This is a genomic window from Myxococcus sp. MH1, from assembly GCF_059738865.1.
Genome location: NZ_AP026947.1, coordinates 3,251,238 through 3,308,908 on the forward strand (window position 1 = coordinate 3,251,238; position 57,671 = coordinate 3,308,908).

38 protein-coding genes and 1 riboswitch (2 of these 39 cut by a window edge) are annotated in these 57,671 nt (G+C 70.4%); of the genes, 23 read left to right on the top strand and 15 right to left on the bottom strand.

All coding sequences use genetic code 11. The features are described 5' to 3' along the window. The 11 genes from AC6JA9_RS13230 to AC6JA9_RS13280 all read left to right on the top strand — a co-directional run. On the top strand, window positions 1–83 hold the 3' end of the coding sequence (locus AC6JA9_RS13230; protein ID WP_223748922.1) for a hybrid sensor histidine kinase/response regulator. 1,060 nt of this gene lie to the left of the window's left edge; 83 of the gene's 1,143 nt are visible here — the last part of the coding sequence; the start codon falls outside the window, past its left edge; it ends in the stop codon at window positions 81–83. A gap of 22 nt (window positions 84–105) precedes the next feature. After that, the gene (locus AC6JA9_RS13235; RefSeq protein WP_223748923.1) at window positions 106–1,686 is read left to right on the top strand and encodes a DUF7125 family protein; all 1,581 of its coding nucleotides are present in this window, start codon (window positions 106–108) and stop codon (window positions 1,684–1,686) included. Beyond that, on the top strand, window positions 1,683–2,045 hold the full coding sequence (locus AC6JA9_RS13240) for a response regulator (RefSeq protein WP_141332369.1): 363 nt from the start codon (window positions 1,683–1,685) through the stop codon (window positions 2,043–2,045). The genes AC6JA9_RS13235 and AC6JA9_RS13240 overlap by 4 nt, the downstream gene beginning before the upstream one ends. 462 nt (window positions 2,046–2,507) lie before the next feature. After that, entirely contained in the window at window positions 2,508–3,716 is a 1,209-nt protein-coding gene (locus AC6JA9_RS13245) for a cytochrome P450 (protein WP_497959842.1), read from the top strand. Next, window positions 3,713–4,057: an antibiotic biosynthesis monooxygenase family protein gene (locus AC6JA9_RS13250; protein ID WP_223748925.1), complete on the top strand. Its 345-nt coding sequence runs from the start codon at window positions 3,713–3,715 to the stop codon at window positions 4,055–4,057. Before AC6JA9_RS13245 ends, AC6JA9_RS13250 begins: the two co-directional genes overlap by 4 nt. A 71-nt stretch (window positions 4,058–4,128) precedes the next feature. After that, window positions 4,129–4,605, top strand: a complete 477-nt coding sequence (locus AC6JA9_RS13255; RefSeq protein WP_223785287.1) for an SRPBCC family protein — start codon at window positions 4,129–4,131, stop codon at window positions 4,603–4,605. A 196-nt stretch (window positions 4,606–4,801) separates the two neighbouring features. Beyond that, window positions 4,802–5,269 (top strand): hypothetical protein, encoded by a 468-nt coding sequence (locus AC6JA9_RS13260; RefSeq protein ID WP_223748927.1) that lies wholly within the window; start codon window positions 4,802–4,804, stop codon window positions 5,267–5,269. 81 nt (window positions 5,270–5,350) lie between these two features. Next, on the top strand, window positions 5,351–7,747 hold the full coding sequence (locus AC6JA9_RS13265) for a YfhO family protein (protein ID WP_497959844.1): 2,397 nt from the start codon (window positions 5,351–5,353) through the stop codon (window positions 7,745–7,747). Window positions 7,748–7,993: 246 nt separating this feature from the next. Further along, window positions 7,994–11,581, top strand: a complete 3,588-nt coding sequence (locus AC6JA9_RS13270; RefSeq protein ID WP_497959845.1) for a hypothetical protein — start codon at window positions 7,994–7,996, stop codon at window positions 11,579–11,581. Beyond that, on the top strand, window positions 11,578–12,117 hold the full coding sequence (locus AC6JA9_RS13275) for an aminoglycoside phosphotransferase family protein (RefSeq protein ID WP_223748930.1): 540 nt from the start codon (window positions 11,578–11,580) through the stop codon (window positions 12,115–12,117). Before AC6JA9_RS13270 ends, AC6JA9_RS13275 begins: the two co-directional genes overlap by 4 nt. Beyond that, complete coding sequence (locus tag AC6JA9_RS13280) at window positions 12,111–15,575, top strand: hypothetical protein (protein WP_497959846.1); 3,465 nt, start codon at window positions 12,111–12,113, stop codon at window positions 15,573–15,575. Before AC6JA9_RS13275 ends, AC6JA9_RS13280 begins: the two co-directional genes overlap by 7 nt. A 54-nt stretch (window positions 15,576–15,629) precedes the next feature. Here the strand turns inward: AC6JA9_RS13280 and AC6JA9_RS13285 are convergent, their stop codons facing one another. Then, window positions 15,630–18,458, bottom strand: coding sequence for an FG-GAP-like repeat-containing protein (locus tag AC6JA9_RS13285; protein WP_223748932.1), 2,829 nt, complete (start codon window positions 18,456–18,458; stop codon window positions 15,630–15,632). Between the two features lie 157 nt (window positions 18,459–18,615). Next, the gene (locus tag AC6JA9_RS13290) at window positions 18,616–19,266 is read right to left on the bottom strand and encodes a hypothetical protein (RefSeq protein WP_408891094.1); all 651 of its coding nucleotides are present in this window, start codon (window positions 19,264–19,266) and stop codon (window positions 18,616–18,618) included. Between the two features lie 123 nt (window positions 19,267–19,389). Between AC6JA9_RS13290 and AC6JA9_RS13295 the strand changes: the two genes are divergently transcribed. From AC6JA9_RS13295 to AC6JA9_RS13315, 5 genes are all read left to right on the top strand, one after another. Then, window positions 19,390–20,070: a TetR/AcrR family transcriptional regulator gene (locus AC6JA9_RS13295; protein ID WP_223785293.1), complete on the top strand. Its 681-nt coding sequence runs from the start codon at window positions 19,390–19,392 to the stop codon at window positions 20,068–20,070. A 135-nt stretch (window positions 20,071–20,205) separates the two neighbouring features. Continuing rightward, window positions 20,206–21,246 carry a fatty acid desaturase gene (locus AC6JA9_RS13300; protein WP_223785294.1) on the top strand — a complete coding sequence of 347 codons (1,041 nt, stop codon included), beginning with the start codon at window positions 20,206–20,208 and terminating at the stop codon, window positions 21,244–21,246. Window positions 21,247–21,259: 13 nt separating this feature from the next. Next, on the top strand, window positions 21,260–22,858 hold the full coding sequence (locus tag AC6JA9_RS13305; RefSeq protein WP_497959848.1) for a phytoene desaturase family protein: 1,599 nt from the start codon (window positions 21,260–21,262) through the stop codon (window positions 22,856–22,858). After that, window positions 22,855–30,033: an SDR family NAD(P)-dependent oxidoreductase gene (locus tag AC6JA9_RS13310; protein WP_497959849.1), complete on the top strand. Its 7,179-nt coding sequence runs from the start codon at window positions 22,855–22,857 to the stop codon at window positions 30,031–30,033. Before AC6JA9_RS13305 ends, AC6JA9_RS13310 begins: the two co-directional genes overlap by 4 nt. An 83-nt stretch (window positions 30,034–30,116) precedes the next feature. Then, entirely contained in the window at window positions 30,117–31,547 is a 1,431-nt protein-coding gene (locus AC6JA9_RS13315; RefSeq protein WP_497959851.1) for a hypothetical protein, read from the top strand. Here the strand turns inward: AC6JA9_RS13315 and AC6JA9_RS13320 are convergent. The 4 genes from AC6JA9_RS13320 to AC6JA9_RS13335 form a co-directional block, all read right to left on the bottom strand. Further along, entirely contained in the window at window positions 31,538–32,743 is a 1,206-nt protein-coding gene (locus AC6JA9_RS13320; RefSeq protein WP_497959853.1) for an acetyltransferase domain-containing protein, read from the bottom strand. The two genes, AC6JA9_RS13315 and AC6JA9_RS13320, sit on opposite strands and share 10 nt — an antisense overlap. 294 nt (window positions 32,744–33,037) lie before the next feature. Next, window positions 33,038–33,655, bottom strand: coding sequence for an LURP-one-related family protein (locus AC6JA9_RS13325; protein ID WP_223748940.1), 618 nt, complete (start codon window positions 33,653–33,655; stop codon window positions 33,038–33,040). 125 nt (window positions 33,656–33,780) lie between these two features. Continuing rightward, window positions 33,781–34,551, bottom strand: a complete 771-nt coding sequence (locus AC6JA9_RS13330; RefSeq protein ID WP_223748941.1) for a trypsin-like serine peptidase — start codon at window positions 34,549–34,551, stop codon at window positions 33,781–33,783. Window positions 34,552–34,555: 4 nt separating this feature from the next. After that, window positions 34,556–35,326, bottom strand: coding sequence for a zinc-dependent metalloprotease (locus AC6JA9_RS13335; protein WP_223748942.1), 771 nt, complete (start codon window positions 35,324–35,326; stop codon window positions 34,556–34,558). A 591-nt stretch (window positions 35,327–35,917) separates the two neighbouring features. Between AC6JA9_RS13335 and AC6JA9_RS13340 the strand changes: the two genes are divergently transcribed. Further along, the gene (locus AC6JA9_RS13340) at window positions 35,918–36,628 is read left to right on the top strand and encodes a hypothetical protein (protein ID WP_223785299.1); all 711 of its coding nucleotides are present in this window, start codon (window positions 35,918–35,920) and stop codon (window positions 36,626–36,628) included. Window positions 36,629–36,636: 8 nt separating this feature from the next. On the opposite strand, the gene AC6JA9_RS13345 is transcribed toward AC6JA9_RS13340, so the two are convergent. The 4 genes from AC6JA9_RS13345 to AC6JA9_RS13360 form a co-directional block, all read right to left on the bottom strand. Then, window positions 36,637–37,041, bottom strand: a complete 405-nt coding sequence (locus AC6JA9_RS13345; protein WP_497959856.1) for a hypothetical protein — start codon at window positions 37,039–37,041, stop codon at window positions 36,637–36,639. Between the two features lie 18 nt (window positions 37,042–37,059). Continuing rightward, entirely contained in the window at window positions 37,060–38,436 is a 1,377-nt protein-coding gene (locus tag AC6JA9_RS13350) for an exonuclease/endonuclease/phosphatase family protein (RefSeq protein ID WP_223748945.1), read from the bottom strand. Between the two features lie 345 nt (window positions 38,437–38,781). Further along, window positions 38,782–39,960 carry a hypothetical protein gene (locus tag AC6JA9_RS13355; RefSeq protein WP_267697063.1) on the bottom strand — a complete coding sequence of 393 codons (1,179 nt, stop codon included), beginning with the start codon at window positions 39,958–39,960 and terminating at the stop codon, window positions 38,782–38,784. A 234-nt stretch (window positions 39,961–40,194) separates the two neighbouring features. After that, complete coding sequence (locus AC6JA9_RS13360; RefSeq protein ID WP_223748947.1) at window positions 40,195–41,145, bottom strand: DMT family transporter; 951 nt, start codon at window positions 41,143–41,145, stop codon at window positions 40,195–40,197. Window positions 41,146–41,216: 71 nt separating this feature from the next. Here AC6JA9_RS13360 and AC6JA9_RS13365 point away from each other — a divergent pair, with 71 nt between their 5' ends. Further along, the gene (locus AC6JA9_RS13365; protein WP_223748948.1) at window positions 41,217–42,002 is read left to right on the top strand and encodes an AraC family transcriptional regulator; all 786 of its coding nucleotides are present in this window, start codon (window positions 41,217–41,219) and stop codon (window positions 42,000–42,002) included. A gap of 12 nt (window positions 42,003–42,014) precedes the next feature. Here AC6JA9_RS13365 and AC6JA9_RS13370 read toward each other — a convergent pair whose 3' ends face one another. Then, window positions 42,015–44,360, bottom strand: coding sequence for a patatin-like phospholipase family protein (locus AC6JA9_RS13370; RefSeq protein ID WP_497959858.1), 2,346 nt, complete (start codon window positions 44,358–44,360; stop codon window positions 42,015–42,017). A gap of 481 nt (window positions 44,361–44,841) precedes the next feature. Here AC6JA9_RS13370 and AC6JA9_RS13375 point away from each other — a divergent pair, with 481 nt between their 5' ends. After that, window positions 44,842–45,915: a hypothetical protein gene (locus AC6JA9_RS13375; protein WP_408891082.1), complete on the top strand. Its 1,074-nt coding sequence runs from the start codon at window positions 44,842–44,844 to the stop codon at window positions 45,913–45,915. Window positions 45,916–45,981: 66 nt separating this feature from the next. Here AC6JA9_RS13375 and ahcY read toward each other — a convergent pair whose 3' ends face one another. From ahcY to AC6JA9_RS13390, 3 genes are all read right to left on the bottom strand, one after another. After that, entirely contained in the window at window positions 45,982–47,412 is a 1,431-nt protein-coding gene (ahcY, locus tag AC6JA9_RS13380) for an adenosylhomocysteinase (protein WP_223748951.1), read from the bottom strand. Between the two features lie 90 nt (window positions 47,413–47,502). After that, window positions 47,503–47,570: riboswitch (S-adenosyl-L-homocysteine riboswitch) on the bottom strand. 184 nt (window positions 47,571–47,754) lie between these two features. Then, complete coding sequence (locus AC6JA9_RS13385) at window positions 47,755–48,291, bottom strand: hypothetical protein (RefSeq protein WP_497959860.1); 537 nt, start codon at window positions 48,289–48,291, stop codon at window positions 47,755–47,757. An 80-nt stretch (window positions 48,292–48,371) separates the two neighbouring features. Then, window positions 48,372–50,003 (bottom strand): peptide-N4-asparagine amidase, encoded by a 1,632-nt coding sequence (locus AC6JA9_RS13390; protein ID WP_497959861.1) that lies wholly within the window; start codon window positions 50,001–50,003, stop codon window positions 48,372–48,374. A gap of 264 nt (window positions 50,004–50,267) precedes the next feature. Here AC6JA9_RS13390 and AC6JA9_RS13395 point away from each other — a divergent pair, with 264 nt between their 5' ends. Continuing rightward, the gene (locus AC6JA9_RS13395) at window positions 50,268–51,827 is read left to right on the top strand and encodes a M57 family metalloprotease (RefSeq protein WP_483579403.1); all 1,560 of its coding nucleotides are present in this window, start codon (window positions 50,268–50,270) and stop codon (window positions 51,825–51,827) included. Between the two features lie 39 nt (window positions 51,828–51,866). Here AC6JA9_RS13395 and AC6JA9_RS13400 read toward each other — a convergent pair whose 3' ends face one another. Continuing rightward, entirely contained in the window at window positions 51,867–52,199 is a 333-nt protein-coding gene (locus tag AC6JA9_RS13400) for a MazG nucleotide pyrophosphohydrolase domain-containing protein (RefSeq protein ID WP_046712414.1), read from the bottom strand. Between the two features lie 123 nt (window positions 52,200–52,322). On the opposite strand from AC6JA9_RS13400, the gene AC6JA9_RS13405 reads away from it, so the two are divergent. The 3 genes from AC6JA9_RS13405 to AC6JA9_RS13415 all read left to right on the top strand — a co-directional run. Then, on the top strand, window positions 52,323–54,923 hold the full coding sequence (locus AC6JA9_RS13405) for an exonuclease/endonuclease/phosphatase family protein (protein WP_223785305.1): 2,601 nt from the start codon (window positions 52,323–52,325) through the stop codon (window positions 54,921–54,923). Further along, window positions 54,920–55,753, top strand: coding sequence for a hypothetical protein (locus AC6JA9_RS13410; RefSeq protein WP_223748954.1), 834 nt, complete (start codon window positions 54,920–54,922; stop codon window positions 55,751–55,753). The genes AC6JA9_RS13405 and AC6JA9_RS13410 overlap by 4 nt, the downstream gene beginning before the upstream one ends. 186 nt (window positions 55,754–55,939) lie before the next feature. Then, a protein-coding gene (locus AC6JA9_RS13415; protein ID WP_497959863.1) for an RCC1 domain-containing protein crosses the window boundary here: on the top strand, window positions 55,940–57,671 show its 5' portion. Its footprint extends 1,544 nt past the window's final position; the window shows 1,732 of its 3,276 coding nt (coding positions 1–1,732); it begins with the start codon at window positions 55,940–55,942; its stop codon lies off the right edge, out of view.

Genomic DNA, 57,671 nt, shown 5'->3' on the forward strand with positions numbered 1-57,671 from the left:
GCACGCTCACCGTCGAGAGCGAGCCGGGCCAGGGGGCGACGTTCCATGTGACACTGCCCCGTCATCGGACGGCGGCCTACTGATGGATTGAAAGGAAGGCGTGTCGTGTCCTCTGAAGGTGGTGCCGGCGCGAAGAAGACGCTTCATCCTCGGCTGGAGACGGGGGTGCCCCGGCTCGACTTCATCACCAAGGGTGGGCTCATCAAGGGCGCCTCGTACGCGGTGCTGGGCCCCCCGGGCTCGGGCAAGACGGTGCTGGCGCACCAGATTGCCTTCTGGCACGTCAAGCACGGCGGCAAGGCGCTCTACGTGACGCTGCTCACGGAGTCCCATGCCCGCATGCTCGCGAACCTGGAGGGGATGTCCTTCTTCGACGCGAGCGTCATCCCGGAGAAGCTGCACTACATCAGCGGCTACCGGCAGCTGGAGTCCGAGGGGCTCAAGGGGCTGTTGGAGCTGGTGCGGCGCGCGGCGCGTCAGCACCAGGCGACGCTGCTCATCCTGGACGGCATGGACGTGGCGAAGGACCTGGCGCGCGGCGATTTGACGTACAAGCGCTTCCTGCAGGAGCTGCAGACCTTCATCGGCATCCTGGGCTGCACCACGCTGCTGCTGTCGCCGCATGGCCCCACGGAGCTGCTGCCGGAGACCACGGCGGTGGACGGCATCTTCGCGCTGTCGCTCTGGCTGTCGGGGCCCCGGGCCGTGCGGGAGCTGGTGACGCTGAAGTTCCGGGGCAGCGACTCGCTCCTGGGCAAGCACGAGCTGGAGATCTCCGACCGGGGCGTCATCGTGCACCCGCGCACGGAGGTGCAGTTCGCCGACCCGGTGGAGAAGGTGGAGGAGGAGCGCGTCCGGATGGGCTTCGGCGTGCCGCGGCTGGACGAGTCGCTCCACGGGGGGCTCCTGTCGGGCTCCACCACGTTGCTGTTGGGGGCGCCGGGCACGGGCAAGACGCTGTTGGGGTTGCGCTTCCTGCTGGAGGGCGCGCGCCAGGGGCAGCCCGGGGTGTACTTCGGCTTCTATGAGACGTCCCAGCGGCTCATCGAAAAGGCCGAGGGCGTGGGCATGGGGGACTTGCGCAAGTACGTGGACGCGGGCCTCATCGAAATCCAGTGGCAGCCGCCCCTGGAGCACAACATGGACGCGCTCGCGGAGCGGCTCCTGGAGCGCATCCACGAGCGGAACGTGAAGCGCCTGCGGCTCTTCGTGGACAGCGTCGCGGGCTTCCGCTCGGCGGCCGTCTATCCGGAGCGGATGAGCCGCTTCTTCTCCGCGCTGTCCCACCAACTGCGGATGCTGGACGTCACCACGCTCTACTCGGACGAGACGGCCCTGTTCTCCCCGGGCGTCGAGGCGCCCCAGCCGGACGCCACCGCGTACGTGGAGAACGTCATCCTGCTGCGCTACGTGGAGCTGCGCTCGCAGCTGTACCGGTTGATCTCCATCATGAAGATGCGGGAGAGCCAGTACGACAGCGGCATCCGGGAGTTCTCCATCACGGACAAGGGCATCACCGTGGCGGACACCTTCGAGAGCGCGGAGGCGGTGCTGACGGGGCACGCCATCATGACGGGGGGCGGGCAGGGCGGGCGGCGCAAGGCGCCCATGGGTGAGGAGGCGAAACCGCGCAAGCGGCCCCAGCCGAAGGTCCGGCGCAAGCCCGCGCCTCGGAGGCGCTCATGAAGACGGTGCTGGTCGTCGACGACGAGATGGACATCGCGGACGCGGTGAAGTCCATCCTCGAGGACGAGGGCTACCGCGTGGTGACGTGCGCCAATGGGCGTGAGGCGCTGGACTGTCTGGAGGAGGTGCGGCCGGACCTCATCATCATCGACGTGATGATGCCGGTGATGAACGGGTTCGAGGCGCTGCGGGCCATCCGGCAGCGCGAGGAGTTCGCGGGGCTGCCGGTGCTCATCATGAGCGCCATCGACCCGTCGGTGCGTCCGGCCGAGTACGACTGGGCGGGCTTCCTCAAGAAGCCCTTCTCGCTCAGCCACCTGCTGGAGCAGGTGCACAAGCTGGTGCCGCTGGCGGCGTGAGAGGGACGACGGTGGCGGCCGGCCGATGTGGGGCTGGCGCGCCACCTGCGGGGCGGCCACGCCTTGCTCCATGCCTTCATCGCCCGCCTCGTCTTGCTTTGAATGGGGACCAGCAAGGCCCTCGCGAGCGGGGGCTGTTTTCACCGGATGAGCCAGGACTTCCTGCTCTTGTGCTGGTGTGGGGTGACCGAGGTCACCTCCCCACGGTGGGAGCAACCTCGCGCCGCCGGGCGGATTGCTGGGCAAGCCTGTTCCCCGAGGGCCGTGGGCTTTTGCCCAGCAGAAGGGAAGAGGTCTTCTCATCGGGTGCGGCGCGAGGTCCCCGCGCCGTGACATGGAGGCCCGGTGGGTTCCCTTCCGTGGGGAACCGGACCTCGTTGGAGGGAAGCGAGGGCCTCAGCCCGACGACGTTTCGGTGTGCGTCGAAACATGGCCCCCGCGGCGGCGCGTAGAAGCACGTCCATGACGCCGCTGCATCCTGTCGCCGCCGCCACACACCCCGACCCGTATCCGTTCTATGCCGAGCTCGTCGCGACGCGTCCCCTCTATCGGGACGCGGCCCTCGGACTCTGGGTGGCCTCCAGCGCTCGAAGCGTTCGGGCGGTGCTGACGTCCCCTGCCTGCCTTGTCCGGCCCCGCGCGGAGCCGGTGCCACGGACGTTCGGCGCGCTGGCCTCCGGGGCGCTGTTCGGGCAATGGGCCCGGATGAACGACGGGCCGTTCCACGGGGTGGTGCGCCGGGGGCTCGGGGCGCTCATCGAGCGGTGGAGGGCCGCGCCCGGCGTGGGCGTGCGTGCCAGCGCGCGACGACTGCTGCGCGGGGGCTCGCTCCAGGAGTGGGTGTTCGGGTGGCCGGTCCATTCCGTCGGGGCGCTGTTGGGGCTGGCGCCTGGGACGTTGCCCGGGGTGGCGGAATGGACGGGGGAGCTGGTGAAGGGGCTCGTCCCTGGCGCAGGGGACGCCGTGGTCCTGCGAGGCGGGCTCGCGGCGGAGCAGCTGCGCGCGGAGGTCCGCTCGGCCCTGGAGGCCCAGACGGCGCGAGGGGGCGAAGGAGGGCCGCTGGCGTTCTTGCGGAGGGAGGTCGGCGCTTCGGCGGACGCCGCCGCGAGCGTGGACCCGGAGCGCCTGGTCGACGTGGTGGTCGCCAACGCCATCGGGCTGCTGGTGCAGACCCATGACGCGACGGCCGGCTTGATTGGCAACACCCTGCGAGCCCTGATGCGGGAGCCCTCGCTGCTCGCCGAGGTGGCCGGCCGACCGGCGCTGCTGCCCCAGGTGCTCGATGAGGTGCTGCGATACGACCCGCCGGTGCAGAACACGCGCCGCTACCTCGCGGAGGACACCGTCCTCGAAGGCCACGCGCTCGCGGCGGGGGAGGGTGTCCTGGTCGTGCTCGCCGCCGCGAATCGCGACGCGCGGGTGCACCGCGAGCCCCACCGCTTCGACATCCATCGCGAGCCTTCCGCGCGGCTCTCCTTCGGCTGGGGCGCGCATGTCTGTCCTGGTGAGCGCCTCGCGAAGTCCCTGGCGGCGGGGGCCCTGGAAGTCCTGCTCGCCACGGACCTCGCCCGGCATCGCGACGCCTTCGAGGACGTCCCCTTCCTGCCGCTGCTCAATGCCCGAGTACCCCTGCTGCCCGCGCTCCGGCTCGCGCCCGAGGAGGTTGGATGATCGCCGTCATCTTCGAGGTCCAGCTTCGCGAAGCGGGGAGGCAGACCTACCTGGACCTGGCCGCGGGGCTGCGGCCGCTGCTCTCCCAAATCGATGGCTTCATCTCCATCGAGCGCTTCCAGAGCCTCTCGGATTCCAGTCGCCTGCTGTCGCTCTCGTTCTGGAGGGACGAGGCGGCGGTCGAGGCCTGGCGTCGACTCGAGGCCCATCGCGCGGCTCAGGCGCAGGGGCGCGACGGGGTCTTCCTGGACTATCGGCTGCGGGTCGCCAGCGTCCTGCGCGACTACGGCCTGTCGCGGCGCGAGGAGGCTCCGGGCGACAGTCGGAAGGTGCACGGCTGACGTCGCCTGCCCCGAGCCCGGGCGCGCGCCGGGTTGCCCGGGCCAGGCGAGGGCTCCAAGCTGCGGCACTGATGACGAACACACAGGGAAAGAGGGTCGACTCGGCCTCGAGGGTCATCGCGGCGCCGCCGGCCAGGCTGTATCAAGCGCTGCTGGACCCGGAGGCCGTCACGAAGTGGCTTCCCCCCAAGGGGATGACGGCGCGCCTGCGGGCCTTCGAGCCACGCGCCGGTGGCGCCTATCGACTGACGCTCACGTATGACGAGGCGCATCACTCCGTTCCAGGCAAGAGCTCGGCGCACGAGGACGCCGTCGAGGGGCAGTTCGTGGAGCTCGTCCCGGACCAGCGCGTCGTCCAGCGGTTCGAGTTCGAGTCGGAGGACCCCGCCTTCGCGGGGACGATGACGATGACCTGGACGCTGACGCCCGTCGGCGCCGGCACCGAGGTCTCCATCCGCTGTGTGGACGTGCCCGAGGGCATCCGGCAGGAGGACCACGTCGTCGGGATGTCATCCACGCTCGAGAACCTCGCGACGTTCGTCGAATAATCCAGCCATGCAACACCAGGCGCGCGGTCGTCCCTGACTCAATGGGGCGGCCCGCACCTGAGTGTGGTTGGGATTGAGGCACGCCGCGGATTCGTGACGGTGAGAACTGTCTTCACTTGCGGTGGCGTCTGACATATTTCGCGCGCCGCGCTCCCCCGAGCGCGTCATCCCATCCATCAACCGAGAGAGGCCTCCCATGAAGAGTCTGGCTGGATTCCTTGTCGTCGCCGCGATGCTGCTGACCGGATGTGAGCCCGCGCAGAATGATGCTCAGCTCCACGAGGCCCCCGCGTCGGAGACCGTCGGACAGCAGGAGTCGGCGCTCGGCGCCGGTGACTGTACGGTGAGCCTGCAGTGCGCCAATGGCGTGACGGCCTCGTGCTCCGGAAACAATCGCCAGTGTTGGCTCGACCCGGACGGGCTCGAGCAGGTGTGGTGCAATGGCAGCCCCTATGGCTGTCGCTTCGTGCCGGCGCCGTGCGGCTGCGCGCGGGACAACTGCTGCTCGGAGCTGTGCGCGCTGGACCCGGACTGTGGCACCTGCACGCCGGGCCGCTCCTGCACGTCCAACGCCCAGTGTGGTGGCACGCTGTCCGGACGCTGCAACGCCGTCACCCGCACGTGCACCTGCATCATCGGCGTGGACGCCGAGCGCGAGAACTGAGCGCGAAGGGGTAGCACCGCGTCCGTGAGGCGTTGTCGCCCCTGGACGCGGGCGGGGGGAGGGTGAACAATCCCGCGCTGGATGCCTCCCCCTGCTTCGCCCGAGCCCGCCGCCGGAGTCCGAGTCCCGATTCCGCGCCCGGCGTGGGCCGTCGTCGGCGGTGCCCTGGCCCTCACCTGTCTCTTCTTCTACCGGGCCGTGTTCAGCGCGCAGGTCTTCATCGCGCGGGACATGCTCCTGGTCTACGCGCCCTTGCGGCGCTACTGGGCGCAGCGGGTCCTCGGAGGAGACTTCCCCGGCTGGTATCCCTTCGACGGGCTGGGGCAGTCGTTCGCGGGCATCATGCTGTCCGCGCCCTTCCATCCGTCACAGCTGCTGGGGCTGCTGTTCTCCACCGGCGTGGCGATGAAGCTCACGGTGCTGGCGTGTCCGCCGCTGGCCCTGCTGGGCACCTACGCGCTGCTGCGGCTGTACGACGTGCCACGGGGCGGAGCGTTCTTCGGGGGGCTCGCCTTCGCCTTCAGCGGACACCTGGTGTCGCTCACCAACAACCTGGCGTACCTCCTGGCGGCGGCCTCCCTGCCCGCGGCGCTCTGGGCCGCCGAGCGTTTCCTGCGCGCCGCCACCCCCGCTCGCGCCGCCGTGGCCGCCTTTGGTGTCGCCAGCGTGCTGCTGGCCGGTGACACGTGGAGCTATGCCTTCGCGAACGCCTTCGTGTTGCTGCTCGCGGTGACGGGCCGGGGCGCCTTGCGGACTCGCGTGCTCCGCGCGCTGGGGCTCGTGGCGATGGGCGCGGGGCTGGCCGCGCCGCAGCTGTTCGCGGGCATGGCGGTGTTCGCGCACGGGGCCCCTGGCGCCAGCTCGCTCGAGGACGCACAGCGCTGGTCGCTGGACCCGTGGCGACTGCCGGAGCTCGTCCTGGGGCCCTACCTCGCCAACCCCGCAGTGGAGCGCGCCGTCCCCGAGGAGGTCGTGAAGCCGCTCTTGAGCACGGGTGGCTTCTCCACGCTGTGGACGGACTCGGCGCTCGTCGGGGCGCCGGTGCTGGTGCTCGCGGTGGCGGGGTTGATGTTCATCCCCTGGAGGCGCTGGGCGCCGTTCGCCGCGGTGTGGGGGCTGGTGCTGCTGCTCGCGCTCGGGGCCGCGTTGCCCGTCTATGGGTGGCTGCATGACGTGCTGCCGCTGTGGCGGCCGTTCCGCTATCCGGAGAAGCTCGTCGCGCACCTGACGTTGGGGCTCTCGCTGCTCGCGGGCTTCGGGTGGAAGGCGTTGGTGTCCTCCGAGCCACGGGCGCGCCGCGCGGCCTGGGTGGCGGGTGGCCTGTCCGTGGGGTTGCTCGCCGTGGCCCTCGCCGAGCGCTGGGGCGCGGTGTGGTCTTCCGCTTTCGTCGTCGCCCGTTGGCCCCAGGTGCCCGCGGAGACATTGGAGACGTTGTCGCATGCGTTCAGCGACGCCGGCTTCATCGCGGCGGGCCTCGCGCTGGGTTGCGCGCTCGTGTTGCCCGGGCTCGCGGGCTCGTGGCCTCGGGCCGGGGTGTTGATGGCGCTGCAGCTGGGCGCGGCCTTCACGCTGAACGAGCCGCTCTACATCCTCGGCTCGGAGGAGCTGCTGGACAGTCCCCCCACGCTCGTCGAGGCCGTGCGCGAGCACGCCGCGCGGACGGGAGACTCCGCGCCCCGCGTCTCCTCTCGCCTCCAGCGCTTCCAGTTGCCCCAATTCGAGGGCTTCGAGTTCCAGGACAGCGTGGCGTTGATGTCGCGCGCTTCGTTGATGCCGGACACCCCCGCGCTGTGGAACATCGGCGCGGCGGGGGCGTATCTGCCCGCGGTGAGCGCTCGCGTGAAGGGGCTGCAGCTCGACGCGCCCGCGCGCTTCACCCAGCTGGAGCCGCTCTATGGCGTGCGGTTCAGTGTGTATACGTCCGCGTCCTACGCGGGGCTGGAGCCCAAGCCGGGAAGGGTGTTCGCACGCGACGAGGTGTTCGAGCTGGTCCTCGTCGAGCATTCCGACGCCCTCCCGCGACTCTTCGTCGCGAGGCCTCGATGTGTGTCGGACGAGAAGGCCGCGCTCGGGCTCCTGGGCACGGAGGCCTTCCGTCAAGGTACCTGGGCCGCGGTGGAGTGTGGCGTGGAGCCGCTCCCCGCCTCGAGCGAGGCGCCGCTGACAGGGCGGGTCCTCATCGAGCGCGACACCCCCGAGCACCTCGTGGTGTCGGTCGAGTCATCCGAGGACGCGGTGCTCATCGTCAACGATGCGTTCCAGGCCGGATGGACGGCGAGCGTGGACGGTGTGCCCACTCGGGTGCTCCCCGCGAACGTGGCCGTGCGGGCCGTCGCGGTGCCCTCGGGGCGTCACCAGGTGGTGCTGCGCTATCGGGTCCCTGGAGTCGTGCCGGGGTTGCTGCTGTGGGGCGTGACGCTCGTGGGGCTGGCGCTGGCCGAGGGCTGGCGTCGTCGGCGTTCTCCCGCTTTACGGTGAACGCTGTCCACGGGGTGAAGCCCCCGCGCGAGCGCGTCTGGTGAAGCCCGTTCGCGGCCCTCCCGGCGCCCGCCCGCCTGCCCGCATCCGGTCCTCGACTTCACCCACCCTCCCGACGATGATGGCCGCGCGCGTCAACCGAGCCACATGGAAACCCCAAGAGCTGAACGACCGCGCCGACGGTGGGCTCGACTCCTCGCGGGCGTCCTGCTGAGTCTCGTCGCGCCCGTCGCGCTGGTGCTCATCGTGGCGCTGGTCGTCGTGCACAACCTCGACCGTCCCTGGCTGAAGTCGCACGTCGTCTCGCAGGTGGAGTCGGCCACGGGCATCCAGGTGGACTACCAGACCACCCAGGTGTCGCTGCTGTCGGGCCTGCGGCTGGAGGGCCTGGTGGTGCGCACGCCTGCTGCCTTCCAGCGCGTCGCGCCCGAGCTGCTGCGCGTGGGGACGTTGGAGGCGAAGTGGTCGCCCGGCTCGCTCATGAGCGGCGGCACGCTCATCGAACACGTGGCGGCGCGCGAGGTGACGGTGGCCCTGGTGGCCGACGACGCGGGGCCCACGTCCCTCTCGGAGCTGACGGGACCTCCCGCGCCCGGGCCCGTCCCCGAGGAGCCCTCGCTCGGGCTCTCCCAACAACTCGCCTCGCTGCTCGCGTCCGCGCCCCCCGTCGCGCGCGTGGACGTGTCGGGCGTGTCGCTGGCCTGGCTCCGCGTCCAGGATGGCGTGGTGGTCGACCGTTGGTCCGTGCGCGGGCTCGGACTGGGCGCCCAGGTGAAAGAGCAGGACGGCGCCTGGAAGCTCTTCGCGAACCTGGGCCAGACGGGCGCCCCGTTGCCGCTGGAGCTGAGTCGCGAAGGCACCCTGGCTCCTCCGGCGCGCGCGGAGCTGGCGCTGGCGCTCGCGGTGGAGGCGGGGGCCACGGCCGCTCGTGCGCGGGTGGACCTGGACGTCGCGCGACAGACCTTCGACCCTCGGTTCTCGGTGCGCTCGTTGCTGCATGGCGCGGTGTCCGCGCGGTTCGACGTGGGGGCGCGCCGCACGCTCCTGGAGCTGGAGCGCACGGGACTGACGGACAGCGCCGAGCTCCAGGCCGAGCTGGTGTTGCCGGATGACTCGAGCGTGGCGCCTGTCGTGACGCGCGCCCTGGCGGACGTGGACCTCGCGAAGCTGCTGCGGGTGCTGCCGGGGGACTGGCGCCCGTTCACGCTCGAGCGCGGCGAGGTGCGCCTCGACGCGCGAGCCGTCACCCTGGGCGCGATTCCGCTGCTGGGGGCCGAGGGCAAGCTCGGGCTGGACGTCGAGCTCGCGTCGCTGCGGCTGGCCCAGGACGGGCTCACGGTGGCGCTCGGTGATGGACGTGTGTCGCTGGCGGCCACGCCGGATGCGCGGCAGGGGGTGTCCGCGCTGCTGACGTTCGCGCTCCAGAAGCTGGAGGTCGACGGGCCCGCCACGGTGCGCGTGCCGAAGGCGCAGGGGGAGCTGAAGGGACAGCAGTTGCGGCCCGAGCCGTCCTCGCCGCTCCAGGTGGCCGGGGACGTGGCGCTGTCCGGTCTGGTGGCGGCCGTGGACGTGAACGTCCCGGGCTTGCGCGCGAAGGCCCAGCGGTTGGGCTTCCAGCTCCAGGCGCCGCTCGCGGGCAGGCCGCCCTTCTCGCTGCGCGCGGACCTCCCCGTGGGCGCGCTCGAGGTCGTCACGGCGGAGGGGCTGGAGGTGCTCAAGGGCCCCGTGCACGTGAAGCTCGATGCGTCGCAGGTGGTCCCCCACGTGGACGAGCCGCGCCTGACCCGGGCCCGCGGCCGGCTGGTGCTGGACGTCGGCGCGATGCACGCGACGCTGGACGCCACCAAGGGCGCGGATGACGTGGCGTACACGCTCGCCTTCGAGACCCCGGACCTGGTCGCGGCCCGGCCCTTCATCCCCAACGACATCGCCGCGCGCATCCCCTGGAAGCAGCTGGGGGTGGGCGTGTCGTCCCAGGGCAAGGCGACGGCGCTCTTCTCCGCCGCGCCCCGCGTGGACCATCGCACCGAGGTGCGCGTGCGGAAGCCGGGCTGGGATGACGTCTCGGCGGGCAACGTCACCGTCGTCGCGCGCTCGCAGGGGGATGCGTGGCGACACAAGGGCGAGGTGGAGCTGCGCGTGGACGGGCTGCGCGTGGGGGAGACCGACGGTGGGCTGCAGCGTCACACCTTCACGGTGGACCTGGACCGGCGCAAGCCGACGGTCAAGGTGGGCGTCACCAGCCAGGAGGGCGTGAAGGCCACCGTCGATATCGCGCTGGCGTACGAGCGCAAGACGCGCGCGCTCCAGGGAGAAGTGAAGGCGGACCTCCCGCCGCTCGGCACGCTGGCGCCGCTGCTGGCCCTGGCCCAGGTGCCCAAGGAGCTGAACGCGTCGCGGCTGGGCGTGAAGCTGGACGTGAATGGCACGTTGCTGGGCGTCGTCACCGGGCTCACCCCGGACGGACTGCCCCGGTTCTCTTCGGAGCCGCTGCGGACGGGCAGCTTCGCGGGCAAGGCGGTGGTGGACGTGCAGGGCTTCCGGTGGCGCCAGGACGCGCTGACGGTGAACCTCCCCGGGTTGCACTGGGCGGTCGACTCGCACGTGGACGGCCCCAAGCGGACGATTCACAGCGACATGACGGTGGAGAAGCTCACCGTCGCGATGGCCGACAGCCGGCTGTCCCTCGCGGACCTCTCCAGCGACACCACCGCCACCTTCACCGACAAGCTGGAGGCGGAGGACATCGAGGTGACGCAGCAGCTGACGGTCCGCTCCGTCGAACAGAAACCGGCGCTGCCCTATCCGGTGCAGGACCTGGCGTGGGCCTTCACCGCGCGCCGCAAGCCCACGGGCGTCATCCATGTCCCGGAGCTGAAGGTGACCAACGGCGGGACGAGCACCGAGCTGAGCATCAAGGGACGGCTCGACCTGGGGGAGGAGCGGCGGAGGCTGGGGCTTCGCGGGGAGCTGTCCCAGGACCTGTCCAAGCTCGCGCGGCCCGGCGTCCTCGAGAGCAGCGGCCACGTCAAGGTCGACTTCCGCGTGGCCTCGCCCGACCTCACCCTCTTCAGGACGCGCGCGAACCTGCTCCTGCAGAACGTGAACGCGCGGATGCCCGAGGCGGACTTCGCCGTCGAGGCGCTCGATGGCAACGTGCCGCTCTCCGAGGACGTGCTCTACACCGACGGGCAGGTGCGGCTGTCGAGCGACATCGACGTCAATCCGTACCCGATGCTCCGCTTCGCCGACCAGCACCCGCTGCTGTCGCGCAGCGGCTATGTGTCCGCGAACAGCATCACCACGCCGTTCGCCACCATCGCGCCCCTGGCGGGCAACCTGTCCATCGACCAGCACGTGGTCTCGATGACGCAGCTGGAGATGGGCGTTCGCGGCGGGCGCATCACCGGCCAGTGGCTGCTCGACTGGCAGGGCAGGGACTCCAGGCTGGAGGCCCGCGTGCGCGCCACCGGCGTGCAGTCGTCCCGGGGTGAGCCCTTCGACGGCAACGCCGCCGTGGTCATCTCCGCGAAGGACCGCAGCATCAACGGTCGCGCGGAGATTCTCCGCATCGGCAACCGGCACCTGTTGGACCTGCTCGACCTGGAGGACCCTCGCCACGTCGACCCGGCGACCAACCGGGTCCGCTATGCGCTGACGCTGGGGTATCCGGACCACGTGCGGGTGAGCTTCAACCACGGCTTCGGCAGCCTGCGCATCACCATGGGCGGGCTGGCGAAGCTCATCAGCATCAACGAAATCCGGGGCATCCCCATGGGCCCCATCGTCGACCAGCTCATCAAGTCGATGACGCTGACGGAGGCCTCGCCATGAAGACCCGCGCGTTGTTGCTGTGGGCCGCCCTCGTCGCTCCCGGGTGCATCAGCGCGCCGGAGATCGTCATGGTCGACCGCGCCACGGCGCTCGAGGAGCAGGCCTCGGGCTCGTTCAAGGACGTGGAGCAGCGGCTGGCGCGCGCGGGCATGAACCCGACGCCGGTGCCGCTCACGCCCAACCAGCTGGAGGAGCTGGGCGTCCAGCCCGCGCCCCTGGTGGAGGACCTGGGCAAGACGCAGGCGGACCGCGTGGACGAGCTGCTCCGACGCCACTGCGTGGGCGAGGGGAAGGACGGGTTGCTGGTGGAGAGCCGCCGTCGCTGCCGGGCCGGGCGCCTGACGGCCGATGACGTGGCGCTGGTGGAGCGGGTGAACCGCTCGCGGCTGCAGCTGTGGAAGTGGATGCGCACCCAGCGCCCCGACGCCTCGGAGGAGGTGCTGCGCCAGAGCTGGCACAAGGTGCACGCGGAGGGCGTGGTCTGCGGCGGCCAGGTGGAGGCCGCGGACGGCACCTGGGGAGAGAAGAAGTGCTGACGTCCCGGGACACCAAGGTCCTGCTCCTGGCCGCGCTGCTCGCGCGAGGCGCCTGGGCCCAGGACGACGAGAACGACGGAGGGCTGCGCACGCCCTCGCGGCTCACCGTGGGCGTGGGGGACCAGTTCCTGGGGCAGCTGTCGCCGGACGGGAACACGCTCATCTTCGCGTCCAACCGCAACATCGCGACCGAAATCTACGTGCAGGACCTGGAGAAGGGCCGCGAGCGCCGCCTCTTCGACGAGGGCGCGGACGTGACGTGGCCGCGCATCAGCCCCGACGGCAAGCGCCTGCTCTACATCTCCTTCCGGGACCAGGCCGGCGGTCAGCTCTGCATCCGGGACCTGCCCTCGGGTGAGGAGCGCCGCTGCCTCACCGAGGAGGCCAACGCGCTGCAGGCGGAGTGGATCGACTCCGCGAGCATCGCGCTGGTGAGCCGGGCCACCATCCAGGGCGACCTCAAGCTGTCGCGCGTCCGGCCCGGCGCCGCGTGGAGCGCGAGCCCGCTCCTGGAGCGCAACCTCACCAGCCCCACGCTCTCCCCGGACGGGCGCTGGCTGGTGTACGTGCCCGTCGAGCGCTCCGTGAAGCAGGTGGGCCCGGGCTTCGCCGCGCGCGCCGCGCCGCACCTGGAGGCGCTCCGACTGGATGTCCCCGACGCGAGGCCCGTGAAGCTGGCGCTGGACCTGCCGGGGCAGAGCGGCCAGCCCGTGTTCTCACGCGACGGGCGCTTCTTGTACGTGGTGCAGTTCTTCACCGACTCCAACGCGGACGGCACCATCGACGCGAGCGACAGCGGCGTGCTGTTCCGCGCGCCGTTCTCCCCGGAGCGCGACGACGCGCCCGCGCTGGCCGCCGCCTCCAGCCCGGACCAGCTCACCGGCGCGTCGTGGAACTGCCAGTACCCGGCGCCGGCGGCGGAGTCGTTGCTGGCGACGTGCTCTCGCTCGCAGTCGCTGGACGTGTACCAGCTGCCCCTGGATGGACAGGTGCCCTCGGCCTGGGATGTCCCCCGGCTCAACGAGGAGCTGAAGATGGTGGGGCGGCGCGCGGACCAGCTGCTGCTCTACCGCCACCGGCTGTTGCTCGAGGAGCGCCCCCGGCCCCGCCGCTTGTTGATGATGCGGCTGTCCATGCTGCACCTGGCGTTCGAGGACTTCGGCGCGGCGGAGTTCTACGCCGAGCACATGGGCGCGGTGAGCGACCCGGCCACGCTGGGGCTGGAGGGGCCGCTGCGTGTCCTCATCGACCACCGGCGCGCGATGAAGGAGCGCGAGCGGGGCCGCATGGTGGAGGAGCTGAGCGTGGCGGAGCAGCAGCGCATGGCCGCGCTGGAGCCCGCCAACGCGCCCAGCCCCGCCACGGCCGTCTTCCAGCACGTGGTGCGCAGCGAGCTGGCGGACGCGGCGGGGGACTTCACGCTGGCGCGGCAGGAGCTGGAGTCGGCGCAGGTGACGGACACCACGCCGCGCGCGGTGCTGGAGGCATACTACGAGCGGGCGGACGCGCTGTACCGTAAGCTCGATGACCGGATGGCGCTGGTGGACGTCGGCCGGCGGCTCTCCGTGCACAAGATCTTCAAGGCGGACGACCAGCTCGACTTCGCGATCGCCTCGGTCCGCGCCCTGTACCGGGGCCGGCCCTACGCGGAGGCGGAGACCCTCCTCGCCGAGGCGCTCGCCCGGGCGCCCGAGGGCTCCGCGCACGCCTTCGCCCTGGAGCTGGGGCAGCACATCATCGCCTTGAGGCAGGAGCGCACGCCGCGCGCCGTCCGCGAGGCCCTGCTCGCGTTCTACCGCCGACAGACGGACCCGCTGCGTCGCCGGGTCCTGGTCCAGGAGGCCGTGGAGCGCGCGGCCAGCCTCGGCGCGGACGGCGTGCTGGAGGCCCTGGCCACCGTCTACGTGGACGATGCGCCCGTGGGCACCGAGGACCGGCGTCGGGCGGAGCGGCTGTTCCGTCGCGCGCTGATGGGCCGCGCGTATCGCCGGCTGGCGCGGCAACGCCAGGACGAGGCCCGCGCGGACTTCGACCTGGTGACGAAGCGCACGGGCTCGCTGGAGAGCGCCGTCGAGTCCATGAACCTGCGCCTGCGCGCCGGCGTGAGCCACGACGTGGTGGAGAAGGAGATGACCACCACGTCGGAGAAGAGGGTGGAGCCGCTCCGGCGCTTCGTGAAGGCGTACCTGCTGGCGCGCAAGCTGCCCAAGCTGGACGACAAGGCGCACGCGCAGGCGGTGAAGGACGCGGTGGCCCAGCTGCGCGCGGCGTGGCCGGAGCTCAAGAACCAGCGCGCGGTGCAGGCCCTGTACGGCGCCATCCAGCACGAGGACTTCCTGCGCGGCAAGAACCCCGCCGCCGCCGAGCGCGCCAACCGGCACTACCTGGTGGCGCTGGACCTGGTGCGCAACAACGTGCGCTACAAGGCGATGATTCTCGGCGCGCTGGGCCTGCTGCACACCCAGGTGGGCAACCACCACATCGCGCTGGGCTACCTGGAGCAGCGCGACAAGCTGCCCTACGTGGACAACTGGGCGGGGCTGGCCGTGTCGCTGGCGCGCGCGCGGGCGCTGTTGCACGTGGGGCGCGAGGAGGACGCGGCGAAGGCGGCGGACGCGGCGCTGGCGATGGTGCGGGCCACCGAGAAGCAGGCCCGGTTCCTGCCGCTCGCGGTGGACCGCGCCGCGCTCTACCACCTGGCCGCGGGCCACTTCGAGCGCGCGCTGGAGCTCTATGACCAGGGCCTCCCGCTGGTCGAGGCCCTGCCCTCCGACGAGGAGGGGCTGCGCAACCGCCTGGTGATGCGGCTGGCCCGCTGCGCCGCCGCGCTGGGCGCGGGCAAGCCCGAGCGGACGCTCGAGGACCTGGCGCGCGTGGAGAAGGACCTGGCCCACCCGGCCGTGCGCTCCGCGCTGAAGTGGGCGCACTCCTCGCCCGAGCACGTCCACCGCTCCTATCGCCTCATCGCCGCGGGGCTGCGCGCGAATGCCCACACGCGTCTGGGACAGTTGGAGGCCGCGGCCCAGGCGCTGGAGACGCGCCGCGCGCTGTTCCTGGAGCAGTTCGACGAGCTGGACCGCGACGAGGACCTCCGCTCGGTGACGCTCGCGGAGCTGCGGCTGGCCGAGAACGCGGTGGACCGCCAGGACCCGGCCCACGCGGCGCGCTGGTTGGGCATGGCGCTGGAGCACGCGGACACGCTGGTGGCCCGCACGCATGCGCCGGTCGATGCCGGGCAGCTGGACGTGCTCTGGTTCGCGGCGCAGCTGCAGGCGGATGGGCGCACGAAGCTGCCCTTCGACGTGTCCCTGCGGATGGCGGGAGCACGGCGCACGCTGCTGGAGCAGAAGGACCCGACCTGGCGCGCGTACCAGGCCTGGTTCGAGGTCTACACGGCGCTCGAGGCCCACCCCGCCCCAGGGGGACGGGAGGCGCTGGTCCGGCCGACGCAGCAGTGATGACGGGACACCTCCCGCGGCGCGCGCTGGCCCGCGGGAGGTGCCTCGGAGGCGCTACTGGGCGAGCACCGTGAGGACCTGCTCGGACGTGTTGCCCGCGGCGTCGGTGGCGCGCAGCAGGACGACGTGCGCGCCGGGGCCGGAGAACGTCACCGGCGTGGTGGCCAGGTTCGTGCCCGCGCCGACGTCGGTGGAGCTGACCCAGTTGGCCGTGACGCGGACCGGGGAGAGGTCCGTCACCTCGGTGACGACGTCCACGGTGAGCGGCTGCGGCTGGGTGACGTCAGGGGCGACGACGCGCAGCAGCGGGGCGGTGCGGTCCACCGTCACCTCGCGGCTCTCGGTGGCGAAGGCGCCGTCGGTGGCGATGACGGTGAGCGTGAGGGTGTAGTGGCCCTCGGCCAGGCTGAGCCACTCGACGACGTGGCCGCCGCCCGCGTCGGGGGTGAGGCGGATGGGGGCGCCCCCGTTGATGGAGAGCAGCACCACGCTGATGGGCGCGCCGCCCGCGCTCGTGGTGGCCCAGCCGCACGCCTTCACCTGCGCGGCCGAGGTGTAGCGCGGCACGTCGCACATGACGAGGTCGGGCGGGGTGGCCTCGGAGTCCACCACGTGGATGGCGGTGGTGCAGGAGGCGCTGTTGCCGGCCGCGTCCGTGGCCGTGTACGTCACGGGCGTCGTGCCGCGCGGATAGATGCCCGCGGCGGGGCCGCTGACCTGGGCGCCGCACGCGTCGGCGGCGGTGGCCGGGACGGGCGTGACGTGGGCCCCGGCGGGGCTCGTCGCCAGGTAGACACGCTCGCCCGGGCAGGTGATGACCGGCGGCGTGACGTCCACCACGGTGACGGTGGCGGTGCACGTGTCGGTGGACTGGCCGTCGGAGACCGTCAGCGTGACGGCGTGCGAGCCCGGGCCGAACGGCCCCGTGGGCGACTGGGACACGGAGAACGGACCGGGCTGCTGGTCCGGGTCATGGCTGCCGTTGTCCACGCTGGCCGGGGCCTGGCAGGTGGTGGGGCTGGCGTCGACGGACACGTCGCGGCACAGCGCCACGGGGGGCACGTTGGTGGAGCACGCGAGGCTCACCGGCCCGCTGCCCGCGTTGTTGGTCTCGATGCACTCCGTCTCGCGGCCCACGCCGGTGCCGTCGTCATCCGCGCGGACCCAGACCGTGGTGGTGCCACCGGGAGCCGAGGCGAGCGCCACGCTCACCACCGCGCTGCTGCCCGCGGCGAGCACGGTGGGGAGGGTGGCCACGCCCAGCAGGGCGCCGCCGGAGGTGGGGTTGCCGTCGTAGAAGGCGACGCGCATGCCCGCGGAGGCGGCCGCGTCTCCCTGGTTGGTGACGCGCGCGTGCAGGCTCAGGGTGCCGGTGGTCCGGTCGCACGAGGACGTCACCTCGCCGGCGACGAGGTCCGCCGCGGCGTAGGGGCTGGTGGTGCCGGTGCCCTGGCTGTTGGCGCGGAACGTGTTGAGGCCGGGCACGCGCCAGTTCTCCACGGGGTGCGCGGGGATGGTGCCGTCGTCGTTGACGTTGGTGACGGAGTACGCGTGCTGGTTCCAGATGCGGCGCGTGTTCACCCAGCCGTCCTTGCCGTCGCGGAACACGCGGATGCCGGTGGGGCCGGAGAAGGCATAGTTGTTCGACGCGACGACGATTTCGGCGTTGTCGTCCGCGTCCACGTCGACGATGAGCGGGTTCTCGTACGTGGTGCCGGAGGCGTGCTCCACGTCGAAGCGGATGGCGCCCGTCTCACCGTCGTAGATGCGCAGGCGGCGCTCGTCGCCGTAGACGACCTCGGCGCGGCCGTCACCCTCGAAGTCGAAGGTGGACGAGCCCGTCACGTTGGAGCTGTTGTCCTGGGTGGGGCTGGACCACTTGACGGTGCCGTTGGTCTCGAAGACGGCATAGCGGCTGGCGCCCGCCACGCCAATCTCCGGGCTGCCGTCCGCGTCGAAGTCCGCGATGTTGGGCGCGCCGCCGCTGCCGCCGCCAGGAATCGCCGTGCTCCACAGCAGGGCGCAGTTGTCGTCCATGAGCGACACGATGCCGCCGCTGACCACGACGACCTCGCCATGCGGGTCCGCGTCGAAGTTGGCGACGCCGGCCAGCCCGTTGCCGATGGAGGTGTTGCGGCACTTGAGCGTGCCGTCATGGCGGTAGATGGAGCGGCCGTTGACGACCTCCTGCAGGCCGTCCCCGTCGATGTCCGCCGCGAAGGAGATGGGGCCCTGGGGACCGCCCAGCGTGTCCGTGCCCGCCCACTTCAGCGCGCCGGTGTTGCTGAGCACGGAGTGGCCGTTGAGGATCTCCACCGTGCCGTCGCCGTCCAGGTCCGCGAACGACGGGCCACCCCAGCTGTTCTGGGAGACGTTCGTCCGGAACTTCAGCGCGCCCGTGTTCTCGAAGCACAGCAGGCCCGTGCCGCTCTCCGGGACGGCGCAGATCTCCACCAGCCCGTCACCGTCGATGTCGCCGCCCGCGATGCTGCCCGCGCCGCGCACCCGCAGGGTCGGGTCCGTCACCGTCCACAGCTCGGCGCCCGTGGCCCCGTTGAGCGCGCGCAGCACGCCGTTGGTGTTGTAGTTGCTGCCCACGAAGCTGCTGAAGACGACGTCGGGGATTCCATCGCCGTTCACCTCCACGACGATGGGCGACATCATCACCTGCACGTGCGTCGGCAGGACGGTGCTGGAGCTCCACGCCCACTCCAGCTCCGGCTCGAAGTTGGGGTCGAAGGGCGGCTGGACCTGGCACTCCCCGTTGGCCGCGAGGACTGCCTCGCCGAGGGACTCGCCCTCCGCGGCGGCCTGGGGCGCCGTCTCCGCGCAGCCGCCGAGGGCCAGCACTCCGGCGAGGGACAGCCTGGTACACCACTTCATGCCCGCTGCGGACGGGGGGCCGGGGATTCTTCGCTTGCGCACGCCAATGCCTCGTGTCTGGGTTTCGCGGAAAAGTCCGCTAATCTTGCCTATAGAGGGCGGGCTTGGCGTGCCGCAAGTGAGTCATTGATGAACTCAGACCTGGGGGCGGGTGAGGCTACTCCTCCGCCGTGGGTCTGAATTGGTCATTGAGCAGTGTGTCCGGGTCGCTGAACAGCTCATCGGCGCGCTCGTGCAGGATGAGTCTGGTGAGGACCGGGTTGGTGCCCTCGCTCGCGAAGTCACAGGGCGTGTCACGCAAGAGGAACACCTGGTCGGACGCCTTGACGCGCTCGGGGAGCTCCTTGAAGGTGAGGTACGTCTGGGTGGGAAGCTTGATGGGCTCGCTGTGCGTCTCGTAGCGCTCCTCCACCCGGGGCCCCTCGTCCTTGAGCAGATCGTCAGGGCGCCCGTACGCGGCGTTCTTCATGTCGAAGCGCAGGAAGCACTGGTCCTCGCGCGTGGGCAGCAGCACCTTGGCGAAGCCGTGGGGCATCTCCAGGGTGTAGTGCGTGACGGTGCCCGAGTGGACGTCCGTCAGCTTCACCTTGTGCTGGCCCCGGCTGACGTCGAAGACGAGGTGGTCCTCGATGTGGCTCTTCGGCTCGAGGGTGACGTCGTCCACGACCAGCTCCACGGCGTCGTTGCCCACCGTGAGCAGGTGCACCGTCCCGCTGCCGAAGTAGCCGATGGACACCGCCGTGAAGGTGACGAGGAGGAATGCGACCGTGATGATGCCGACCAATCTGGACCGACGGATGCGCGCCACGTTGCCCCCAGGCAGGGTCGATGGGTGACCCGGACGACGGGGGAAGATAGCCCACCCACACTCCGGGTGGTGGACCTGGGGGGCACTCCTTGGAATGGTTCGGCTCCAGCTCGAGGAGTCGTGATGCCGCGCAGTTCCTCCCCTTCGCGTCGGAAGCAGCCTCGTCAGCAGCGCGCCCAGGCGACGTGCGACGCCATCCTCACCGCCGCGGCCCGGCTGCTCGTCCGTGACGGCTACGAGGCGACGAGCACCAACCGCATCGCCGAGGAGGCCGGCGTCAGCATCGGCTCGCTCTACCAGTACTATCCGAACAAGGAGGGGCTGGTGCTCGCGGTGCTGGAGCAGCACGGCTCGCGCTGGCTGACGGAGTTCGACGCGGGACTCAAGGAGCTCGCGCCGGCCCCGCTGGGCGTCGCGGTGCCCTCCATCATCCACCACATCCTCACGCTCAAGCGGCTGCATCCCCAGCTGGACTCGCTGCGCTACGCGCTCCTGCCGGTGCTGCGCCCGCTGGGCCACGTGGACACCTTCGAGCAGCAGCTGTTCCGGCTGGTGCGCGTGTTCCTGGCGGCGCGGTTGGATGAAATCCGTCCGCGTGAGCTGGACATGGCGGTCTTCATCATCGTCCACACGCTGGAGGCGCTCTGTCATGCCGCTGGCGTGGACCGGCCCGACTACCTCACGAACGACGCGTTCCCCAATGAGCTGTGCGTGCTCGTGCTCGGCTATCTGAGCCTGTCGCCCGCGCCGCTCGGCCATCCGCCGAGGAAGGCCGCGGCGACCCGACGCAAATATGAGCAGTAGCCCCGAAGTGCACGCCCCCGAGGCCGTTTCTCTCTCGGGGCCGCGAATGTGAGCACCCAAGCGAGTTGAGCGGCGGCGCAATCAAAGACATCTTGATGGCACCTCCAGCGCCTGCTCCCAGCCGCTCCCGACTCCATGAATCTCCATCCAGAAGACCTGCGGCTCGCGGCCGCTCACGCGAGACTTGCGTCCGGGGACTTCCCCGCCCTCACCGATGCGCAGCTCGAAGCCATTCGCGGCAGGGCGCGTGACTCGCTGGTGTGGTTCCGCGCGCACCCCGTGCTGCATGACACCGTCAACGTGCTCCTCCTGCTGGCCCTGTTCGCGGCGGACCTGCTGTCGTTGACGGCGCTGCCCTTCGTGTTGCCGGGGGCCCTGTCGACCGCGGGGGGCATCGTGCTCGCGGGGGTGGTCGCCGGCGCGGTGCATGGCTTCCTGGTCTGCGGCATCGTCACGCTCAGCGTCCACGAGGGCGCCGCGCATGACCTCCTCATCGTGGGCAGGGGACGGGTGGGGCGCGGGTTGAGGGTGCTCGCGAACAACGCCTGTCGGCTCTTCCTGGCGGACCCGGTGCACTACGCCCAGGCCCACGCGAGCCACCATCGGAGCCTGGGGACGTCGGAGGACGGCTCCTTCACGCACCACGTCCGGCTGCGCCGACTGCTGGGCAGCCTGCTGCCGCTGGCCCCGATGCTCAGCCACTCGGACTATTTTCCCTGGCGGCCCCAGGAGCACACGCGGAGCCGACGACTCTCCGTGCTGCTGACCAACGGGTACCTGGTGCTCTGCGCGGCGCTGGCGACGTGGCTGCATGGCTGGCTCTTCACCGGCGTGGCGCTGTTCCTGGTCGGCAGCTGGCTGAGCTTCGTGCTGGACCGGGTCCGCGAGAGCACCGAGCACCTGTTCATGCCCCTGGACCGGGCGAACGGGACGCGGGAGCTGGGGCTGGGGCTCTGGGGGCTGCTGCTCGGAGGCGGGCCGTGGGGCCAGCCCTGTCACCTGTCACACCACCTGGCGCCCGCGCTGCCCTGGTATCAGCAGCTCCGGCTGCACTTCTTCCTGCGTCGCGTGTTGACCCCGGAGCAGCGCCGCCACTTCTTCCTGCGCCCCGTCATCGGCCTGCCCGTGTTGCTCTGGCGGCTGGCCACCGCGCCCCGCGAGCCCGCTCGGGACTGAGGAGTCCACCGTCATGGGATTGCTTTCTCGACGCGCCGACGCGTCCGCCACGGGTGCGTCCTTCGATGTCATCTTCATCGGCTCGGGGATGGGCTCGCTGGGCGCGGCGGCCGTCCTGTCCCGCCATGGCCTGAAGGTGCTGGTGCTGGAGCGGCACTCCGTCGCCGGGGGCATGACGCACACCTTCCAGCGCAAGGGCTACGAGTGGGACGTCGGCGTGCACTGTCTGGGCAAGCTGCATGACCCGGACGAGCCCCTGCGGCGCGTCTTCGACTTCGTCACCGAGGGCGCGCTCGGCTGGGCGCGGATGGACCGCGTCTACGACAGGCTCGTCTTCGCGGACAGGTGTCATGACTACGTCACCGGCGCGGAGGCGTTCGAGGCCGAGCTGTGCGACACCTTCCCGTCCGAGCGCAAGGCCATCGCCGCGTATGTGAAGTTGCTGCACGGCGTGGAGCGCGCCTCCCAGCGCTACTTCCTCCAGCATGTGCTGCCCCGGTGGATGACGCCGCTCACGCACCCCGTGCTCGGCTGGCCCTTCCGGCGTCATTCGGACCGCACGACGCGGGACGTGTTGTCCTCGCTCACGTCCGACCCGCACCTCCTGGGTGTGCTCACGGGGCAGTGGGGGAACTACGCGCTGCCTCCAGGGCACAGCAGCTTCGCCATGCACGCGCTGGTGGCGGAGAACTACCTGGAGGGTGCGTGCTACCCGGTCGGTGGCGCGGGCGGCATCCTGGACCACATCGCGCCGGTCATCACCCGCGCGGGCGGGCAGGTTCGCGTCCGAGCGGAGGTGAAGGAGATCCTCGTGAAGGATGGCCGCGCCCTGGGCGTGCGCCTGACCGACGGCGAGGAGCTGCGTGCCCGGTACGTCATCAGCGGCGCGGGCGCGGCGCAGACCCTGGGCTCGCTGCTCCCGGAGCCCTGGAGGCCGCCCGAGGTGACGCGGGGGCTCCAGCGGATTCCGCAGTCCATTGGTCACCTCGGCCTGTACCTGGGCCTGAAGGGCGCGCCCGACGAGGTGGCCCTGCCGGCGACCAATGTCTGGGTCCATGCCGGGTATGACCACGACGCGAACCTGCGCGCCTTCACGCGCGCCGTCTCCGCGCCGCTGCCCGTCGTCTACCTGAGCTCGTCCTCGGCGAGAGACCCTTCGTGGGCCCAGCGCCACCCGGGGCGCTCCACGCTCACCGCCCTGTGCCCCGCGCCCTATGACTGGTTCGAGAAGTGGGAGGGCACGCGCTGGCGCCGTCGAGGGGCCGAGTACGACGACCTCAAGGCCCGGCTCTCCGAGCGCCTGCTCTGCGTCGTCCTGGAGCAGTTCCCGCAGCTGAAGGGGCGGGTGGAGTACCAGGAGCTGTCCACGCCGCTCAGCACGGCGCACTTCGCCCACCGACCGCGCGGCTCCATCTACGGATTGGAGCACAGCCCGGAGCGCTTCCGACAGCCGTGGCTCCGCTCGCGGCTGCCCATCCAGGGGTTGCTCCTGGTGGGACAGGACGCCGTCTCGGTGGGCGTCGGCGCGTCGCTGATGTCCGGGGTCCTCGCCGCTTCCATCGTCCTGCGCCGCAACGTCCTCGGAGACCTCCTCCGAAAGGATTCCCCATGAAGCCCTCACTCCGATTGTTCCAGACCCTGTTGCACGGTGCCCTGCGAGGCCGCGTGGGCCCGCTCGAGGAGAGCGTCACCCGATGGCGCGTCCTGCCCTCGGACCTGGACCTCTTCGGCCACATGAACAACAGCCGCTACCTGGCGATGATGGACCTGGGGCGCATGGACCTGCTCGTGCGCGCGGGCCTGTTGCCCCAGGTGCTGCGACACCGGTGGGTGGTTCCCGTCGGAGCGACGTCGCTCCAGTTCCGCGACTCGCTGCGCCTGTTCGAGTCCTATGAGCTGGGCACGCGGCTGGTCTCCTGGGACGAGCAGTGGCTCTACTTCCAGCAGGAGTTCCGACGTCCCTCGGAGCCCGGGCGTCCGGTGGTCACCGGCCACGTGCGCGCGGTCTTCCGGGACGCGAGCGGCACCGTCCCGCCCGCCCAGGTCCTGCGGAGCGTGACGGGCCACGAGGTCCCCGTGCCCGTCGTGTCGAAGGAGCGGCGGGGGCCCACCCGCGCCTCACCGGGCCGCGCGGACGTGGAGCCCGCGCGCGAGCCGCTGGCCATCGTCGGCATCGGCTGCCGCCTGCCGGGCGGCATCGAGGACACGGACGGGTTCTGGAAGGTGTTGATGGAGGGGCGCGAGTGCATCGTCGACATCCCCGAGGGGCGCTGGGACGCGAAGAAGTTCCACGATGCCTCGGGCCGCGCACCGGGGCGCACCTATGTGCAGCGCGCGGGGTTGCTCCAGCAGGACCTGCGTGAGTTCGAGCCGGGCTTCTTCGGCATCACCCCGCGAGAGGCCAACACGCTGGACCCGCAGCAGCGCTTGATGCTGGAAGTGTCGTGGGAGGCGCTCGAGGACGCGGGCCTGCCGCCGAGCACCCTCGCGGGCAGCCGCACGGGGGTCTTCGTCGGCGGCTTCATGATGGACAACCTCATCCTGCACGCGAGCCCGGACAACCGGGAGCGGCTCGACAGCCACTCGGCGACGGCGAGCACGCTGACGATGCTCTCCAACCGGCTGTCGTACTTCTACGACTTGCGAGGACCCAGCGTGTCGCTGGACACGGCGTGCTCCTCATCGCTGGTCGCGTTGCACCTGGCCTGCCAGAGCCTGTGGGCGGGCGAGAGCGAGGCGGCGCTCGTCGGAGGCGTCAACGTCCTGCTCCTCCCCGAGACGCAAATCACGATGTCGAAGGGGCGGTTCCTGTCTCCCCGAGGTCGCTGCCACGCGTTCAGCGACCAGGCCGACGGCTACGTGCGCGCGGAGGGCGCGGCGGTGCTCGTCGTCAAGCCGTTGTCCGCGGCGCTGCGGGACGGCAATCCCATCCACTCGCTCATCCTGGGCACGGCGGTGAACCAGGATGGACGGACGCCGGGCATCACCGTGCCCAACGCGGACGCGCAGGTGGCGGTGATGCGAGAGGCCTACGCGAAGGCGGGCGTGGACCCGTCGCGCGTCGCGTACGTGGAGGCCCATGGCACGGGCACGCCGGTGGGTGACCCCATCGAGGCGCGCGCCATCGGCACCGTGACGGGCGCGGGTCGGACGGGCCCGGAGCGCTGCCGCATGGGCTCGGTGAAGACGAACCTGGGACACCTGGAGGCCGCGGCGGGCGTGGCCGGCGTCATCAAGGCAGCCCTGGTGCTCGAACATGGCCTGGTCCCGCCTCATCCGCACCTGGGACGGGTGAACCCCCAGATTCCGCTCGAGACCCTGGGGCTGCACATCCCCACGCGTCCCGAGGCATTGCCACGAAGCACCGAGCCGCGCTTCGCCGGTGTGAACTCGTTCGGGTATGGCGGAACCAACGCGCACGTCGTCCTGGCGGAGCCGCCGCCTCGCGCGGCCGGGTTGACACCCAAGCGTCCCGAGGGGCGTCCGCACCTGCTCGTCCTGGGGGCGAAGTCGAACGAGGCGCTGTCCGCGCTGGCGGAGCGGTACGCGGTCTGGCTGGAGGAGGGGCGCGCGACGCCGGAGCAGCTGTGCCGTGACGCGGCCGTGCACCGCTCGCATCCACGCCATCGCCTGGCCCTCCGAGGCGCGAATCGGGAGACCCTGGTCCAGTCGCTGCGCGCCATCGCGCGAGGCGAGCGGGATGTGCCGGGGCTGGACTTCGTCGCGGACCCGGTCGAGGCGCGGCGCAAGGTGCTCTTCGTCTACACGGGCATGGGGCCGCAGTGGTGGGCGATGGGGCGACAGCTCCTGGCCACCGAGCGCGTCTTCCGTGAGGCCGTTGAGGCGTGCGATGGCCTCTTCCGCGAGCTGGCCGGGTGGTCCATCGCGGAGGAGCTGAAGCGCGACGCGGCGTCGTCACGCATCACCCGCACGGAGGTGGCGCAGCCGGCCAATGCCGTGTTGCAGGTGGCGCTCACGCGCCTGTGGGCATCGTGGGGCGTCGTGCCTGATGGGGTGGTGGGACACAGCATCGGTGAGGTCGGCGCCGCATGGGCCTCGGGGGCATTGGACACGCGGGAGGCGCTGCTGACCGCCTTCCATCGCAGCCGGCTGCAACAACGGGTGGCGGGGCAGGGGGCCATGCTGGCCGTCGGTCTGGGGCCGGAGGAGGCGCTCGAGTGGGTCCAGCGTCATGGCCCGGGTATCGCCGTCGCCGCCATCAACAGCGCGCGCTCGGTGACGCTCGCGGGGGCGCGGGCTCCGTTGGAGCGTGTGGCCGCGGAGCTGGCCGCCGCTCAGCGCTTCAATCGGTTCCTCCAGGTGGAGGTGCCGTATCACAGCCCCTTGATGGACTCGCTCCAGGGAGAACTGCTGGAGGCGCTGGCCGTGCTGCGCCCCAACGCGCCGCGCCTGCCCATCTACTCGACGGTGTCCGGGCGGCTCATGACGGAGCCCGAGCGCCATGACGCGACGTACTGGTGGAACAATGTCAGGGGCTCGGTGCGCTTCGCGGACGCACTGCGTGCCGCCGCGGAGGATGGACATGGGACGTTCATCGAAGTGGGGCCGCACCCGGTGCTGGCCTCGTCCATCCGGGACGTGTCGAGCACGGCGGGCATGAAGGGCGAGGTGCTCGCGTCGCTCGTGCGGGAGGCTTCCGAGCAGGAGACGATGACCTCCGCGCTCGGGCGGCTCCATGTCCTGGGGGTGGACGTCGCCTGGCGTGGCTACTTCGGCCCTGGGGCGTACGTCGGTGCTCCGAGGATGCCCTGGCAGCGCAAGGTCTACTGGGGGGAGAGCGTGCGCTCCGAGAGTCGACGCCGTGCCTTCGGAGGACACCCGCTGCTGGTGGACTCCGAGCCGGGCGCCTGGACGGCGGAGCTGAGCCTCGCGGCGGTGCCCTATCTCGCGGACCATCACGCGGCGGGGAGTCTGCTCTTCCCGGGCGCGGGGCATGTGGAGCTGGCGCTGGCGGCGCGGCATGCGCTCACGGGGGATGCGCGTTGCCGTATCGAGGAGCTGGAGCTGAGCTCCGCGGTGGTGCTCAGCCCTGAGACGAGCCCGCGTCTTCGGCTGGGGTTCTCCGCGGAGACGTCCCGCTTCGTCGTTCAACGTCAGGAGGAAGGGCAGCAGCCCGTGGTCTGCGCACGCGGGAGGCTGATGTCGTCGGGGCGGGGCTCGCGCCTCGTGGAGGTGGCGGCGCTCCGTGCGCGCTTGCCGGAGTCGACGAGGCCGGAGGCGCTCTACGCGTCACTCGAGCGCGGAGGGCTGCGGTATGGACCTGCGTTCCGCGTGGTGAGTGCACTGCATCGCGCTCCGGGGGAGGTGCTCGCGCGACTCGACCTGCCGGCCGGAGTGGACACGCGGGGATACCACCTGCATCCCGTGCTGCTCGACGGGGCGTTCCACAGCCTCATCGCGGCCGCGATGGATGACGCGGACCACGACATCGTGCCCACGGGGGTCGACTGCATCGAGGTGCTGATGTCGCCGGGACGGACGCTCTGGTCCCATGGACGGCTCCGCTCGGTAGGGGAGGGGACGTTGCGTGGGGACATCACCTTGCTGAGCGAGGACGGTGTCGTCGTGGCCGAGGTCACGGGCTTGACGTGCCGACTGTTGCCGAGGGTTCGTACGGACGAAGCGGTGCTCCTGGAGCGCTCGGTGTACTCGCGACGATGGGAGCGGTTCGAGCCCTCGGAGCCAGTGGCGCGCGAAGAGGTGACGTGGGTGGTGATGGGCGGTGCGGTACCTGGGACGAGTACGTCGCAGTGGCACGCTGTCTCCGATGCCACCGCACTGGATGCGACGCTCACGGCTCTGCCCGAGAGTGCCAAGGTGCGGCTCGTGGACCTGCGCTGGCTTGCCGCCACGCCCGAGAGCGAAGCGCCGGTCGCACGAGGTGTGGACGCGGCCGATGCGCTGCTTCGGTGCATTCAAGCCCTGCGTCCAGGGCGCATCGACCGCTACTACCTGGTCACCACGCGCGCCGAGTTTGTCGAGCCCCTGTCCGACACTGCCCACCCGACTGAGCGGCTCGATCCTGGTCAGCTCGGGGAGCTCTCTGTTGAGGATGTTCGCACCACGCGTGCCGCGTCTGTGTTGCAGTCATCGGGCGTTGCCCAGACATCCGGGCGGAGTCTCGTGGGTCGACCCATGGACAGCTCGGGTGGAGATGTCCTCGCCACCCGCGCCGAGTCAGTCGAGCTTCTCCCTGACGCCGCCGGTGCGTCTGGCCTGCGCCGAACCGGTCCGCTCAAGAACCCTTCAGACGAAAAGCGCATCGAGGACGCGGTGGTCGAGGCTCAGCGCGCGGTGCTCCATGCTGAAGCGGCGCCTGTGTTCGGACGCGATGCCACGGGTTCGTCCGGGCTCCTCACGAGCGGGCTCGCGACACATCGGGAGCTGCCGTCGCTCTGCCTCGCGCCGCTGCTGGGGCTCGCCCGGACCGCGATGACGGAGCGGCCGGACCTCCGACTCACCGTGGTGGACCTGGACGCAGAGCCGTCGAGCATCGAGGCGTTGCTGCTGCGCCTGAGCGGGCTCGGCATGGAGCAGGAGGTCGCCGAACGCGAGGGCCTGTTCCACGCCGTTCGGCTCGTGCGCGACACGCTCACGCCTCCCACGGAGGCGCCGCAACTGGAGCCGGTCCCGGAGGGAATGGGGTACCAGCTGGTCCTCGGCAAGGAGGGACAGCTCGACACCCTCGGCTTCGTGGCGAAGGCGCGACGCGCCCCCGGCCCCGGCGAGGTCGAGCTCGAGGTGGAGTCCACGGCGCTCGGCTTCAAGGACGTGATGAAGGCCCTGGGCCTGCTCTCCTCGCGCGTGACGCGGGACACCTATATCGGCGAAGCCATCGGCATGGAGGGCGCCGGGCGCATCAGCGCGGTGGGCGAGGGGGTGACGGGCTTCGCGGTAGGGGACCGTGTCTACGGCGTGGCCCCGGGCTTCATCGCGTCACACGTGGTGCTGCCCGCGGGGAACGTGGTGAAGCTCCCCGAGCACCTGTCCTTCGAACAGGGCGCCAACCTCATCGTCTTCCTGACCGTGTACCACGCGCTCATGCGGGTGGCCCGGCTGCGGCGGGGCGAGCGCATCCTCATCCACGGCGCGACGGGCGGCGTCGGGCTCGCGGCCATCGAGGTGGCCCGCTGGTGCGGCGCGGACATCCTCGCGACGGCGGGGAGCGAGGAGAAGCGCCAGTACCTGCGCGACCAGGGGCTCACCCACGTGAGCCACTCCCGTGACACGCGCTTCGCCGAGGACGTCCGCGCCTGGACGGACGGGCGCGGGGTGGACGTGGTGCTGAGCTTCTCGCCGGGAGAGGTCGTGTCTCGCAGCGTGGAGTGCCTGGCGCCCTTCGGCCGGTTCATCGAGCTGGGCAAGGCCAGCTTCGAGCAGGACGAGCTGCTGCGGCTGCGCCCGTTCAACGAGAACCTGACGTACGCGGCGGTGGACTTCGACCGGCTCCTGCGGAGTCGCCCCGATGAGGTGTGCCAGCTGTATCAGGAGGTGCTGGCCCGCTTCGAGGACGGCAGCTTCCGCCCCTTGCCCTCCCGCTCCTGGCCCGCGAGTCAGACGGAGGACGCGTTCCGGACCCTGGCGCGAGGTCAGCACATCGGCAAGGTGTGCATCTCCATCAAGGACCCGGGGCTCCGAGTCCGCCCCCCCGCGCGCGGCCCGCGATTCTCGTCGGAGAGCACCTATCTCGTGACCGGTGGCCTCGGTGGGTTCGGGCTGGAGGTGGCGCGGTGGCTCGTCGAGGAGGGCGCTCGGCACCTGGTGCTCGTGAGCCGCAGGGGTGCCCGGTCCGAGGAGGCGCGCGCCACCCTCGCGCAGTGGCGCGCGCGAGGCGTCAGCGTCCAGGCCCTCGCCGTGGACGTGTCGAGCCGTGAGGCGCTGGAGCAGGTGTTCACCCGAATCCACGCGGGGCTACCGCCGCTCCGAGGCGTCTTCCATTGCGCCACCCTCCTGGAGGACAAGCCGCTGGAGCAACTGGACCGAGGCTCGCTGGAGCGGGTCCTGGCCGCCAAGGCCCAGGGCGCGTGGAACCTGCATCAGCTGACGCGGCGGCTGCCCCTGGAGCACTGGGTGGTCTTCTCGTCCCTCTCGTCGCTCGTCGGCAACGCGGGGCAGGGGGCCTATGTCGCGGCGAACGCGTTCCTGGACCAGCTCGCGGTGCACCGACGCCAGCAGGGCTTGCCGGCGACGGCGATTCAATGGGGGGCGCTGGGGGAGGCCGGGCTCGTCGCCCGTAACGCGAGCGTGGCGCGCCACCTGGAGCACCTGGGCCTGCGAGGCCTGTCCACGCGCGCCGCGTTCCAGGGGCTCGGGCACGTCCTGGAGGCGAGGCCCGTCCAGCTCGCCATCGCGGACGTCGACTGGCGACGATGGGGCGAGGCGCTCGTTCCCTGGAGCGGCGCGAGGCGACTGGTCGGGCTGATGGATGCGCCCGCTGGCGCTCCCGGCCTCGGACAGCACGGCGCACCCGCGTCCGGGGCCTTCGAGGGCATGGACGAGGACACCCGACGTGGGCACCTCCTCCAGGGTCTGACGCGAATCGTGGCGAGGGTCATGCGCACGCAGGAATCCTCGCTCAACGTCACCCAACCCCTGAGGGAGCTGGGGCTGGACTCCATCATGGCCCTGGAGTTGGTGACCGCCGTCGAGCGCGAGCTGGGGATGAGACTCTCCACCCTGGAGGTCGTCAGCGGGCCGTCCCTCCGAGAGCTGGCCGCCCGGCTGTCCGCTCCACGCCAGGAGCGTGCCGCGAGCCTCGCCGGCTGAGGGCAACCTTCCGTGAGGTCCTGGCGCTCCATGGCCAGGGCGTTCGGCCTATCCTCCTCCGCAGGAGGCTGAGCCGACCGCCCATGCCGAAGTACACCGTGAACCTGTCCGAAGTGCCCGAAGGTCATGAGCTCCCCCCACTGCTCCAGAAGGTGGGCGAGTGGGTCGGCAAGCAAGACCATGGAACCCTGGGGTGGTTCGATGGGCTGGTGGTCGAGGCGGTTCCGAAGGAGTGGAGCCCGGAGAAGGCGGACCGTCTTCGCGCCGCCGCCTTCTCCTTCCTGAGCCTCGCGGACGGCTCGCTGCTGCTGTTGGTGAAGCCCGGTGGGAAGGCGCCGCCCGCCGTGGCGCTGCTCGGCTCCGAGGGTGAGACGCAGACCGTCGCCAACAGCCTGGAGGAGTTCCTCGCCCTGTGGTCCCAGGGCGAGACGGACATCCACGACCTCGACGACGAGGAGGCCGGGGCCGGACGCGAGGCCCTGGCCGCCTGGTTGAAGAAGCACAAGGTGAAGGTGCCCAAGACGGCGGAGTTCGACTTCGCCGCCTGGCTCGACGGTGACGAGAAGCCCTCGGCCCCGCGGCCTTCCACCTCCGCGCCCGCGTTCACCCCCACCGACGTCATGGCGAAGCTCGGCCCCAAGACGCGGCAGGTGGCGTCGGTGCTCGGGCGTCGCGCGGATGCGCCGGAGGTCATCACCTACGTGACGGAGGTCCTGGGCAAGAAGCTGCCGGCCTCCACGAGCGAGAACAAGGACTCGGTCAACGTCTCCGCGCCCAAGCAGGGCATCGAGCTGGTCCTGTCTCACGACATCCTCCACGACGCCTTCCCGCCGGTTCCGAAGACGGCCAGGTCGTTCATCCCCTACATCTCCACCGCCTGGGTGCGGTCCGCGGTGGGCGAGGACGTGCTGGGCGTGCCGTGGAAGGCGAAGTCGGAGGCGGAGGTCACGAAGGTGCTGGGGCCGCCCACGGGCCGCAAGGCGAGCTTCGCGGACGAGGACGAGCTCAACGTCGCCTTCTGGCTCTACCCGCTCGACACCGAGGGGCGCCTGGAGCTCGAGCTCGAGTTCGATGACGGAATCACCGTCACCCTGTCGGTGAAGGGCTCGGGGGACCTCGCGCGGTATCCGGATGTCACCACCGGGCTCTTCGTCGGCTACGCGGTGACGCGGGGGCTGCTGGACACGTCACGCTTCCCCGCGCACCAGGCGCTGCTGGCGAAGATTGCCCGGCGGGAGGCCCAGGGCTCGGAGCTGGTGAAGCAGGCGATGCCTCGGGGCCTGTGGACGGGCCACCTCCGGGACGAGCCCGCGCTCCAGACGCTGCTGTGGCGCTGGTTCCACAACATGAACGACCTGTGGATCAAGAAGGACCTCATCCACGTCTTCGGCAGGCGCTCGACCGAGAGCGGCCACGACGCGCCGAAGCTCGCCGACGACACGTGGGCCGCCGTCGACAAGGCGGCGCCCGTGCTCGACAAGCGCTTCGCCGCCTTCATCCGGCCTCAGAGGTAGCTCATCCAGGGGCTGCGCGAGCGGGCCTTGAGGCGGGCGAAGGCCCGGCAGGCGAACCACATGGGCACGGTGATCACCGCCGCCAGCAGCCAGAGCGAGCCGACACCGGGGAGGCTGAACAGCGTCCCCTGGTTGGGGCCGAGGGCCGCGAGCGCGAGCCGGTTCAGCGCGTGGAGCAGGTAGAGGTGGACGACATAGAAGAACAGCGGCGCCGCGCCGAACACCGCCAGCGTCGTGCTCAGGGCCTCCGGCGCCAGGTCCAAAAGCGCCAGCAGCGCCGCGCCCACGCCCAGGGTCAGCAGCAGGAAGTCGAGCGACGGTGGGTACTTGGTCAGGTTGAGGAACGACATGACCGTCTCCAGCGGCGTCGCGCCGACGGACCACGGCAGGGGCTCGCCGTAGACGTTCACGAGCCTGAGCACCCCGAAGAGGGCGAGCGCGCCGGCGGACGCGAGCAACAGCCACCGGCGCCGCGTCGTCGCCTGGACCTGGGACGAGAACCACGGCCCCACCGCGTAGCCCAGCGCGATGACGCCCATCCACGGCAGCACGGGATAGGACGTCTTGAGCCGCGCGCCCCACGGCAGGTCGATGAAGCCCCGGTCATGCAGGAGCGCCCACCAGGTGTGCCCCGGCTCGCCCGCCGCGAAGTGGACGGGGTCCAGCAGGTTGTGGCCCAGAAGCACGAGCAGCGCGAAGCCCAGCAGCGCGGGGCGGGGCAGGTGGAGCAGGGTGGCCAGCACCATCATCGACAGCCCGATGGCTCCGATGACCTGGAAGTAGTACGTCGGCGGGAGCAGCTGGAACGTCCACGCGAAGTTGACCACGGTCAGCTCCAGCACCAGCAGGAACAGGCCCCGCTTGAACAGGAAGCCGGACGCCGCGCGGCGCCCTCCATGCCGCTGGCCGTAGAGCCAGGCCGCCACGCCCGTGAGGATGACGAAGACGGGCGCGCACAGGTGCGCGGCCAGCCGGGTGAAGAAGAGCCCGGGCGGCGTGGTCGCCAGCACCACCGGGTCGCTGACCTGCGCGTGGAGATAGAAGTACTCGCGCACGTGGTCCACCAGCATCAGCGCCATGACCAGTCCCCGCAGGGCGTCGATGCCGAGGATCCTCCGGCCCTTCGTCGTCGCCAGGCTCGCCGCCGGGGGCTCCACGGAGGGCAGGGCGGTGGACATCGTGGCGGGTGCTGTCATCGCGTTCACTCGAACGGGAAGGCCGCGCCTCCGAGCGATACGGCGGTTGGCTGCTTCCCTGTCGTGGTGGAGGAGGGCGCTCGGGGCCCGTCGATAACAGCCGGCAAGGCGCCTCACTCCCCAAAGCGGCGGGAGGCTTCCATGGGCGGCCCCGTGTCCCGGGAATACCTGTTCCTGAGTTGCAGTTGAATCATGGTGGCGATAAGGCGCCGTTGCCTCGGGGCGCCCGGCTGCTCGTGGCCTCGCCGCGCCGGCGAGGGGTCCGGTGAGTGGGGCCGGACCCCATGCGGAGCGCTACTGCTGACGGCCCTCGATGGCGCACATGAGCACCGCCGCCGCGATGCCGAGCCGGCGGTCCAGGCGGTTCTGGAGGTCCATGCCGAAGTCGAGGTCGATCTTCTGGATGAAGGGGTTGAAGCGCTGCTTGAAGGCGAGGACCTGCGCGCCGCCCACGGTGCCGGTGAAGGACTGGGGGAGCAGGTTGGTGAGGAAGCGGCGCACCAGCGCCAGCATCATGCTGTCCTCCTCAATCTTGCCGATCTCCTGGTCGTTGGTGTCCAGCACCAGCCACTCGTCGCGGAGGATGGAGCGCAGGCCCTTGCGGCGCAGCGCGCCCACGCGCTCGCCCGTGGACGCGTCCGTCACGTCGTACGTCATCCCGAAGTCGAGGATGCCGCGCGCCTTGATGCTCAGCAGCTCCTCGCGCATCTGCTCGTCGCCGTAGATGCGCAGGTCCTCCTTCAGCTTGAAGGCCTTCATCTTCGAGTAGAACGCGAGGTTGCCCGCGGCGTCGTAGATGTGGAACGCGCCGCCGAACAGTTTGAAGAACTGCCGGCGAATCATGTAGGACGACTGGCCGAAGCGGCCGAGGGCCAGGTGGCTGGCGGGACGGTTTTGGAGGGCGGTAGACATGCCCACCCCCTTAGCAAAGTTCGCACGCCCGCCGCACGCCAGCCCGCTCGGGATGTGACCCGGTAAACCCGGGATGCGGGCAATCACGTTCCGAGCGCGAGCCCGAGCGTAACCTCGGGACGGCTTCAGCGCTCGACGAGGTCGGCTGCCTGGAGGTACTCGGAGGCCTCGACGATGGCGCTCGCGGTCCAGCCCCGGTTCGCGCCGCGCCCCGACACCTCGCAGTCGCCGTCGGTGTGGATGCCCAGCACGTAGCCCTGCTCGTTGAGCACCGCGGCCCCGGAGCTGCCCACCAGGGTGTCCAGGTCCGTGTAGTAGACGAGCCGGTTGCACGCGTCGGCGTAGCGCCCCTCGGCGATGACCTTGGGCGAGCCGCGCGGATGCTGGATGACGGCCAGCCGCTCGGTGGCCAGCGTCGTCAGCGGGACGGGCGCGGCGGTGGGGAGCGTGTCGAGCAGGATGAGGGCATAGTCCGGCGCGGCCGATTGCTCGATGACCGTGCCCTCCGTCATCAACGGGTCGCCGTCCGCCTCGTCCTCGAAGTTGAACACCACGAAGGAGCGGTCCCCGAGCCCGACACAGTGGCCCGCGGTGAGCACCACCGGCCCCGCGCTCGCGGCAATCAAGGTGCCGGTGCAGCTGCCGTTGATGAAGACGACGGCGTCCTCTCGCTCCTGGATGTTGGCGAGCGCGCCCTGGTAGCGATTGATGGGCGTGAAGTCGAGCGACGGGCCACACTGCGTGAACGCGGTGACACCAGCCGGCTGCGGCTCCTCGCAGACCTTCAGTTCATAGGGTGCGGGCACCGAGCCCCCGCAGGCCCAGAGGCCCAGGAGCACGGTGCCCGCGAGGCGCGAACCCCAGGGTTTCAGGATGGAACCGAGGGGTCGCGTCATGGGCTCAGTACAGCGTGGTCAGCGCGGTGCGGTCGCTGCTGGTGAAGTTGCCCGTCTCCGACGAGCGGAAGCAGGAGTTCATGATGGAGCCGCCCACCGTCGCCGTCGTCGGCGTGCCGGTGATGTGGATGGCGCCGACGCCCGCCGTGCCCTCGTTACCACCGGAGCCGCAGCTGATGGCGCGGTTGTAGTAGTCGGAGTGACGGAAGCCGACCGCGTGGCCGAGCTCGTGCGTGATGACGTGCTCGTTGACGCCCGCGCTGTAGCTCTGCAGGCCCGTGCCGATGTTGATGGTGCCGTACGGACGGCCGCCGGAGGGGAAGCCCGCCGAGCCACCCGCGCCGGACATCGTCGTCGCGGTGATGTTCGCGCTGCAGCCCGTCGTCGGGCCCACGGCCATCGTGAAGCTCAGGCCGAGCGCGTTGTAGTTCGCGACCGCGGCCGTCAGACCGGCCTTGAGGCGGGAGTAGCTGTTGAACGAAGAGGTGGGGTTGACGCAGATCTTCGTGATGCTGCTGGAGACCAGGTTCGTCGTCCGGTACTGCTCCACGTGCGTCACGGGCTGCAGCATCTCACGCGAGGCCTCGAGCGTCACGTGGGCGTCGCGGCCCACGTACACCAGACCGTCGACCTCCATGATGTCGTCCGCCGGGAAGCCGGCCTCGACCAGGTTGGCCTTGATCTCCTCATTCTCCAGCTGCGTGTCGCCGGTCTCGGAACCACAAGCCGCGAGCACGCCACAGCTCACCACGAGGACTGCCGCTCTCTTGAACATGGTGCTTTTCCTCTGATGATTCGGGGGGACGCGCCGCCGCCTGACCTTCCCATCAGCCGCGGACGGCGCGCTCGTCCCCTCAGCAACTGGCGGGCCACTCGGCCGATAAGAGTGGGGAAGCTCTCAAATCTAGATTAACCTGGAGTATCCGCGCTCCAGGTTGCGGGGTCCGAGGTGTAAAGAGGCCTGACGCAGGCTGGGTTAAAGCACCGTCTCACCAGCGCTTTTTGTATTCACAGGGGAGCGCCCGGTTTTCGGACAGCGGTGTCTATGAATCAGTCATCCACCGTGGGGTCTCAAAAGCCCGTGAATACATGGGGTATCACGGACCCCCGGGGGATGCACCGCCGGGCGAAAACTGCTGTCTTCATGCATCCAAGTCCAGCTGACGCCCTGGGTCGACCCCGCGGGTGTGGCTTCGAGCACCGCACGCCCCCCGCGGGATTTTTCCAGCGGGGGGCTGCTTTACGAGGGACTCGGGGGAATTCTAGGTTCCGCTGGAAAAATCCAGCTCAACGAGCGGTGTATCGCCGGCTCATCAGGATGCACGTGAACCTCCTCCTCGCGCGTTTCTCCCTTGGATGTCTGCTGTTGGCCCCCTTGTCCGCGTGTGACTCCAGCGCGGAGGACGACAACCCCGGGGGCGGCGACTCCGCCGTGACGGGTGTCTGGAATCGCTTCGGCAGTGAGTACGGCTACAAGACGGACGTGGCCTACGGCGGCATCGCCGGCCAGTCGTCGGACCGGGTGTACATGTGCGAGCTGCCCGGCTCGCCGTCGGCGGGGCTCTACAAGGGGCGGCTCATCAGCCCCCGGATGATTCGCTGGGATGCGACGCACAACCTGCCCGACTACGAGGTCGTCTTCGAGGGGCAGACGATGCGCTTCCGGCCGCAGAACGGGTCGAACACGTTCCTGGGCCAGTACCAGAAGGGCACCTGGACGCCGGGCGCGTGTGATTTGTCGATGGAGAACGGGGAGCTGGTGGACCGCTCCTCCTCCGCGTACGTCCGCTTCGACAACGACGGGGACTTCAAGATCAACAGCGTCACGGTGGGCGGCGAGCCCCTGCCCATCCACAACCGCGACACGTGCAGCGTCACCACGCTCATCCCCGCGGGGACGGGGGACAACGGCCTGCTCACCGTGTCCATCAACTACAGCGGCGTCGGCGTGGACGGCCCCTACCGGCGGACGCAGAACCACACCCTGTACCGCTCGGACTTCAAGCCGGACTGCAACAAGCTCGCGGTGGAGATTGGCTGCGGCGCGCTGGCCGTCTGCGTCTACGTGGCGCCGTAGCCCGCGTGTCACTCGTACCAGGTGGGCACGAGCGTGCGCACCTGGGGCAGCGCGGCGACGCGGCAGAGCCGCTCCCACGCGGCGGGCGTGAGCGCGCCGTGTCGGGCCTCGCAGTCCCGCGCCTCCAAGGGCAGCAGCACCAGGACCTCCGAGGCCGTGTCGCACGCGGCGCGGCCTCGCGAGGCCAGGGCGCGCGCGCCGGGGGCGAGCGCCTGGACGCGGGCGAGCAGCGCCGCGTCGCCGGCCGGAAGGCACAGCTCCACCGCGCCGTCGTTGCGACAGCCCGCCTCACGGGTGAAGGCGAGCTTCTCGGTGGGGCACGCGACGTTCGCGGAGGCCGCCGGGTCGACGGGCGTGGTGGCGCACGCGGACAGTCCGGCGAAGAGCAGCACGGCGGCGATGTGGCGAGGCATGGGGAGGCTCCGGACGCGTCAGCGGAAGGACTTCACGTAGTTCGCCATGATGGCGGGGTGGTCCGAGTAGAAGTGGTCGTTCAGCGTGCGCGACAGGGAGCGCGTGTCCTCACCCAGGAGGTTGATGGACTCGGTGTCCACCTGCTCCTGGTTCACGATGATGCCTCCCATGTAGTTGTTCTTCGCGTTCGTGTTGGAGTGGGAGACGGTGTACGTGGGGTGGATGTTCCCGTCGGAGCCCTCCTGGAAGGAGAACCGGTTCGGGAAGAAGCCTCCGCCCAGCTCGAACGAGTCCATGTTCAAATCCCCCAGCAGCACGTCCACGTTGTTGTCGTGGGCGAAGCGGGCCACCTCCTCGAGCGCCTTGTGCTTCTTGTCGTCCTTCGTGTGGCCGGTGTAGCCCGCGTCCAGGTGCACGCCCGCGACCTCGAAGTACACGCGGTACTCGGGGACGATCTTCTGCACGCAGAGCCACTTCTCGGGGTGGTTGACGCCCTGGCGGATGAGGCCTCGGGCCTCGTACAGGACCTGTGAGGAGAACATCTCGTCGCGCAGGACGTAGGCGGAGATTTCGTTCTTGGGGTCCACGTCGGGGTCGAGCAGCGTGCGGATGCTGCCGATGCGCCGATAGGTCAGCTCCGGGCACGGGCGCAGCTCGTCCGGGAAGGGCGCGCCCTTGAGCTCCTCCGACAGGAAGATGACCTCGGGCACCCGTTGCGTGAGCTGCTTGTGCAGGTCGTAGGGGCGCCTGGCGTGGAGCCGCTTCCACTCCAGCACGTTGGTGGCCTCCTGGATGTGCTTGAGGACGATGGCGTCGTAGTTGGCGAGCACGTCGTCCTCCTCCAGGAACCCCGACTTCTTCTCGAAGGGCGTGTGGTGCGGGTACGGCTTGGTGTTGAACGCGGCGAGCGGCTGGAAGCCGCCCACGTTCTGCAGGGGCGCGAAGTTGAAGCCGCCCGTCGGGACGAGGTTCCCCTGGAACGTGCCCTGCTTCGCGTTGTCCTTGTAGAACTTCTTGCCCGCGTCGAAGGGGATGAACAGCGTCATGCACTGCAGCGTCATCACGCTGGGCTCGGGGATGCTCGCCGTGTCATCCAGGGTCATCATCTGCGACGGGGGCGGGGAGGACTCCCGGACCGGGTCCAGCAGGGCGCTCAGCAGGCTGCCCGACGCCGACCGCCGAAGCCGGACCTGTTCCCGGCGCGCCTGCTTCATCGACTTGAAGGTCTTCTGGATGCGCGCGTCGTGGGGGGACTTCTTCAGGTCCACGTACGAGGGCTTCTTCCGGATGGGGCCGGGCTTCGCGACGTGCGTCAGACAGCTCTTGCAGAGCGTCTTGCTCTCGAACTGGAAGACGAAGACCTTGCGGTGACACCTTCGGCACTGGATCAACATGGGGGCTCGCGTTCGGGCCGGGCGCGGGGGCGGCGGTGCGCAGTCCCCTGTGCAGCCGGTGTGCCTGGACCCACCGCCTCCTTCTTCCAGGAAGAAGCAGGAAGTCGCCCGACCTTGCGCGCGTCGGCCCGACATCCCGTGCGAGCCACGTGCGACGCGGAGGCCGTGCGGGCGGCTCGGGAGCCGCGGCGCGCGAGGGGGCTGCGTCCGGGGCCGACGCGGCCCGCGTTCCAGTGGCACGCGCCCGCTCATCGAGGGAGCGGGCCCGGTCGTCCGCGTGGGCCGCCGCGGATGCCAGGGCGACACCTCACCCGCGGGGAGCGGGGGAGGCGCCGCCGGGGTGACTCAGGGGCTGAGGGGGTAGCAGTAGCTGTAGGTGCGGTCGATGCCGCCACCCGAGAGCGGGTAGTAGACGTAGCCCAGCTCCTCGCCCGGGCCGCAGTCGGAGCGGGCGCGGGTGTAGGGGTGGCACGTCACGACCGCGGGACCGGCGCCATCCACGTCGGAGCAGCTGCCCCGGGCGCCCTCGACGCCGCAGAACTCGGTGAAGCCTCCGGAGCACGGCTGGCCGATGAGCGCCGGGTCGAACGCGAAGCCGTGGCCCTCCAGCACGGACTGCTCGGTGCACAGGCCATAGACACCGCAGACGGTGCCCGAGGGGCAGCCGGGGTTCGCGGCCATGAAGTCGCACGTCTTGAGGCACTGCGCGTCGTCGGAGACCAGGTCCGTGCACGCGAAGCCCTGCTCGCAGTCGGTGGTGGCCAGCTCGTACTCGCTCGCCGCGGCGGTGCGCGTGCACGACTCGCCCTGCGTCTTGGTGCCGAGCGCGCGCTCCAGCGTCCCGTCCGTGCCCGCGTAGTCGTCCGCGACGCAGGCCGTGTCCGGCAGGGCGCTCGTCGGCGAGCCCTGACGCGGGTCACACCCGCCGGGGCGCAGGGTGTTCCAGGTCGCGAAGCGGATCCACCGGCACTCGCCCCCCTCCACCACGGCGGAGCCCGTGTAGGGGCCGGAGCGGGGCGCGGCGAGCACCGACTCGCGCAGCACCACGTTGGACAGCGCGCCCAGCGTCTGCTGCGGCGACAGCTGGAGCGCGAGCAGCAGCGCGCCCGAGTCCGCGACGAACAGCTTCTGCGTCGTGGTGCCGATGTCCTGGTAGCCGAAGACACACTGCTCGCAGGTGAAGGTGTTCGCGCCGCCCGCGGCCAGGTTGTAGAGGCCCGGCGCCGTGTTCATGTCCAGGCGGATGCGCAGCTCGTCGCGCGTGGTGCCGCCCAGGTTGGTCAGGTCGCCGCGGAACGTGGGCTGACGCTCGTACTGCACCGGCGTCAGCTGGATGCCATTGAACGTCTCCCCGAGCGTCACCTCCGTACAGCCCGCGGGCGGCGTGAGGAAGCGCGCCTCCTGCTCGGCGGTGAGGACCGCGTCCTGCGGTGTCACGGGCGCCGGGTCCTGGGCCTCCTGGCCACAGCCGATGAGCCCCGACAACAGCAGCGCGCCCCAGCCACCACGATTCACGAACTTCATCTTGGATTCTCCCATCACGGTTGTGTGGAGCCGAAGGCCGCGACGACACCGTCCCGATTCACGGTTCGTGGGTCATGCGCTGCGCTCGGAACGGAGCCGGCCCGGCTCGCACATCCGATGAACGGGAAATCGCGTGAAATGTCGCAAGCCCGCGTGCGTGGCCTCCGGAGGTGCTCCGGGCCACGCGGCGGGTGAATCCGCTGGCGGTGTATCCAGGGTGCTGTTGAACCTGGATTACGGAACGAGCCGGCCCGGCCGGAGGCCCGCGGCGGGGGCGGCCGTGCGCGGGAGTCCCGGCGCGCTGACGATGAGGATGCCCGCGAGCACCAGGGCCGCGCCCAGGATGAAGAACAGCCCCACGGGCTCTCGCAGCACCAGCCAGCCCGCGGTGACGCCGAACACGGGCGTCATGAACGAGAACACGGACAGGCCCGAGGCGAGGTAGCGGCGCAGCAGCCAGAACCAGACGAGGTAGCTGGCGAAGGACACGATGACGCCCTGGAAGAGCAGGCTCGCCCAGGCGGTGCCCGTCATGGAGAGGTGGCCCGTCTGTCCGGTGAACAGCGCGATGGGCAGCAGGAGCGCGAAGCCGCCGAGCAGCTGGTAGAGCAGGGTGTGCGTGGGGCGCGCCTCGGAGAGCGACGAGCCGCGCACCACCACGGTGGTCGCGCTCCAGGACAGGCCCGCGAGCAGCCCCAGCGTGTCGCCCCAGAGCATCCGCGGGGTGATGCCTCCCTGGAGCCAGCCACCGCCGAAGGCGAGCATGATGCCCGCGAAGGCGACCAGGATGCCCACCCACTGCACCCGGCGCAGCCGCTCCGAGGGGATGCGCCAGTGCAGGCCCAGCGCGGTGAAGACGGGCGCGGTGTAGAGGAAGACGGCGATGTGGGAGGCGTGCGTGTGGCGCAGGCCCTCTCCGATGAAGAGGAACTCGGCGCCGAAGAGCACGCCCGACAGCAGACCGGGGCGCCAGGTGCCGTCACGCAGGTCCAGTCGCTCGCCGCGCAGCAGGCACAGCAGACCCACCAGCAGGGCGGCGAGCCCCGAGCGCAGCGCCATCTGCGCCAGGGGTGGGATGTCGGACGCGGCCAGCTTGATGGCCACCTGTTGGATGCCCCAGAGGGCGCACAGGAGGAGCATCGTGGCGAGCGCGAAGCCATCGACGGGTCTGCGAAGCGTGCTCATGCCCTTGATATGGCGTGTGGCGGGCTTGATTCATATAGCTTGAACCCGACAACCCATGCCGAGAAGCCGCCATGGCCCAGCAGCTCCAGGTTCCTTTCTCCACCAAGCTTCCGCACCCCGTGTATTTCCGCACGGCGCGGCTGCCCGCGGCGGCCACGTATCCCCGGCATCACCATCCGTGGGGTGAGTTCGTCTACGCCTTCAGCGGGGTGATGGAGCTGGAGCTTGCGGGCGGCCACTACCTGGCGCCCCCGCAGTATGGAATCTGGCTGCCTCCGGACGTGGAGCACCGGGGGATGAACCGCTCGGAGGCGAGCCACTGCTCGCTCTACCTCACGAAGGCGCTGTGTCGGGGATTGCCGAGGACGACGTGCGCGCTGGCGGTGAGCCCGTTGGTGAAGTCGCTGTTGGAGCACCTGCGCGAGCACCAGGTGGCGTACCCGCGCACGAGCGCGGAGCGGCGGTTGATGCGGGTGCTCATCGACCAGCTCTCGCTCGCGCCGCCGCAGGGCAGCTACCTGCCCATGTCCGACGACGCGTTGCTCGGCGAGGTGCTGCGGGCGCTGGTGAAGGCGCCGGCGGACGGGCGCTCCCTGGCCCAGTGGGCGCGCCAGGTGCACACCACGGAGCGGACGCTGGAGCGGCGGTGCCGGCAGCACCTGGGGTTGTCCTTCAGCGAGTGGCGTCAGCGCCTCCGGGTGGTGAAGGCGCTCGCGATGCTGGAGGAGGGCAGCGCCGTGGAGGTCGTCGCGCTGGAGCTGGGCTACTCCAGCGCGTCCGCCTTCATCGCCATGTTCCGCAGGATGACGGGGACCACGCCGGACAAGCTGCGGGGCCACGGGCTCGCGACGTCGTGACGGCGCGCCCGCTCAGAGCCCCAGCTCCACGCCGATGCCCGGCGCGACGGACCACAGCGTCTCTCGCGAGCGGGAGCCGGGGTACCACTCACCGATGAGCTGGACGCGGAAGCGCTCCAGGATGGCCACGCCCACCAGGGCCTGCACGACGGCGCGGGAGCACGCCGTCACCCGGCTGGCGCCTCGGCCCTCGCAGCCCTGGGTGCCGTAGCGGTCATTCGCGCTGAACATCCAGCCGGCGCGCAGGCTGAAGCGGCTCTGCGCGAGGAAGGACTGGTCGGTGCTCGGCCGGAACTCCAACCCTCCGACGGGCGCCAGCGCGAAGGACTCCTCCGTCCCGGAGGAGAGCACGTCCTCGAGCCCGCGAAAGCCGAGGGCCGCCGTGAAGCGCAGCCCGGTGGGCAGCTGCTCCTCGAACGCGGAGATGCTCACGCCCACCTCGCTCTGCACCGGCCCCATGGTGACGTGCAGCACCGTGCCCGGCGCGGCGAACGCCACCGTGTCCGCGGCGAGCTTGCCCGCGAAGCTGACCATCTGCCGGTCGTCGCCCGACTGGACCTCGGTGAGCCGGTTCACCGCCGCTCCGAGGGACTGGCGGATGCGGACGATGGCCAGGTCGCCCCGGCCGCGCGGCACGCCCAGATCCCGGAAGCTGAACCCATACGCGCCCAAAAGGCGCATCGAGTAGTCGAGCTCCGGCTCCTTGGGGCTCTTCCTCCAGTCGGGCCACTGCTCGGGTGAGACACCGGGCACGCGCGGGGGCGGCTCTCCGGCCATGGCGCGCTCGCAGTGCAGGTTGCGCCAGGTGGCCTCCATGTTGCCGGTGCCCGCGCTGGCGCAGGCGTCGTAGAGCTGGTCGAGCGACACCTGGAGCAGCGCGCGGAAGTCGGACAGGGCCTCTCCCTCGCAGACGCGCGGGGCTTCGGCGGCGCCGTCGTACACCGCGCGCATGCAGATGAAGGGGGCCCAGCTCCCGGGGTCCTGGGCGGGCTCGTCGCGGGGCCGGGCGAACGGGTCCTCGCCCTTCGTCACGTCGAGCAGCATCCGCCGGGCGTCGTACATGCCCAGGTAGAAGTCGAACGTGCGGAACTCCGTCTCGAAGAAGCCGAGGAACGCGAAGAGCGGCGCGCTGGCGGCGGGGAAGTGGCGCCGGGGCAGCACGAGCCGCCGGGCGATGTCGGGCTCCTCCTCCAGCAGCAGCGACAGCTCCTTGGAGCGCGCCGTGTCCACGAGCGCCGCGATGATGCCGCTGAGCTCGGTGGGCAGGGAGCGGGAGGTGGCGCGGGCCTGGGCGGGAGGGAGGACGGGGTACTCGGTGGCGTCCGGGTCCACGAACGCGAAGGCGATGCCCTTGGGCGTCTGCCGCACGCCGGGCGTGGGGACGTCGCGCCACTGCAGCCTGCCGTCGACGGAGTGGAGGCCGTCGCGGGCGAGCCCCACCGCGAGGCGCAGGGGCGCGTTGTCGAAGATGCCACCGTCGATGTAGCGCTCGGTCCGGGCCTCCCTGGGCAGGCACACGGCGGGGGATTGGGACTCCTTGGCCACGCAGGTGGACAGCTCGTGCGGCGGGAAGGCCACGGGGAAGGACATCGACGCGAGGATGAGGTCGCGCAGCGCCTGGAAGCCGATTTCGCCCTGCTCGTCGGTGACGAGCAGCGGCTCCATGCGCCGGCTGCCGGGCGTCGTGTAGTTGGTGGCGGAGGGGGGCTTGCCCGGGCCGCGTCCCCGGATGCGGATGGCGAACTTCTCCTCGATGCGGGGCAGGGGCATGCGGCCGTTCGCGGCCATGAGCACGCGGGGCTCCACGCGCGTGGTGGAGACGCCGAACACCACGTCACAGGACGTGCGCAGCCCCTGGTTCCAGGCCTTCTCGATGTCGGCGGCGCCGCGCTCCAGCCACTCCCGCGAGAAGACGCCGAGCGGGGAGGTCGACGCGGGGATGAAGAGCTGGTTGAAGCCGACGGGCACCCACGTCCGCCAGAACAGGGATTGGTCCGGGGGCGGCAGCTCGGCGCCACAGGACGCCATCACCGCGAGCAGCGAGTTCAGGCTCCCGGCCGAGGCGCCCGTCAACAGCCGCAGGTCCACCTCCTGGCTGCCCTGGGCCGAGGCGAGCGCGTAGTACAGGAAGCCCGCTTCGTAGACCCCCAGCGACACGCCGCCGCTGACGGTGAGCGAGACGGCGGTGGCGGGGACCCCCGACTCATCGAGGGGAATCGGCTGGGCCTTCGCGGGCGTGCCGCCGAGCAGGCACAGCCCGGCGAGGACGAGCGCCGTCGTGGAGCGGGAAGGGCGAGGGGCGGCGGTGACGTCGTTGGATGAAACACAGCCCGGCGTGCCGGGAACGGCTGAACCCATCCGGCGACCGTAGACCCGGGCCTCCCCGGGTGCATCAAGCTTCCGTGTCGGGACGTGTTGCTTCCTGGACACGGCGCGTGGAAGCCCAGGCGCGCGCCGCGTCCGGGGCCCATGGGCCCTCCGCGCGGAGCAGGGCTTCGCGTGAGGCACCGCGAAGGCACGATGGCGGTCGAACAGGTCGTGCTCCATCCCGATGAGGCTCCTGGCCCGGCGTTTCACCGCGCGCGGGGTCGAGGATGACCACGGCGGCGAGGAAGCGCCCGTCGGCCATGGCGGGGCCTCACACGAGACACCCCGGTGGCTGTCTTCGCGCCGGTGGCGGACTCGCGCAAGTCCTCGTCCGTGCGTCCGTTTCACGGGCTCCGGCGTCGGACGATGCCGCTCACCCAGACATACCTGGGTCGCCGCCGCATCACTGGGAGCGTGTCCTGGGGCCGAATAGGCTTGTCTTGATTTGTCTTCACAATCGAAGGAGCAACCCATGTCGAAGCCGTGGAGTGTCGTCGCGAGCATCCTCGTCGTGCAATTGCTGGCATGTGCCGGAGGAGGAGCGGGGCAGCCCGAGGGCCCTGCGGGTGAGATGCGCTTGTCGGTGCAGGGCCTGGCCCGCGGGGAGCTCGACAGCCTGGTGGTCACCGCGCAGCCCGCCAATGTCTCGCAAACCCTGACCTATTCGGCGACGTCGGACACCTTCGAGGGGACGCTCGTGTTGCCCGCGGGGGCGCAGACGCTGACGGCCGAGGGGTTCGTGGAGGACGGGACGGGGACCCCCGTGCTGGTCGCCAGTGGCACCGTGACGGTGACCGTGGTCGCGGGCACCACGGTGGGCGTGTTCCTGGACATCCGGGATGTGACGCCGGCCACGCCGCAGCCGGACATCGCGCCGTTCATCCGGTCGGCCTTCCACGGGTCGGTGAACATGCCTACCAACACTTTCACCGAGCTGGCCGTGTCCGTCGTCGACCTGGACGGAGACCCCATCACCTACCAGTGGACGAGCGACTGTCCGACGAGCGTGTTCACCCGGCCGACCGCGTCGTACACGGAGTGGGGCAATTCGGTGCCGGGTCGGTGCACGCTCGAGGTGCGGGCCACCGCGCGGGGACAGACGGTGTCGAAGAGCCTTTCGGTGAACGTGTATTCATTGACGCCGACGACCGGGGATGTGGACGTGGAGGGGACCTACACTCCGCGCCCGCTCATCACGGCGATTCACGTGCAGGGACAGGGGCTGCCCCTGCAGCGCTTCCTGCGTGAGGACGCGGTGACGCGCTTCCCCTTCGTGGGGCCGAACCGGACCTTCCAGGTGGAGTTCTTCGTGGACTATGGCACGAGCCACGGCACGCGCACGGCGACGCTGGAGACGACGTGCGGCACGGTGGTGCGCGACGTGGACACCTGCGCGGCGAGCCCCGCGCCCACGTCCTGCTCCGTGTCGTACACGTGGACGACGCCCACCGGCTCGCCCTTGTGTTGGCTGAGGACCCAGGCCACCAACGGGACGCTGGTGGATGGGTTCACCGTCGGGACGATGGTGGATCAAGCGGTGCGCTGAGCACCTCCGGTCGGGACGCCCGCGGGGGCCACGACAGCCACCCGCGGGCATCGACCTGACCGGGAACTAGTAGCGGTAGGTGTCCTGCTTGAACGGCCCGGACACCGTGACGCCGATGTACGCGGCCTGGTCCGGCGTCAGCTCGGTGAGCTGCGCGTTGAGCTTCTTGAGCTGCAGCCGGGCGACCTTCTCATCCAGGTGCTTGGGCAGCACGTACACCTTGCCCACCTGGTACTTGTCGCTGTGCGAGTACAGCTCGATCTGCGCGATGGTCTGGTTCGCGAACGAGCTGGACATCACGTAGCTGGGGTGACCCGTGCCGCAGCCCAGGTTCACCAACCGGCCCTTGGCCAGCATGATGATGCGCTTGCCGTCCGGGAAGATGATGTGGTCCACCTGCGGCTTGATCTCCTCCCACTGGTACTTCTCCAGGGAGGCGACCTCGATCTCATTGTCGAAGTGGCCGATGTTGCACACGATGGCCTGGTCCTTCATCTTCGCCATGTGGTCGTGGGTGATGACGCTCTTGTTGCCCGTGGCCGTGACGAAGATGTCCGCCTTGTCCGCCGCGTAGTCCATGGTGACGACGCGGTAGCCCTCCATCGCCGCCTGCAGCGCGCAGATGGGGTCGATCTCCGTCACCCACACCTGGGCCGACAGCGCGCGCAGCGCCTGCGCGGAGCCCTTGCCGACATCGCCATAGCCCGCGACGACGGCGATCTTGCCCGCCACCATCACGTCCGTTGCGCGCTTGATGCCGTCCACCAGCGACTCGCGGCAGCCGTACAGGTTGTCGAACTTGCTCTTGGTGACGCTGTCGTTGACGTTGATGGCGCGGAACAGGAGCGTGCCCTTGGCGGACATCTCCTGCAGGCGGTGCACGCCCGTGGTCGTCTCCTCGGTGACGCCGAGGATCTTCGCCGCCTTGCGCGAGTACCACGTCGCGTCCTGGGCCAGCTTCGCCTTGATGGACGCGTACAGCTCCCGCTCCTCCTCGCTCTGGGGGTTGGCCAGGACGCTGGCGTCCTTCTCCGCGCGCTTGCCCAGGTGCATCAGCAGCGTCGCGTCACCCCCGTCGTCCAGAATCATGTTCGGACCCTCGTGGTCGCTGCCCGCGGGGCCGAAGTCGAAGATGCGGTGGGTGAAGTCCCAGTACTCCTTCAGGGACTCGCCCTTGTGCGCGAACACCGGCGTGCCCGCGGCCACCAGCGCGGCGGCGGCGTGGTCCTGCGTGGAGAAGATGTTGCACGACGCCCAACGCACCTCGGCGCCCAGCGCCTGGAGCGTCTCCACCAGCACGGCCGTCTGGATGGTCATGTGCAACGAGCCGGTGACGCGAGCGCCCTTGAGCGGCTGCTGCTTGGCGTACTCCTCGCGGATGGCCATCAGCGCGGGCATCTCGCTCTCGGCGATCTTGATCTCCCGGCGGCCCCATCCGGCGAGGCCGAGGTCGGCGATGGCGTAGTCCTGCTTCTGCGTCTGCGTGGCGGCGGTCATGGCGTGTCTCCTGAGTTCAGGTTGCGTCGCGTGTGCTGGCGAGGTCCTGCCCGAGCCGCTGGAAACGGACCCACCCTCGCAAGCCACGCGTACAGGTGAGTGCCGTTGGGTCATTCCCTTCGAGCCTGGGGCCAGGGGCCTCGCAACACTCCTCGAAGTCCGGGGCAAACTACGAGAAGGCCCGGCGAATTTCAAAGGGAAGTTGCCGCCCCGGAGGGCAGGCATGCGGGCTCCACCCGACACCCGGCCTACAGGGTGGCCAGCGGTGGGAGCCCCTCCCCGGGACCGAGCGGGGCGGCGCCGGCGCCAGGGGCCGACGCGCGCCCGCGCGCTCGGGAGGGACTACTTGCCCGACGCGCGCACCGAGCCGCCGCTGGCCCAGTGGTCCGTGGCGGCGCGCGTGAGGGTCTGCGCGAGCAGGTCCTCGAGCAGGTCCGCCTTGGCGATCTCCTCGGGCTCGAAGACGCCGAGCAGCGCCAGCTCCGGCTTCTCGCCGTACTGCTCCTCGCCCAGCGTCAGCCAGCCGGGGGTGTAGCTGGCGCCCACCAGGCCGTTGACCAGGGGGGCGATGCGCAGCGAGGCGCCGTGCGCGTGCACGGGGCCCGCGGGTGCGCCGTTGCTCTTCACCAGGCCGATGTCCTTGCCGGAGAAGCGGACCTCGAACGCGCGCGAGTCATCCCAGTGCGGCACCTGCTCCAGGGACAGGGACAGGGCGCCGTCGGACGCGGGGCCGGCCTCGCCGTTCGCCCTCTGGACGGCGGCCTTCAGGGCGTCGGAGACCTGGGAGGACAGCTGCGCCCAGCGCTCGCGCCGCGCAAAGGCCTTCTGGATGTTGTCGTTGATTTCCTTTAGAGAGGCACCAGCGTTCTTCGACGGCATGAAGTCCCCTTCGGGGGTTGGAGGGCAAGGCCGGATGCTGCCCTCCGCTCACGCATGGTGTCCAGGGGGCCCCCGGGCTTTCAGTCGCAGCCCTGGAGGTCCTCGGTGACGAAGCCGTTCCGGGTGGAGATGCGCCGGTCGTGGCACACCCCGGGGTGGCCCTTCAGCCGGTAGTGGTGGGTGGAGGTCCCCACCGCGTTGCGCTGCGCGCGGGGCACGCCCAGGTTGTACGCGGCCTCGCCCGTGAAGACGTCGTCGAGCTCGCGGTGCTCCCACGTCTGGAGCCCCCGGACGCCGAGCGCCTTCTCCGCGTCGCGCACGGTGATGCGGGTGGTGAGTCGGTTGGCCGGCGTCACGTCGATGTGCCCGTCCAGCACGAACTGCTTGTCGGAGCGGCTCATCGTGGGGAACACGTCCCGGCCGACGACGGTGACGGTGCTCGTGTCCCGCCACGTGGCGACGAGCTCGTCCGGGTTCTCCAGGTCACCTACCCAGCGGTGCATGCTGGTGTTGGAGACGTCCTGCTCCACGGTGGTCAGCTCCCAGCCGCGCGAGGTGCGCAGGTAGCCGGACACCCTCAGGTGGTGGCCACCCTGCGTGTCCACCTGGTGCCAGCCGTCCACCAGCGCGTACGTGGAGTCGTTCGACAGCGTCCCCAACTGGTGCTGGACGAGCCCGCCGGTGACGCGCGCGGTGCCCGTGTCCCGCCACACGAGCACGTTGGTGGGCAGGTCCCACCCCGGCCGTCCCTCGGGCACGCCGAGCACGCGCACGGTGAGCTGGTGCGGCTGACCGTCCGTCAGCAGGCCCACGAACGGGGTGAGGTCGTACTGGATGGGGCGGATGTTGAAGGCGCGGGGCGCGGGGAGCACGTACCAGAGGAAGGGATTGGACCAGCCACCGGTGTAGACGTGGGGGAAGGGCATCGCGATGCCGGCCACCCGGCCGTCCACCTCGATGACGACCTCGCGGTAGGGGCCGTCGTCGGCGGGGCACGAGTAGGGCACGACGATGGGCGCGGTGATGTACCAGAACTCCTCGCACCCGCCGCCGGAGCCCGTGGCGTAGACCTCCGCGACCAGGCGCGCGGTGTTGCGGGGCACCGTCACCTCGCCGACGAGCGCGCTGCCCTCGCGGCGCGGCTGGGTGAGCGGGAGCACGTCGCTCGCCAGGTTCGCGGCGGGCGCGTGGCCCCCCTGGGCCGGGTAGAACGTCAGGTACACCTGCACGTCCAGCACGCCCGTGTACGTCTCGTTCACCACGTTGCCGATGAGCATCCACACCGGCTGGGACCGCGCGAGGAGCGACGCATAGGCGGTGACGTCCTTCTCCACCGACCAGGCGATGCCCTCGCGCGAGGGCTCGGGCGTGGACGTCTTGAATATCGTCACGCCGCCCACCTCCAGGTGGCCCAGCCGGTCGTACTGGACGCCCTGCACCTTGCCCTCCAGGCGCAGCACCACCTTGCTCCAGGGGCCCGGGCACTCCGCGGGCGGCGTGAAGGTGCCGGTGAAGGGCGTGAAGTCATCGAACCGCTCATCGACGATGCGCACGGTGCAGGACGGCGTCGGCGGCCGCGCCACGGCTGGCGCCGCGGTGCGCGGGTCGTCCCAGTCCGTGCCGAACTCGGGCGGAGGCTCCACGGCCCACGCCGGCAACGCGGCGCCCACCACCAGGAACACCGCGACGAGACTGCCAGGGAATGGCTTCACGGCTTGTCCTCTCTAAGTATGTAATTCTTGAATAGTAGGAGCTTGCCCTGACATGGGCAATGCGCGGCTGCGGGGACGTGGTTCGTTGAAGGAACGCGGGAAGAACGCGCGCGGCGTTCGTTGAGTGCTCGCGGTGCGAAGGATGACACCGCGACATCACCACACACCCGGGGGCCGGTCCCGGAGCGCAGGGGAATCCATATGCAGACAATGACTCACACCCGCCAACGTGGTTGGCGGACGACCACGCTCGCCGTGACGACGATGGCCCTGTTGGTGGGAGCCTGCGGGCCCGAGGCGCCCGTGCCCCAGGAGGAGCCGCTCACGGACACGGGGGCGGCGACCACGGCGGCCTTCGAGGCCTGGAGCGCGAAGAACGTCGTCGCGACGGAGGAGGGGCACTTCCTGGTCGAGGGGGACATGCGGATGCTGGACCTGGCGGAGGTCCGCCGGTACTGGGAGAGCTTCACGAACAATCCCAACGCGCTGTCTGTCTTCCGGGTGGGCGGGGCGGACGCGGCCTGGAGCCGCGCGGACCGCGAGGCCATCACCTACTGCATCCGTCCCACGGACTTCGGCGCGGACTACGACCGCGTGGTGGAGTTCATGCACCGCGCCGCCTCCGGCTGGGAGGGCGCGGCCAACGTGAAGTTCGTGCACCTGAAGGCGCTGGACTCGTCCACCTGCAATCGCAACAACAACCTGGTGAAGTACAACGTCGAGCGCAACTTCGCCTTCACGGGCCTGTCGGCGGGCATGGGGTTCCCCACGTACTCGCGGCCCACGCGCTTCCTGGAGCTGGGGCCCACGTCGACGTGGACGGATGCGGAGCTCATCGCCGTGCTGACGCACGAGTTCGGCCACGCGCTGGGCTTCGTGCACGAGCACGACACCGCGTCGGGCTGCGGCATGGTGATGACGGGCAGCTACCGGCCGCTGACGTGCTACGACGGCCGGGGCGCCATGCACTACCCGTCGATGCCGGGGTGGTTGGATCCGTCGCGCACGCTGAACTTCATCTCGCAGCGGGACGTGGAGGGCTCGCAGGCGCTCTATGAGGCGCCGACCAACGTGCTGAGCACGTCCAGCGGCACGGTGTACGCGCGCAAGCGCTCGACGGGTGACCTCTACCGGCGCGACGCGCTCGTGTGGACGTTGGTGGGTGGCCCTGGCCAGGCGTTCGTCGCGGTGGGCAACACGCTGTATGGCCAGACGCCGGGCGGCGGCTCTCCGGTGCAGTTCCTGGGCTCAAGCTGGGTGGGCATCGGCGGACCCGCGGGGCAGATCTTCGCCTGCGCGGGGGCGCTGTGCGCCACGGACAAGCTGACGGGCAACGTGGCCCGCTACAACGCGGCCACCGGGACGTGGACGACCATCGGCGGGCCCGGCTCGCGCTTCGCGACCACGACGACGCAGGTGTTCGGCCTGGGGCCGTGGCAGGACGACTACACGGCGCTCTACAGCGGCGCGGGCTCCTCGTGGAGCGTGGTGGGCGGCGGCGCCAGCGAGCTGGTGGGCGGTGGGACGAAGATGTACCGGCTCACCAACGACAAGGCGTTCATCCAGCGCTACGACGGGGGCTCGACGTGGACGAGCATCGGCTACTCGGGCCGCAGCTTCGTGGCCGTGGGCAATGACGTGTACGGCCTGCGTCCGGATGGCTCGTTCATCATGAAGTTCACGGGCTCGGCGTGGAACTCCATCCACGGCGCGGCGAGCAGGATCTTCAGCTCCAACGGCTACCTGCTCGCGCAGAACCTGGACGACACCATCGAGCGGTACGACCCGGTGTCGAACACCTGGACGAACCTGGGCAAGCCCTGAGCGTCCCACCGGACCTGGAGGCGCGCGGGGCGGGCGTCCTCAGGTCCAGGTGCGCTGCTGGTTGCGCTCGTTCTTCTGGCGGAAGGCCTCCTCCAGGTCCACGCCGACGCGGTTGGCGATGGCGACGAGGTAGTTGAAGACATCGACCAGCTCCTCGCCGACCTGGGCGCGCGCCGCCTCGGTCGGCGTGCCTTTTCCTTCGTCGTAGAGCTTCTCGTGGCGGCGGACGGCCTTGAACACCTCGCCGACCTCCTCGCCCATGAGGAAGCAGTTGTGGACCAGGTCCAGCTTCAGCCAGCCATGCATCGCTTCCAGCTCGTGGATGTATCGCTGGTAGTCCTTCATGGAGGCGCCGGGGGGAAGTTCAATCATCTCCCCGTCTTCAATCACCGGGCGGCCCGCGTCAACCCCTGGGAAGGAGAGGTCCGCGTCGAAATGCCGCGGGAAGATCCGCGGAGGCCTTCGTACCTCTGGGGCACAACACCCGGAGGTCTCATGCAACGCGGTGCATTCCTGCTGGCCCTGGCCAGTCTCCTGCCGACCTGGGCCGTGGCGGCGCCCCACGTCACCCGGCTTCCGCCCCAGGACGCGGCGGTCCATTGCAGTCCCGGCGAGCCGTGCACCCAGCCCACGACGGACGGCTGGGTCGCGCCGATGGAGTACGCGGACGGCAAGAAGTTCCCGCTGCAGGACTATGTGAATGGCGGGCCCAACGGCGAGCTGTACCTGCTCATCAGCGACAACGCCGAGTACACCTCCGAGGAGTGCAACTTCGGGATGCCCGAGGCGGGCGGGATTCCCTCGGTCCAGACCAACCCCTGCCTCTCCCAGACGCTGTTCATCGGCCTTCGCCTGCCTCGGCCCAAGGACGCCAACGGGAACTTCCTGGAGGCGTCTGGCTTCATCGACGTCTGGCTCGATGCCCAGCGCGACGCCACCATCAACCAGGTTCCCGGCGCGAGCGGGCCGCGCTCCGAGGACCGCCACCTGCGGTTCCGCTACTCCACCGGCCCCAACGGGAACACCGCGCTGACGCAGCAGATGGGCAACAACGCGAACGGGTGGACGGGGCTGTCGGCCCCCAACCAGGCCTGGGCCACCACCGCCCTGGTGACGACGCCGAGCGCGGACCCCTCTCGCGTGCACATCGAGTTCTCGGTGAAGCTGCGCAGCAGCGTGCCGCCCATCGTCGGCAGCGAGCCCTTGTCCTCGGCGGTCCGCAAGCTGGGCCTCGCGCTCCAGAGCAGCCCCGGCATGACGGCGGGCGCCACGCAGCGCGTGGGCGGCGGCATCTTCTTCAACGCGAAGAACCAGCCGCCCAACGGCCTGCTGCCCGCCACCTGGGAGACGCTCGAGCTGCGGGAGCACATCCCCATCCCCTTGAGCTTCACGATGTGGAACGTGGGGCAGATGCCGGACGCGACGTTCTGGGTGCCCGACGGCGGCTCGGGGGAGATCGACACCGTCGCCGCGAAGATCTACAAGAAGGAGGTCGTCTGCATCTCCGAGATCTGGATGTCCCATGAGCGAGGAGAGCTCGTCGAGAAGGTCAACGAGCTGCGCGCCGCCGAGTCGCTGCCTCCCATGCAGGCCGTCACGGAGCTGAACGACGACATCTTCCAGCCACCCACGGAGACGACGGGGCTGGTGCTGCTGTCCTCACGGCAGATTCTCGAGGGGGGCATCCACCACTTCCCGTCCAACATGTGCACCGGCGCCGACTGCATGCAGGACAAGGGCGTCATCTGGGCGCGCATCGCCACGCCGGCGGCCACGGTGCCCGTCACCGTCATGGAGGACACGGGCCTGCCCAAGCTCTCCACGGCCACGGACTACGGCGAGTTCGTCGACGTGTTCTGCACCCACGTCAACGCGGGCGAGAACACGCCGGGGCCGGACACGGATGCGCGCGAGGACCAGTTCTTCGACATCATGGCGTACGTCCAGCAGGTGAGGAAAGGCGGGCCCCTGAATGCCAATACCTATCCGTACCTGCTCGGCGACAACGACATCTTCCCCCAGGGCACCTGGCCTGGCGGCCTGGACCGGCCCGCCTTCCTGCTCGGAGACCTGAACACGATTGGACCCAAGGCCACCGAGGCCGACTCCAACTTCTCCGCCTATCAGGACATGGTGGGGCCCAACTACCTGGACATCAGCGAGCGCACCGAGTTCGAGGAGGCCAACAGCTTCTTCTCCGAGTCCCGCGACCTGGCGCGCACCTCGTCCGGCTCGGACCCGATGGCGACCGGGACGTGGCTGACCAGCACCTGCACGGACCTGGTGTCGGACCAGCTGGCTGGCTTTGACCGGCTCGACTACGTGCTGGTGTTCCCGCCCGCGAACACGCTGGAGTTCCCCGCCTACGCGCTGCTCAAGGAGCCCACGGCGAGCGTCGAGCCGCACTTCGACCCCGACTCCGGCATCTCCATGGAGGTGGGGGGCTCGCCGCAGTTCTTCCAGCAATGCCTGTCGGACCACGCGATGGTGGACGTGGAGGTGGCCCTCACGAAGGTGAAGGACGTCGTGAAGTACAACCCCGCCAAGCCGCACCGGATTGAATACGCGGTGAAGCAGGTGACGGACCTGGAGACGGAGAGCGGCTGCTGCGCGGATTGGTTCACGCCCCGCGTGCACATGACGGCGAATGGCTTCTTCCGGGAGAACGCATACCTCGACATCGTCGAGGACCAGACCATCTACCCGAACTGGCGCGTGCAGACCGGGCCGAGCAATCCCACGCAGTTCCCGGACCTGCCCGCCAACTTCACGGGGGTGGTGAACATGACGTCCGCCATCTGGGAGGAGGATGTCGGCCCGAATGACCACTACGACTCCATCCCCGAGGGAGGCTCGAGCCTGGCGGTGGATGACCGGGACGGCCACTTCAGCTTCTTCGCGTCGTCGGGCCTGGTGCGCCGGGTGAAGGGGGAGTCGAGCGCCAATGACTGGCTCACGGGACTGGAACTGATGGGGAGCTTCCTGAACGGCTACGAGAACGGCATGTCCCTGGAGACGGAGGGGACGGACCATGACTCGGGTGACAACGCCCGGGTGCGGCACTTCATCCAACTCAAGGAGCTGGAGACCCCATGAGCGCAATGATTCGGACGTCCGCGGTGCTCGCGTGGCTCCTCGGTGGGGCGGCCCATGCCGTCGAGCCGATGGTGCCCTACGACAACTTCAACCCCTCGGAGTCCAACCCGCCTCGCGCGACGAAGGTGCGAGGCATCGACCCGGCGCGCTGGGTGGACGTGCAGACGGGGAGCCGGCAGCAGGCGGTGCGGGAGCTGGCCTTCACACGGCTGCGGCTGGCCAGCCGGGCCAACACAGGCACGGGGCGCTACGGCCTGCGCTTCATCCAGCCGTCGGCGGTGACGGCCATCGAGGCGAAGGTCCGGGTGAACAACGCCCGGAGCACGGGGTGCGAGCTGTCGCAGGGCGGCATCTCCCAGGGCGCGGCGGAGCTGTCCGGCCACTTCTTCAATGCGGCGACGCCCAGCCGCGCCAGCGCGAAGGATGACGTCACCGCGTCCATCCGCGTCGTCTCCCGGTCCACGGACCCGCTGGGCTCCCAGGACCTGCGCGTGGAGGCGCACGTCGAGCAGTGCCAGGACGCCTCGTGCACGGCGCGCGGCTCGCTCTTCACGGCGGACCTGGGGCAGGTGCACCAGGGAGAGCAGACCCGGCTGCGCGTCCAGTGGGACGCGGCGAATGACCGCTTCGTGTTCCAGCGCGACAGCCAGCCCGAGGTGTTCGGCGCCTACACCGTCACGGACACCCAGGCTCCGGGCATCGCCAGCAAGGAGCTGGTGGTGAGCCATTCCGTGCCCACGTGCGCGAGGGGGAGCCCCAGCCCGCTGGCGTATGTGAATGCGTACTTCCACGACGTGGGGGTGAATCAATCGGCGGCGCCCGCGCCCTGAGGTCGCGAGTCGACGGACGATTCGTCCTGGTGCGGCGAGAGCTCGTGGTGTCTCGCCGCCCGCGCTCGTGGAGTGCTGCGTCATCATGACGAACCCGGCGGGGTCTTGTTCTTTGCCCTGGTGAGTGCTTGGTTCCCGACCTGTTTGAAGAGGGGGAACACACTCATGAGTCGTGGCACGAGACGGATGTCTGGCATCGCGTTGTTGTGCGTGTTGTGGATGGCGGGCTGCTCTGGGAGCGCGCCCGAGGAGGCGACACCCGAGCTCGGCACCTCTCGCGCCGCGGAGGGGTTCTCCCGTCAGGGAACGGTGCTGGCGGGGCGCAATCACTCACTGGCCCTTCGCTCGGATGGGACGGTGTGGTCCTGGGGTGGCAACACCTTCGGACAGCTGGGCAACGGCACGACGCGTTCGCGCCCTCACCCTGGTCGGGTGTGGCGCTTGTTCGACATCCGCTCGCTCGGCGCGGGGGAGCTGCATTCGCTGGCGCTGAAGTCGGACGGGACGGTGTGGGCCTGGGGCAACAACCTGAATGGACAGCTTGGAGATGGGAGCACGACGTCACGCCCCGTCCCCGTGCCGGTGTCTGGGTTGACGAACGGCGTGGCCATCGCCGCGGGCTTCTCCCACTCGCTGGTCCTGAAGTCGGACGGGACGGTGTGGGCCTGGGGCAACAACGCCGCGGGACAGCTCGGGGACGGGACGACGACGCGGCGCGTGTCCCCGGTGCAGGTGCAGGGCCTCTCCGGCGTCATGGCCATCTCCGCGGGCAACGTCCACTCGCTGGCGCTGACGGCGGATGGTCGGGTGTGGTCCTGGGGCGGCAACGCGGATGGGCAACTGGGGACCGGAGACCTCGTGGGCCGCTCGCTGCCCGCGGTGCTCCCGGGCCTGACGGGCGTGACGTCGGTGTCGGGCGGTGGCTCGCACACGGTGGCGCTGCGGGTGGATGGCACGGTGTGGAGCTGGGGCAAGAACGATGACGGACAGCTCGGGCTGGGCTCCACGGCGGTGACGCTGGTCCCCACGCAGATTCCCGCGTACGGCGGCGTCGAGGCGGTGGTCGGCGGCGGGCAGCACACCGTGGCGCTGAAGGGGGATGGGACGGTGTGGGCGTGGGGCAGCAACGCGCGCTCCCAACTGGGAGACGGGACGATGCTCCCGCGGCTGTCTCCCGTGCAGGTGCCAGGGCTCACACAGGTGCGGGGTGTGTCGGCGGGCGGCGGACAACACTCGGTGGCGGTGAAGGCGAGCGGCGAGGTCTGGGCCTGGGGTTCCAACAGCGACGGTCAGGTGGGAGATGGGTCGTACCTGATGAAGTCGATGCCCGTGGCGACGCGCGCGTGGCTCGAGCGGGCCGAGGCCTCCGCGGGGGTGGGGCACTCCCTGGCCGTGAAAGCGGATGGCGCCGTCTGGGCCTGGGGCAACAACCAGAGCGGGCAGTTGGGCAATGGGTCGACGGTGTCGTCCTGGAGTCCGCTCCGGGTCACGCTTCCGGGGGCCTCCCTGGCGGGCTCGGTCGCCGCCGGAGGTGTGCACTCGATGGTCCTCCGGGAGGACGGCACGGTGTGGGCCTGGGGCGCCAATGGCTACGGCTCCATCGGAGATGGGACGACGACCTCGCGGCCAACGCCGGTCCAGGTGCAGGGGGCGTTGGTGGCCACGGCCGTCGCCACCGGAGTCCGTCATTCGCTGGCCTTGAAGGCGGATGGGACGGTGTGGGCCTGGGGCTGGAACTCCATCGGACAACTGGGAGACGGGACGGTGCTCACCCGGCTCTTGCCCACGCAAGTCCCGGGATTGTCGGGTGTCGTCTCGATTGCCGCGGGCGAGGCGCATTCGTTGGCCTTGAAGGCCGACGGCACGGTCTGGACGTGGGGACACCACAGCCCGTCCTGGATGGAGCTGGACCCCGATG

Excerpts from the sequence above, each read along its gene's own strand:
- AC6JA9_RS13240 (WP_141332369.1), top strand. The coding sequence starts at position 1,683 with ATGAAGACGGTGCTGGTCGTCGACGACGAGATGGACATCGCGGACGCG.
- AC6JA9_RS13245 (WP_497959842.1), top strand. The coding sequence starts at position 2,508 with ATGACGCCGCTGCATCCTGTCGCCGCCGCCACACACCCCGACCCGTAT.
- AC6JA9_RS13250 (WP_223748925.1), top strand. The coding sequence starts at position 3,713 with ATGATCGCCGTCATCTTCGAGGTCCAGCTTCGCGAAGCGGGGAGGCAG.
- AC6JA9_RS13255 (WP_223785287.1), top strand. The coding sequence starts at position 4,129 with ATGACGAACACACAGGGAAAGAGGGTCGACTCGGCCTCGAGGGTCATC.
- AC6JA9_RS13260 (WP_223748927.1), top strand. The coding sequence starts at position 4,802 with ATGAAGAGTCTGGCTGGATTCCTTGTCGTCGCCGCGATGCTGCTGACC.
- AC6JA9_RS13265 (WP_497959844.1), top strand. The coding sequence starts at position 5,351 with ATGCCTCCCCCTGCTTCGCCCGAGCCCGCCGCCGGAGTCCGAGTCCCG.
- AC6JA9_RS13275 (WP_223748930.1), top strand. The coding sequence starts at position 11,578 with ATGAAGACCCGCGCGTTGTTGCTGTGGGCCGCCCTCGTCGCTCCCGGG.
- AC6JA9_RS13285 (WP_223748932.1), bottom strand. The coding sequence starts at position 18,458 with ATGAAGTGGTGTACCAGGCTGTCCCTCGCCGGAGTGCTGGCCCTCGGC.
- AC6JA9_RS13295 (WP_223785293.1), top strand. The coding sequence starts at position 19,390 with ATGCCGCGCAGTTCCTCCCCTTCGCGTCGGAAGCAGCCTCGTCAGCAG.
- AC6JA9_RS13300 (WP_223785294.1), top strand. The coding sequence starts at position 20,206 with ATGAATCTCCATCCAGAAGACCTGCGGCTCGCGGCCGCTCACGCGAGA.
- AC6JA9_RS13305 (WP_497959848.1), top strand. The coding sequence starts at position 21,260 with ATGGGATTGCTTTCTCGACGCGCCGACGCGTCCGCCACGGGTGCGTCC.
- AC6JA9_RS13310 (WP_497959849.1), top strand. The coding sequence starts at position 22,855 with ATGAAGCCCTCACTCCGATTGTTCCAGACCCTGTTGCACGGTGCCCTG.
- AC6JA9_RS13315 (WP_497959851.1), top strand. The coding sequence starts at position 30,117 with ATGCCGAAGTACACCGTGAACCTGTCCGAAGTGCCCGAAGGTCATGAG.
- AC6JA9_RS13320 (WP_497959853.1), bottom strand. The coding sequence starts at position 32,743 with ATGACAGCACCCGCCACGATGTCCACCGCCCTGCCCTCCGTGGAGCCC.
- AC6JA9_RS13325 (WP_223748940.1), bottom strand. The coding sequence starts at position 33,655 with ATGTCTACCGCCCTCCAAAACCGTCCCGCCAGCCACCTGGCCCTCGGC.
- AC6JA9_RS13330 (WP_223748941.1), bottom strand. The coding sequence starts at position 34,551 with ATGACGCGACCCCTCGGTTCCATCCTGAAACCCTGGGGTTCGCGCCTC.
- AC6JA9_RS13335 (WP_223748942.1), bottom strand. The coding sequence starts at position 35,326 with ATGTTCAAGAGAGCGGCAGTCCTCGTGGTGAGCTGTGGCGTGCTCGCG.
- AC6JA9_RS13345 (WP_497959856.1), bottom strand. The coding sequence starts at position 37,041 with ATGCCTCGCCACATCGCCGCCGTGCTGCTCTTCGCCGGACTGTCCGCG.
- AC6JA9_RS13350 (WP_223748945.1), bottom strand. The coding sequence starts at position 38,436 with ATGTTGATCCAGTGCCGAAGGTGTCACCGCAAGGTCTTCGTCTTCCAG.
- AC6JA9_RS13355 (WP_267697063.1), bottom strand. The coding sequence starts at position 39,960 with ATGAAGTTCGTGAATCGTGGTGGCTGGGGCGCGCTGCTGTTGTCGGGG.
- AC6JA9_RS13360 (WP_223748947.1), bottom strand. The coding sequence starts at position 41,145 with ATGAGCACGCTTCGCAGACCCGTCGATGGCTTCGCGCTCGCCACGATG.
- AC6JA9_RS13365 (WP_223748948.1), top strand. The coding sequence starts at position 41,217 with ATGGCCCAGCAGCTCCAGGTTCCTTTCTCCACCAAGCTTCCGCACCCC.
- AC6JA9_RS13370 (WP_497959858.1), bottom strand. The coding sequence starts at position 44,360 with ATGGGTTCAGCCGTTCCCGGCACGCCGGGCTGTGTTTCATCCAACGAC.
- AC6JA9_RS13375 (WP_408891082.1), top strand. The coding sequence starts at position 44,842 with ATGTCGAAGCCGTGGAGTGTCGTCGCGAGCATCCTCGTCGTGCAATTG.
- ahcY (WP_223748951.1), bottom strand. The coding sequence starts at position 47,412 with ATGACCGCCGCCACGCAGACGCAGAAGCAGGACTACGCCATCGCCGAC.
- AC6JA9_RS13385 (WP_497959860.1), bottom strand. The coding sequence starts at position 48,291 with ATGCCGTCGAAGAACGCTGGTGCCTCTCTAAAGGAAATCAACGACAAC.
- AC6JA9_RS13395 (WP_483579403.1), top strand. The coding sequence starts at position 50,268 with ATGGCCCTGTTGGTGGGAGCCTGCGGGCCCGAGGCGCCCGTGCCCCAG.
- AC6JA9_RS13400 (WP_046712414.1), bottom strand. The coding sequence starts at position 52,199 with ATGATTGAACTTCCCCCCGGCGCCTCCATGAAGGACTACCAGCGATAC.
- AC6JA9_RS13405 (WP_223785305.1), top strand. The coding sequence starts at position 52,323 with ATGCAACGCGGTGCATTCCTGCTGGCCCTGGCCAGTCTCCTGCCGACC.
- AC6JA9_RS13410 (WP_223748954.1), top strand. The coding sequence starts at position 54,920 with ATGAGCGCAATGATTCGGACGTCCGCGGTGCTCGCGTGGCTCCTCGGT.